Source organism: Candidatus Krumholzibacteriota bacterium, from assembly GCA_016931295.1.
GTDB lineage: Bacteria > Krumholzibacteriota > Krumholzibacteriia > Krumholzibacteriales > Krumholzibacteriaceae > JAFGEZ01.
Map to the genome: position 1 here is coordinate 1 of JAFGEZ010000021.1, position 49,473 is coordinate 49,473.

The 49,473-nt window shown below is 67.9% G+C and carries 36 protein-coding genes; 20 read left to right on the forward strand and 16 right to left on the reverse strand.

What is annotated here, in order from left to right; all coding sequences use genetic code 11:
• Nucleotides 1–56 precede the first annotated feature (56 nt).
• Nucleotides 57–2,183 (reverse strand): VCBS repeat-containing protein, encoded by a 2,127-nt coding sequence (locus JW876_05975; GenBank protein ID MBN1885052.1) that lies wholly within the window; start codon nucleotides 2,181–2,183, stop codon nucleotides 57–59.
• A gap of 276 nt (nucleotides 2,184–2,459) precedes the next feature.
• Between JW876_05975 and hydF the strand changes: the two genes are divergently transcribed.
• The 9 genes from hydF to hydG all read left to right on the forward strand — a co-directional run bounded on the left by hydF (nucleotide 2,460) and on the right by hydG (nucleotide 14,949).
• On the forward strand, nucleotides 2,460–3,686 hold the full coding sequence (gene hydF, locus JW876_05980) for a [FeFe] hydrogenase H-cluster maturation GTPase HydF (protein ID MBN1885053.1): 1,227 nt from the start codon (nucleotides 2,460–2,462) through the stop codon (nucleotides 3,684–3,686).
• On the forward strand, nucleotides 3,649–5,010 hold the full coding sequence (locus JW876_05985) for a sigma-54-dependent Fis family transcriptional regulator (GenBank protein ID MBN1885054.1): 1,362 nt from the start codon (nucleotides 3,649–3,651) through the stop codon (nucleotides 5,008–5,010). Before hydF ends, JW876_05985 begins: the two co-directional genes overlap by 38 nt.
• A 299-nt stretch (nucleotides 5,011–5,309) precedes the next feature.
• A complete protein-coding gene (locus JW876_05990; protein ID MBN1885055.1) occupies nucleotides 5,310–5,795 on the forward strand; it encodes an NAD(P)H-dependent oxidoreductase subunit E in 486 nt (161 codons plus the stop codon).
• Entirely contained in the window at nucleotides 5,792–7,738 is a 1,947-nt protein-coding gene (locus tag JW876_05995) for a 4Fe-4S binding protein (GenBank protein ID MBN1885056.1), read from the forward strand. The genes JW876_05990 and JW876_05995 overlap by 4 nt, the downstream gene beginning before the upstream one ends.
• 16 nt (nucleotides 7,739–7,754) lie before the next feature.
• Nucleotides 7,755–9,464 (forward strand): iron hydrogenase small subunit, encoded by a 1,710-nt coding sequence (locus JW876_06000; protein ID MBN1885057.1) that lies wholly within the window; start codon nucleotides 7,755–7,757, stop codon nucleotides 9,462–9,464.
• A 13-nt stretch (nucleotides 9,465–9,477) separates the two neighbouring features.
• Nucleotides 9,478–11,496, forward strand: a complete 2,019-nt coding sequence (locus JW876_06005) for a histidine kinase (protein MBN1885058.1) — start codon at nucleotides 9,478–9,480, stop codon at nucleotides 11,494–11,496.
• A gap of 118 nt (nucleotides 11,497–11,614) precedes the next feature.
• The gene (locus tag JW876_06010; protein MBN1885059.1) at nucleotides 11,615–12,016 is read left to right on the forward strand and encodes a response regulator transcription factor; all 402 of its coding nucleotides are present in this window, start codon (nucleotides 11,615–11,617) and stop codon (nucleotides 12,014–12,016) included.
• Nucleotides 12,000–13,520: a response regulator gene (locus JW876_06015; GenBank protein ID MBN1885060.1), complete on the forward strand. Its 1,521-nt coding sequence runs from the start codon at nucleotides 12,000–12,002 to the stop codon at nucleotides 13,518–13,520. Before JW876_06010 ends, JW876_06015 begins: the two co-directional genes overlap by 17 nt.
• Before the next feature lie 25 nt (nucleotides 13,521–13,545).
• Complete coding sequence (gene hydG, locus JW876_06020) at nucleotides 13,546–14,949, forward strand: [FeFe] hydrogenase H-cluster radical SAM maturase HydG (GenBank protein ID MBN1885061.1); 1,404 nt, start codon at nucleotides 13,546–13,548, stop codon at nucleotides 14,947–14,949.
• Here the strand turns inward: hydG and hydE are convergent.
• From hydE to JW876_06035, 3 genes are all read right to left on the reverse strand, one after another.
• On the reverse strand, nucleotides 14,946–15,932 hold the full coding sequence (gene hydE / locus JW876_06025) for a [FeFe] hydrogenase H-cluster radical SAM maturase HydE (protein MBN1885062.1): 987 nt from the start codon (nucleotides 15,930–15,932) through the stop codon (nucleotides 14,946–14,948). The two genes, hydG and hydE, sit on opposite strands and share 4 nt — an antisense overlap.
• A gap of 114 nt (nucleotides 15,933–16,046) precedes the next feature.
• On the reverse strand, nucleotides 16,047–16,700 hold the full coding sequence (locus tag JW876_06030) for a flavin reductase family protein (protein MBN1885063.1): 654 nt from the start codon (nucleotides 16,698–16,700) through the stop codon (nucleotides 16,047–16,049).
• Nucleotides 16,701–16,810: 110 nt separating this feature from the next.
• Nucleotides 16,811–18,760 carry an oligopeptide transporter, OPT family gene (locus JW876_06035; protein MBN1885064.1) on the reverse strand — a complete coding sequence of 650 codons (1,950 nt, stop codon included), beginning with the start codon at nucleotides 18,758–18,760 and terminating at the stop codon, nucleotides 16,811–16,813.
• 186 nt (nucleotides 18,761–18,946) lie between these two features.
• Here JW876_06035 and JW876_06040 point away from each other — a divergent pair, with 186 nt between their 5' ends.
• The 4 genes from JW876_06040 (at nucleotide 18,947) to JW876_06055 (ending at nucleotide 23,431) form a co-directional block, all read left to right on the forward strand.
• Entirely contained in the window at nucleotides 18,947–19,150 is a 204-nt protein-coding gene (locus JW876_06040; protein ID MBN1885065.1) for a DUF378 domain-containing protein, read from the forward strand.
• Nucleotides 19,151–19,315: 165 nt separating this feature from the next.
• Nucleotides 19,316–21,391: a S9 family peptidase gene (locus JW876_06045; GenBank protein ID MBN1885066.1), complete on the forward strand. Its 2,076-nt coding sequence runs from the start codon at nucleotides 19,316–19,318 to the stop codon at nucleotides 21,389–21,391.
• Nucleotides 21,392–21,416: 25 nt separating this feature from the next.
• Nucleotides 21,417–22,625: an aldo/keto reductase gene (locus JW876_06050; protein MBN1885067.1), complete on the forward strand. Its 1,209-nt coding sequence runs from the start codon at nucleotides 21,417–21,419 to the stop codon at nucleotides 22,623–22,625.
• A 17-nt stretch (nucleotides 22,626–22,642) separates the two neighbouring features.
• Complete coding sequence (locus JW876_06055; protein ID MBN1885068.1) at nucleotides 22,643–23,431, forward strand: hypothetical protein; 789 nt, start codon at nucleotides 22,643–22,645, stop codon at nucleotides 23,429–23,431.
• A gap of 124 nt (nucleotides 23,432–23,555) precedes the next feature.
• On the opposite strand, the gene JW876_06060 is transcribed toward JW876_06055, so the two are convergent.
• From JW876_06060 to JW876_06070, 3 genes are all read right to left on the reverse strand, one after another.
• Nucleotides 23,556–24,683: a site-2 protease family protein gene (locus JW876_06060; GenBank protein MBN1885069.1), complete on the reverse strand. Its 1,128-nt coding sequence runs from the start codon at nucleotides 24,681–24,683 to the stop codon at nucleotides 23,556–23,558.
• 31 nt (nucleotides 24,684–24,714) lie between these two features.
• Nucleotides 24,715–25,074 (reverse strand): aspartate 1-decarboxylase, encoded by a 360-nt coding sequence (locus JW876_06065; protein ID MBN1885070.1) that lies wholly within the window; start codon nucleotides 25,072–25,074, stop codon nucleotides 24,715–24,717.
• Nucleotides 25,075–25,159: 85 nt separating this feature from the next.
• Entirely contained in the window at nucleotides 25,160–26,881 is a 1,722-nt protein-coding gene (locus tag JW876_06070) for an aspartate 1-decarboxylase (protein ID MBN1885071.1), read from the reverse strand.
• 266 nt (nucleotides 26,882–27,147) lie between these two features.
• Here JW876_06070 and kynU point away from each other — a divergent pair, with 266 nt between their 5' ends.
• On the forward strand, nucleotides 27,148–28,440 hold the full coding sequence (kynU, locus tag JW876_06075; GenBank protein ID MBN1885072.1) for a kynureninase: 1,293 nt from the start codon (nucleotides 27,148–27,150) through the stop codon (nucleotides 28,438–28,440).
• A 60-nt stretch (nucleotides 28,441–28,500) separates the two neighbouring features.
• Here kynU and JW876_06080 read toward each other — a convergent pair whose 3' ends face one another.
• The 7 genes from JW876_06080 to JW876_06110 form a co-directional block, all read right to left on the reverse strand.
• Nucleotides 28,501–29,478, reverse strand: coding sequence for a methyltransferase domain-containing protein (locus tag JW876_06080; GenBank protein ID MBN1885073.1), 978 nt, complete (start codon nucleotides 29,476–29,478; stop codon nucleotides 28,501–28,503).
• 145 nt (nucleotides 29,479–29,623) lie between these two features.
• Nucleotides 29,624–30,253 carry a PorT family protein gene (locus tag JW876_06085; protein ID MBN1885074.1) on the reverse strand — a complete coding sequence of 210 codons (630 nt, stop codon included), beginning with the start codon at nucleotides 30,251–30,253 and terminating at the stop codon, nucleotides 29,624–29,626.
• A gap of 356 nt (nucleotides 30,254–30,609) precedes the next feature.
• Entirely contained in the window at nucleotides 30,610–32,751 is a 2,142-nt protein-coding gene (locus JW876_06090; GenBank protein MBN1885075.1) for a T9SS type A sorting domain-containing protein, read from the reverse strand.
• Nucleotides 32,752–32,904: 153 nt separating this feature from the next.
• Nucleotides 32,905–35,433 (reverse strand): aminopeptidase, encoded by a 2,529-nt coding sequence (locus JW876_06095; GenBank protein ID MBN1885076.1) that lies wholly within the window; start codon nucleotides 35,431–35,433, stop codon nucleotides 32,905–32,907.
• A 91-nt stretch (nucleotides 35,434–35,524) separates the two neighbouring features.
• On the reverse strand, nucleotides 35,525–35,911 hold the full coding sequence (locus tag JW876_06100; GenBank protein ID MBN1885077.1) for a hypothetical protein: 387 nt from the start codon (nucleotides 35,909–35,911) through the stop codon (nucleotides 35,525–35,527).
• Nucleotides 35,912–35,922: 11 nt separating this feature from the next.
• Nucleotides 35,923–36,603 (reverse strand): DUF4230 domain-containing protein, encoded by a 681-nt coding sequence (locus JW876_06105; GenBank protein MBN1885078.1) that lies wholly within the window; start codon nucleotides 36,601–36,603, stop codon nucleotides 35,923–35,925.
• A 207-nt stretch (nucleotides 36,604–36,810) separates the two neighbouring features.
• Complete coding sequence (locus JW876_06110) at nucleotides 36,811–37,467, reverse strand: DNRLRE domain-containing protein (protein ID MBN1885079.1); 657 nt, start codon at nucleotides 37,465–37,467, stop codon at nucleotides 36,811–36,813.
• Between the two features lie 211 nt (nucleotides 37,468–37,678).
• On the opposite strand from JW876_06110, the gene JW876_06115 reads away from it, so the two are divergent.
• A complete protein-coding gene (locus tag JW876_06115) occupies nucleotides 37,679–40,099 on the forward strand; it encodes a T9SS type A sorting domain-containing protein (protein ID MBN1885080.1) in 2,421 nt (806 codons plus the stop codon).
• 91 nt (nucleotides 40,100–40,190) lie between these two features.
• Here the strand turns inward: JW876_06115 and JW876_06120 are convergent, their stop codons facing one another.
• Together JW876_06120 and JW876_06125 are read right to left on the reverse strand one after the other, a co-directional pair.
• Nucleotides 40,191–42,977 carry an insulinase family protein gene (locus JW876_06120; protein MBN1885081.1) on the reverse strand — a complete coding sequence of 929 codons (2,787 nt, stop codon included), beginning with the start codon at nucleotides 42,975–42,977 and terminating at the stop codon, nucleotides 40,191–40,193.
• Nucleotides 42,978–43,185: 208 nt separating this feature from the next.
• Entirely contained in the window at nucleotides 43,186–44,391 is a 1,206-nt protein-coding gene (locus JW876_06125) for a hypothetical protein (GenBank protein ID MBN1885082.1), read from the reverse strand.
• Nucleotides 44,392–45,074: 683 nt separating this feature from the next.
• Between JW876_06125 and JW876_06130 the strand changes: the two genes are divergently transcribed.
• From JW876_06130 to JW876_06150, 5 genes are all read left to right on the forward strand, one after another.
• Entirely contained in the window at nucleotides 45,075–46,223 is a 1,149-nt protein-coding gene (locus JW876_06130; GenBank protein ID MBN1885083.1) for an SPFH domain-containing protein, read from the forward strand.
• A gap of 7 nt (nucleotides 46,224–46,230) precedes the next feature.
• Entirely contained in the window at nucleotides 46,231–46,941 is a 711-nt protein-coding gene (locus JW876_06135; protein ID MBN1885084.1) for a hypothetical protein, read from the forward strand.
• Entirely contained in the window at nucleotides 46,938–48,002 is a 1,065-nt protein-coding gene (locus tag JW876_06140) for a hypothetical protein (GenBank protein ID MBN1885085.1), read from the forward strand. The genes JW876_06135 and JW876_06140 overlap by 4 nt, the downstream gene beginning before the upstream one ends.
• Entirely contained in the window at nucleotides 47,999–48,718 is a 720-nt protein-coding gene (locus JW876_06145) for a hypothetical protein (GenBank protein ID MBN1885086.1), read from the forward strand. The genes JW876_06140 and JW876_06145 overlap by 4 nt, the downstream gene beginning before the upstream one ends.
• Before the next feature lie 240 nt (nucleotides 48,719–48,958).
• Nucleotides 48,959–49,473: outer membrane beta-barrel protein (locus JW876_06150; GenBank protein ID MBN1885087.1), on the forward strand; the 515-nt coding region annotated here is incomplete at its 3' end.

Sequence of the window (49,473 nt, forward strand, 5' to 3'; positions counted from 1 at the left end):
CGGCGAATATCGCTTGCTGCTCACGGACTCCCTCCTTTAGGCTCAATTGTAACCTATCAGGTGTCTAGCAAACCAGGGGAAGTCCAGTCCGAGTTACGATTCGCAATGGCAAGATCGCTATCACCGTCACCATCTAGATCATCGCTTGAGACCGAGTAAGGCACGTCGCACGCGCTATAGTGGGAAAAAAAAGTGAATGTACCATCTCCAACACCTAATAGAACCGAGATATTGTCAGAAGTCCAGTTAGCTGTCACTATATCCAGATTTCCGTCATTGTCCAGATAGCTACAATTAAGCGAGATAGGTTTTGTTCCAACATTATAATTTATTGCGGGGTTGAATGTACCATTTCCGTTTCCTCGCAGAACAGAGACATTGTCAGAATCCATGTTAGCCACTACAAGATCTACGTTTCCATCTTTGTCCAAATCGGCGCTAATCAGAGATCTCGGATTGGCGCCGGCTCCCAGGAAGTATGCCGCCAAGAAAGTACCATCACCGTTGCCAATGAATATCGACACATTGTTCGATCCCGAATTTGCGACTGCGAGGTCCATATCCCCATCATTATTGAAATCATCGCTGACTATCGAGTTGGGGATATCCCCCGAAATGAGCAACCTGGAAATAAAAAATGTTCCATCTCCATTTCCTGATAGGATTGTAACCCTGTCGTTCTGGCAAGCTACTGCCAGGTCTTCTTTCCCATCGCTGTTGAAGTCTCCGTTTGCGATAGAGATCGGAGCGGCCCACACGCTGAAATTAGTCGCGGCCGAGAATGTTCCGTCACCGTATCCCAAAAGAATAGAAACTTGATCGGCAACATCATTCGCAGTTACAAGATCCTTGTCCCCGTCATTATTGAGATCCACACTGATGAGTGCGACCGGCGAAGTGCCTATGCTAAAAGTCGTGATTTCGGAAAAGGTACCATCGCCATTTCCAAGCCTCACTCCAACACTATTAGAAAAATAGCTATTGGTCACAAGATCCTGGATTCCGTCATTATTGAGATCGTCGAGGACTATAGCCCATGGCATATTTCCCGCTTCTAGCAATCTGGCGGAAATGAATGTGCCATCGCCCTGATTCATGAGAAATGAAACTTCATCTTCATCGGCGACTATAATGTCCATATCTCCATCATTCTCCAGATCATAGCTGGTGACCGAACCGGGATTGTTTCCAACTACATAATCTTCCTTCTCACCAAATGTGCCATCACCGATACCCAAAAGAATCGAGATGTTGTAAGACAAGGCGTTACTTACCGCAAGATCCTGATTTCCGTCACCGTCAAAATCCTCACTAATAATCGAATTCGGGGTGTTGCCAACGATATATTCTACGGCTGATCCGAATGTTCCGTCTCCGTTTCCTAAAAGAACAGAGATGTTGTCGGAAGAACCATTTGATATCGAAAGATCCTGATCTCCGTCGCCATCGAAGTCGCTGCTCGCTATCGACCATGCTTGATATCCTGTAGCGTAGCTGCCCTCCGAGGCAAAAGTGCCATCTCCGTTGTTCAATAGTATAGAAGCGGATCCGCTATAACCGTTTGCCACGGAGAGATCGTTATCTCCATCTCCATCTAAGTCACTTATCGCCACTGAATAGCAAAGATCCCCGATTAAATAGTTTACCGCGCTTTCAAAAGTCCCGTCACCATTGCCCAACAGAACCGAAATGTTGTCTGAATAATCGTTTGCCACTACAAGGTCTTTATCGCCGTCTCCATCGAGATCATCACTATTTATTGCCCTGGGACTTTGACCCACGGCATAGTTTCCTGCAGAGGAAAAAGTCCCTCCTCCATCGTTTAATAGTATTGTGACGTTTTCCGACTCGTGATTGGCCACTGCGAGATCCTGATACCCATTACCGTTCAAATCCCTTGCGATTATCGATATTGGATTATCTCCTACGCTGTAATGGAATGGCATCGAATAGTATCCATCCTCTTCCCCGATAAGAATAGAAACGGTTCCCGCGTCTTCAGAAACAATACCGAAGTTTGCCACCGCAAGATCCGCAATCCCGTCCCCATTGAAATCCTCGATCGCGACTGATGCTGGCTTATTCCCAGTGATTATCGATGTCGCGCAATTGAAAAGTTGAGGTATTGCCGATGTTGTGACCGGCATAATTAATATCATTAAAACAATAAAGCATCTGCTCATACTGTTCCCCCTGCATGACTGTTTAGTGTAGCAAGCAATTTAAAACAGATAATCTTACAATCTTCAATAGAATTTTCATCCCGTAGTATGACAGAAATTACATCAAACACCTTTGCTTGCCGTTCCATCCCTGACCTGCCAGGTGACTAAATCCCTTTCGGGGCAATCGAGTAGGGTGTCAACGTTCCCTTCATTCCTTTCTTCTCTCCTTATGCCGCGGCAAATTGTCCCTTTTCCCTTGCCCGCGGGCGTAACCCGTCTATATTCTTGATTACGATGCTGAAGACACCGGCGAGCATAAAGCCTCATATCGTCCTGCTCGGGCGAACCAACGTCGGCAAATCGACGCTGATGAACGCCATCGCGCGGCAGCCGCTGGCGCTCACCTCGGATGTGCCCGGCACGACGACCGATCCGGTCCGCAAGTCCTACGAGCTTCTCCCTTTCGGCCCCGTCGTCTTCGTCGACACGGGCGGCCTCGACGACCCGAGCGTCCTCGGCGACCTGCGGGTGTCCCTCACCAAACGGGAGCTCCAGAAGGCCGACTTCGTGATCCTCGTCGTCCAGGCCGGCCTTTGGGGAGAGCCGGAGGAGCAGGCCCTCGCCACCCTCGAGGAAACGAACACCGGCCACCTCGTCGTCGTCAACAAGACCGACCTCGAGGCCGACTGGAAAGCCCCTCGGGAGGCGATCTACGTCTCGTCGACCGCCGACGAGGGGATCGAGGAGCTCCGCCTCGCCCTCATCGATCGTCTCGAGAAGACGGTGAAGCGCACGCCATCGGTCCTCGGCGACCTCATCGACATCGGCGATGCGGTCGTCCTCGTCTGCCCGATCGACACCGGCGCGCCGAAGGGGCGGTTGATCCTCCCCCAGGTGATGGCGATCCGCGACGTCCTGGACAACGACGCCGTCGCCGTCGTCATCAAGGAGGACCGCATCGCCGAAACGATCGCCGGCCTCGAGACCCCGCCGAGACTCCTCGTCTGCGACTCGCAGGTGATCGAGCTCGTCGCGCGGGAGACGCCCCCGCACGTGGCGGTGACAACCTTCTCGATCCTCTTCGCCCGCATGAAGGCCGATCTCGAGACCTTCGTGCGCGGGCTCTTCGCCATCGAGGAGATCCAGGACGGCGACAGGGTGCTCATCGCCGAGGCCTGCACGCACCACCCCCTCGAGGACGACATCGGCACGATCAAGATCCCGCGCTGGATGCGCGCCTACACCGGCAAAAAGATCGAATTCGTCAAGTCCTGCGGCAAGGACTACCCCGGGGACCTCGAGCAGTTCAGGATGATCGTCCACTGCGGGGGCTGCATGCTCACAGCCCGCCACGTCGAGGTCCGCGTCGAGGAAGCCACGAAGCGCGGCGTGCCGATCACGAACTACGGCCTCGCCATCTCGTACCTCACCGGCGTGCTCGAACGCGCCCTCGACCCCTTCCCCGAGCTCCGGAGGCTCGTCCATGAACACCGCGCCGCTGCGCGTCGCGATCGTCGATGACAACGCCGAGTTCCGCGGCGTCATGGTCAAGGCGATGCGGAAACAGGGCTTCGCCGTCGAGGAATACGACGCCGGCGAGCCCTTCGTCGAGGGCTTCGCGCCGGGGCGTCTCGATCTCATCCTCGTCGACCTCGTGATGCCGGGGATCGACGGGATCGAGGTCATCCGGCGCGTCAAGAAGAACGACCCCACCGTCGTCGCCATCGTCGTCTCCGCCCACGGCTCGGCCGAGACGATCGTCGAGGCGATCAAGGAGGGGGCCTTCGACTTCCTCACGAAGCCCTTCCGGCTCGACGAGCTGCGCGTCCTCCTCGAGAAGGCCCTGCGGCAGGTCGAGCGCAACCGGGAGCTCGCCTCGATCCGCGGCGACCTCTCCCGCGACCGCTTCTGCGGCATGATCGGCCGCTCCGCGGCGATGCGCCGCGTCTTCGAGCTGACCGACCGGATCGCCCGCCGCGACGTGACCGTCCTCGTCACCGGCGCCTCGGGCACGGGGAAGGAGCTCCTCGCCCGTGCGATCCACAACCTCTCCCCGCGGCGCACCGGCCCGTTCATGGCCGTCAACTGCGGCGCGATCCCCGACACCCTCATCGATGCCGAGCTCTTCGGCCACGAGAAGGGCTCCTTCACCGGGGCGAACGCCTCCCGCGAGGGGATCATCCGGGCGGCCGACGGCGGCACCCTCTTCCTCGACGAGATCGGCGACCTGCCCCTGCCCACCCAGCTCCGGCTGCTCCGCTTCCTCCAGGAGAAGGAGATCCGCCCGGTCGGCTCCGACACGACGCACACCGTCGACGTCCGCGTCGTCTCGGCCACCAACCGCGACCTCGAGGACATGGTCCGCCGCGAGCGCTTCCGCGACGACCTCTTCTACCGCCTCAGCGTCGTGCCGGTCCAGGTCCCCACGCTCGCCGCGCGCCGCGACGACATCCCGCTCCTCGTCACCTACTTCGTTGAGAAGGCGGGGAAGAAGTACCGGATCGCGCCGCCGCGGATCGAGGGGGCCGCGATGGATCAGCTCATCGTCTACGACTGGCCCGGCAACGTCCGCGAGCTGGAGAACGTGATGGAGCGGCTCGTCATCCTCGCCACGGGCGGCATCATCCGCGCCCGCGACCTCCCGCGCCAGATCGCCTCGCACGAGGCGACCCTCGCGGGGATCGACCTGCCCGCCGGCCTCACCCTCGACGAGCTCGAGCGGCGCTACATCGAACGGACGATCGAGGAGGCCGGCGGCAACCGCACGCGCGCCGCCGAGATCCTCGGCATCGACCGCCGGACGATCCAGCGCAAGCTCCGCGCCTGGGACGACGACGAGGCATGACGCCCCGCCGCCGTCCGCTGCCGCGCCCCCGCGACGACCGAACTCACAGCCTGACAACAGGATAACCCACTCCCGCGCGCCTGGCCTCATATCTCGTTATATTGCAAGGCGTTACGATTGGCACCATCGTTGCAGTCTCCCCATGCGGAGGCTGAACAGGATGACGCGAAACAACGACAACAGAATACAGGGATTCGAGTTACAGGGTACGGGGGCCGGCGGGGGACTGCGACGGAATGTCCCGGACCGGCCGACGGGGTGCGGCAATCCGCCGCGCCGTCACGGGAAGTGAGGTGACCATGCATCCGGAAGCCGCAAGCGCACGAGAAATCACCGGGATCATCGGCGAGGTCCCCCGCGGGCGCCACGATCTCGTCATCCCGACGCTCCAGCGCGTCCAGGCGACGCTCGGGTACATCCCCGAGCAGGTCGTCTTCGACCTCGCCGAGCAGGTCGGCACGACGCCGGCCGCCGTCTTCGGCGTCGCCACCTTCTACAACCAGTTCCGCCTGACCGCCCCCGGCGAGCACACGATCCGCGTCTGCCGCGGGACGGCCTGCCACGTGAAGGGCAGCGCCAGGATACTCGACACGATCTGCCGCGCGCTCGGCGTCGCATCGGGCGAGACGACACGCGACGGGCTCTTCACCGTCGAGGAGGTCGCCTGCCTCGGCTCCTGCTCGATCGCGCCGGCCGTGATGATCGACGACCGCTTCTACGGGCACGTGACGGCCGAGGGGCTCGTCGAGCTCGCCGAGGCGATCTCGCGCGGAGGTGACGCATGACCGGCGAACTGTACAGGCGCTGGGAGGAAGCGGGCCGGCCGGGGCATTTCCTCGCGTGGGCCTTCGGGAACAACGACGACGCGGCGGAGACGATCCGCCTGCTCAGGCGCGAGACGATCGAGCGCCCGCAGGTCTTCGTGGGCACGGGCACCTGCGGCCTCGCCTCCGGCGCCGCCGACGTCCTCGCCGCCTTCAGCGAGGCGGCCGCCGCCGGCACCATCGACGCCGACATCCACGAGGCCGGCTGCCTCGGCTTCTGCCGCATGGAGCCCCTCGTCGAGATCCAGCTTCCCGGCGGACCGGGCGTCCTCTACGGCGAGGTCACCCCGGCCGAGGTCCCGGCCATCGCCAACACGGTCCTCGCCGGCGGCCGGCACGACGCGGCCCGGGCCCTCCTCCGCTTCGACGACGGCCCGCCGATCGACGGCATCGATGCCGTCGCCGACCACCCCTTCTTCAGGCCCCAGCGCCGCATCGTGCTCTCGCGCGTCGGGCGCTTCGATCCGGACGACCTCTCCGCCGCCATCGCGCGGGAGGATTACCGCGGCCTGCTCGAGGCGCTGACCGCGAAGACGCCCGGGGAGACGGTCGCCACGATCGAGGCTTCCGGGCTCCGCGGCCGCGGCGGGGGCGGCTTCCCCACGGGCACGAAGTGGAAGCTCGCCGCCCGCGAGCAGTCCGACCGCAAGTACGTCGTCATGAACGCCGACGAGGGCGATCCCGGCGCGTTCATGGACCGCTCGGTCCTCGAGAGCGATCCGCACGCGGCGATCGAGGGGATGGCCCTCTGCGGCTACGCGATCGGCGCCGCCGAGGGGTACATCTACTGCCGCGCCGAGTACCCGCTCGCCATCCGGCGGCTCGAGACCGCCATCGCCGACGCGCGCGAGGCGGGGATCCTCGGCGAGAACATCCTCGGCACCGGCTTCTCCTTCGACATCCGGATCAAGATGGGCGCCGGCGCCTTCGTCTGCGGCGAGGAGACGGCGCTCCTCGCCTCGATCGAGGGCAAGCGCGGCATGCCCCGCCCCCGCCCCCCCTATCCGGCCCAATCGGGGCTGTTCGGCCGTCCGACCGTCATCAACAACGTCGAATCCATGGCCAACATCGGCTGGATCGTGTCGAACGGCCCCGAGGCCTTCCGCGCCGTCGGGACGCCGGGCTCGCCCGGCACGAAGGTCTTCGCCCTCTCGGGCAAGCTCGAGCGGAGCGGCCTCGCCGAGGTTCCGATGGGGATCTCGATCGGCGAGATCGTCGAGGGGATCGGCGGCGGGAGCGAGACGGGGCTTGCCCTCAAGGCCGTGCAGATCGGCGGCCCGTCGGGGGCCTGCGTCCCCGTCGACCTCTGGCACACCGCGGTCGACTACGACGAGCTCAAGCGGATCGGCGCCATGATGGGCTCGGGCGGACTCGTCGTGATGGACGAGGGGACCTGCATGGTCGACGTGGCGCGCTTCTTCCTCGACTTCACCACGAAGGAATCCTGCGGCAAGTGCACCCCCTGCCGCGAGGGGACGCGGCGGATGCGCCACATCCTCGAGCAGCTCACCACCCGGTGGGGCGATCCCGACGAGGGTGGCGCGCTCGCCCGCTTCTCCGGGCTCATCGAGCTCGAGCGCGTCGCCCGCGACGTGCAGAAGACGGCCCTCTGCGGGCTCGGGCAGACGGCGCCCAACCCGGTGCTCTCCACCCTGAAGTTCTTCCGCGGCGAGTACGAGGCGCACCTCTACGACCGCCGCTGCCCCGCGGGGGTCTGCACGGCCCTCAGGGAGTACGCGATCGACCCTGAGGCCTGCGTCGGCTGCGGCCGCTGCAAGAAGCTCTGCCCGGCGAACGCGATCGTCGGGTCGCCGAAGAAGACGCACTACATCGTCGAGGAGAAATGCATCGGCTGCGGCTCCTGCGCGGACACCTGCACGTTCGATGCGGTGACGGTCTCGTAGAAAGGCGGAGGACGCGATGTCAGTGAATCTCACCGTGAACGGAACGAAGACGAGGGCGGCTCGGGGCGAGACGATCCTCTCGGTCGCCAGGCGCCTCGGGATCGAGATCCCCACCCTCTGCCACATCGACGGCCTCGAGCCGAACGGCGCCTGCCGGATCTGCGTCGTCGACGTCGGCGGCCGGCTCGTCCCCTCCTGCTCCACACCGGTCGCCGAGGGGATGGAGGTGACGACGAACTCCACGGCCGTGCTCCGGGCCAGGAAGACGATCGTCGAGCTCCTCCTCGCCGCCCACCCGAGCGAGTGCACGACCTGCTTCAAGTCGGACAGCTGCGAGCTGGCGCGCCTCGCCCGCGAGTACTCGATCGAGCGGATCAAGGTGCCGAGGGGATACGCGCGGCGCCTCCCCGACTCCTCCAACGCGGCGATCGTCCGCGAGCCGGAGAAATGCATCCTCTGCGGCAAGTGCGTGCGCGTCTGCAACGAGATCCAGGGGGTCGGCGCGATCGACTTCGCCCGGCGCGGGGCCGACACGACGGTCCAGCCGGTCTTCGGGCGCGCCCTCGGGCTGACCCAGTGCACCTTCTGCGGCCAGTGCATCAACGCCTGCCCCACCGGGGCCCTCCACGAGGCCTCGCACATCGACCGGGTCCTCGCCGCCCTCGCCGACCCCGCCGTCACGACCGTCGTCCAGGTGGCGCCGGCGATCCGCGTGTCGATCGGCGAGCTCTTCGACATGGCCCCGGGCTCGGTCGTCACCGGCAAGCTCGCCGCCGCGCTCCGCCGCGTCGGGTTCGACCGGGTCGTCGACACCGATTTCGCCGCCGACCTCACGATCATGGAGGAGGGCTCGGAGTTCGTGAAGCGCCTCCGCGAGGGCGGCCCCCTGCCCCTCCTCACGAGCTGCTCGCCGGGATGGGTGAAGTTCATGGAGCACAACTGGCCCGAGCTCCTGCCGAACCTCTCCACGTGCAAGTCGCCGCACGAGATGCTGGGCGCCGTCGTGAAGGGCTGCTGGGCGCCCGAGGCGGGCATCGATCCCGCGACGGTCTTCGTCGTCTCCGTGATGCCCTGCACGGCGAAGAAGTACGAGGCGGGCCGGCCAGAGCTGGGCGACGGGGGGATCGGCGACGTCGACGCCGTCCTCACGACGCGCGAGGCGGGACGCCTCCTCCGGCTCTTCGGCATCGATCTCGCCGCGATGCCCGAGGAGGATTTCGACCACCCCCTCGGCGCCTCGACCGGCGCGGCGGCGATCTTCGGCCGCTCGGGTGGCGTCCTCGAGGCGGCGCTGCGCACCGTCCACCAGCTGTTGACCGGCGAGGAACTCGCCTCCCTCGATTTCGAGACCGGCGGCCCCGGGATCCGCGAGACGACGGTCGACGTCGCCGGCTCGCGCGTGAGGGTGGCGACGGCCTCGGGGCTGGCCGCCGCGCGCGCGCTCGTCGAACGGGTCCGCGCCGGGGAGACCTTCCACATGATCGAGATCATGGCCTGCCCGGGCGGGTGCATCAACGGCGGCGGGCAGCCCTACGCCGACGCCGAGACGGCCCGGCTGCGCAGGAGCGCCCTCAACGTGGTCGACCGGAGCATGCCGGTCAGGCGCAGCCACCTGAATCCCGAGATCGCGGCGCTCTACCGGAACGTCCTCGGCAGGCCGCTCTCGGAGAAGAGCCACGAGCTGCTGCACACGACCTACACGGAGCGAACGCTCTTCAACGCGTGAGGAGGCCGGGGCGATGAAAGGCGTCGTACACACGATCGGCGAGAGATGCAAGCGGTGCTTCACCTGCGTCAGGGAGTGCCCGGCGCACGCCGTGCGCATCTCCGGCGGCCAGGCGGTGGTCCTCGAGGACCGTTGCCTGTCCTGCGGCCACTGCGTGAGCGTCTGCAGCCAGGGAGCCAAATCGGTCGAGGACGGCACCGCCCCGACGGCGGCCATGCTCGCCGACCCCGAGACGAAAACGATCGCGATCCTCGCCCCCTCCTTCCCCTCCTACGTCGATTGCGATCCCCCCGACCGTCTCGTCGGCGCGCTCCGCGCGCTCGGATTCGACGAGGTGATGGAGGTCGCCTTCGGAGCCGACATGGTCGCGGCCGAGTACGGGCGGATCTACGAGTCGTCCACGGGATCGCAGATCACCACCCCCTGCCCCTCGATCTACTTCTACGTGTGCAAGTACATGCCCGATCTCATCCCGCGGCTCTCGCCGGTCGTCTCGCCGATGATCGCCATGGCGCGCCTCATCAAGTGGCGCCTCGATCCGGAGGCCAGGGTCGTCTTCATCGGCCCCTGCGTCGCCAAGAAGTCGGAGGCGGAGGATCCCTCGGTGGCGGGCGTCGTCGACGCGGTGCTCACCTTCCGCGAGCTGCGCGGCATGTTCGCCGACCGGGGCATCGACCCGGTGGCCTGCGAGCCGGCCGCGTTCGACGGCCCGGCGGCGTGGCGCGGGCGCCTCTTCCCCGTCTCGGGGGGGCTTCTCGTCTCCGCGGGGGTCGCCCGCGACCTCGAGGAGAACGAGGTGATCGTGGCCGAGGGGAAGAACCGGGCGATCCCGCTCCTCAAGAGCCTCGGCGAGGGCGTGATCGAACCGCGCTTCCTCGACATCCTCTTCTGCGAGGGCTGCGTGAACGGCCCCTTCTGCCGCGACCGCGAGGATATCTTCAGGAACCGCGACAGCGTGCTGCGGTACTACCGCGAACACCGCGAACGCTTCGACGAGGACGCGTGGCGGCGGAACATGGCCGCGACCGCCGGCATCGACCTCGGCCGCTCTTTCGTGGCCGACACGCGCCGGCTGCCGATGCCCTCCGAGGAGCAGATCAACGAGCAGCTGCGGCGCATGGGCAAGACGGGACCGAAGGACGAGCTGAACTGCGGGGCCTGCGGCTACCGTTCCTGCCGCGAGCACGCCATCGACGTCCTCCGCGGGCTCGCCGAATCGGAGATGTGCCTCCCCTACACGGTCGACCAGCTCGAGTCGACCCTCGGGCAGCTCGAGGAGAGCAACCGGCGGTTCCGCGACGCGCAGCAGCAGCTCATCCAGAACGAGAAGATGGCCGCGATGGGCCAGCTCGCCGCGGGCGTCGCGCACGAGGTGAACAACCCGCTCGGCACGGTCCTGCTCTACTCGCACATGATCCTCGAATCCCTCGAGGGGGAGGATCCCAACCGCGAGGACCTCTCGATCATCGTCCGCGAGACGGAGCGCTGCCGGCGGATCGTGGCCGACCTCCTCGATTTCGCCAGGCAGAACAAGCTCGTCCTCTCCAACGTCGACCTCGAGAGCTTCCTCCGGGATACGATCGAGCCGTCAGTGCGCGCGCCGGAGAACGCCGCCGTCCGGTTCGATTTCGAGACCGCCCCGATCCCGGAGATCGCCGTCGACGCCGACCAGGTCCGCCAGGTCGTCCTCAACGTCGTCCAGAACGCCCTCGAGGCGATGGAACGGCGCGGCCGGATCGTCGTGCGGCTCTACCGCTCCCCCGACGGCGACCGGGCGGTCATCGAGATCGTGGACGACGGGCCGGGGATCCCCGAGAACGCGCTTTCGAGGATCTTCACCCCGTTCTTCACGACGAAACCGATCGGCAAGGGCACCGGACTCGGCCTCGCGATCGCCTACGGGATCGTGAAGCTCCACCGCGGCGACATCGCCGCGCGGAACGGAAACGCCGGGGGCGCGACGCTCCGGGTGGAGATCCCCTACGGTCTCGGCGAGACGGCGGCCGGGGAGGACACCTTCAATGACGGCTAGAACGACGGAGAACGCAGCACGACGCACTGCTGAACCGATGGGGACCCGCGCGGCGACTCGGGCCGGATGCCGCGCCGGGTTCCCCCCCACAACGGACCCGGCCCGAAGGAGACCTGTCATGGCTAAGGTTCTGCTCGTCGACGACGATCCCGATTTCCGGGAAATGGGCACCGAAGTCCTCTCGGCGGCCGGCCACGAGGTCGTGACCGCGGCGTCCGGCAAGGAAGGATTCGAGGCGGCGCTCCGGGAGACGCCCGACGCGGCCGTCATCGACCTGATGATGGAGACGGTCGACGCCGGCGCCGTGCTCTGCCGCAAGCTGAAGAACGACGACCGGACGAAGTCGATCCCCCTGCTGATGCTCACCGCCGTCACCGAGGCCACCGGCTTCAAGTTCGGCATCGACACCGAGGGGGAACGGGACTGGATCCTCGCCGACGAGTACGTCGACAAGCCGATCCCCTTCCCGGAACTCGTCAAGCGCGTCGGCAACCTCCTGGGCAATGCAGCGCGCAGCTGAGCATACGAGGGCCGTCCGCATCCTCGTCGTCGACGACGAATGGGGGATGCGGACCGGCGCGAAGCGGATCCTCGAGCGGGAAGGCTACGAGGTGGAGACGGCCGGGGACGGCGCCGGCGCCATCGCGCTGGCCACGCCGGCGCCGTTCGACGTCTGTCTCGTCGATCTCAAGCTCCCCGACGTCGACGGCCTCACCCTGCTCAAGGAGTTCCACGGGATCGACGCGAGCACGGTCTGCATCGTGATCACGGCCTACGCGAGCCTCGAGACGGCGATCGAGGCGACGAGGCGGGGCGCGTGGGACTTCCTGCCGAAGCCCTTCACCCCGCAGGCGCTGCGGGCCGTCGTGGCCCGCGCCGCCGAGCGGCGTCTCCTCCTCGAGGAGGCCGACCGCCTGCGCCGCGAGCGCGAGGAGCGGCTGCTCGAGCTGGCCGGCGAGCGCAGCCGGACGAGCACGATCCTCTCCAACCTCACGACGGGCGTCGTCGTCGTCAACGAGGCGGGCGAGCTCGCCCTCTTCAACACGGCCGCCCTGAGCCTGCTCGCCGAGCCCGCGCTCGAGACGGGCGCGGGCTTCCTCGCCCAGCTGCCGGCCGGGGAGCTGCGCGAGGCGATCGCGCGGCTCCTCGACGGAACGATCGAGGAGGCGATCCACACGACGATCGAGGCCCCCGGCGTCGCCGAGGGGCAGACGCTCTCGGTGACCGCCGCCCCGGTCCCGGGGCCGAGGGGGGGCATCTCGGGGCGGACGATCAGCATCAGGGACGTCACCGACCGGGCCGAGCTCGACCGGGCGAAGTCGAACTTCGTCCGGATCGTCTCCCACGAGGTCAAGGCGCCCGTCGGCGCGGTCATCGGGTTCATCGACATGATCCTCGAGGGCTACGCCGCCGACCCGGAAAAGCAGCGCGAGTACCTCGCGCGGGCACGCGGCCGCCTCGAGGGGCTCGTGACGATGGTCAAGGACCTTCTGGCGATGACCCGCCAGGAGACCCGGGGGGCCGGGCGGAGCTTCGAGCCGGTCGACCTGGTCGGACTCGTCCGGGAGACGGTCGCCTCGCTCGAGCCGGACTGGCGGGCGCGATCGATCGCCGTCGAGGTGGCCGGCGACGGGGCGCCCCCCGTCGTCGGGGACGAGCCGGGGCTCGGGCAGGTGTTCACCAATCTCCTCTCGAACGCCATCAAGTACAACCGCCCCGGCGGCCGCGTCACGGTCTCGATGCGCGAATCGGGGGCCGGGGTGGAGACGACCGTGACCGACACGGGCGTCGGCATGGATCGGGAATCGCTTGCGCGCATCTGGGAACCCTTTTATCGTATCAAGTCGGCCGAGACGAAGGACGTCCCCGGAACGGGGCTCGGACTCTCCATCGTGCGTGCGATCGTCGAGACGCACAAGGGCCGCATCGAAGTCACATCGTCACCCGGCGAAGGCACCACGTTCACCCTGTGGTTGCCGCGCGCGCCCGGCGGGGCGGACGGGGGACCGGAGAACGCCGCGTAAAGCGGCGTGGGGAGGTGGATCGCCGATGACCGGGTTCATCGACGTCGAACGGATCGAGTCGCTGCTCGCCGAGGGACGGCGTGCCGACCGGCAGACGGTCGAGGACGTGATCGAGCGCGCGGCCGAGAAGGAGGGGCTGACTCCCACGGAGACGGCAGTCCTGCTCGGCTGCGAGGACACCGAGCTCTGGGAAGAGATCTACGCCCTCGCCCGGAAGATCAAGGAAGACATCTACGGGCGGCGGATCGTGCTCTTCGCCCCCCTCTACGTCTCGAACCTCTGCCAGAACGACTGCCTGTACTGCGCCTTCCGGCGGAGCAACGAGGAGTGCGCGCGCATCGCCCTCGGCCCCGAGGAGGTCGCCCGCGAGGTGCGCGCCCTCGAGAGCGTCGGGCACAAGCGGCTGCTCATGGTCTACGGCGAGCATCCCGCCTACGGCGTCGACTACATGGTCCAGACGATCCGCGCGGCCTACGAGACCCGCACCCCGGACCGCCACGGGGAGATCCGCCGGATCAACGTGAACGCCGCCCCCCTGAGCGTCGAGGACTACCGGCGGCTCAAGGAGGCCGAGATCGGCACCTTCCAGGTCTTCCAGGAGACCTACCACCCGGGCCGATACCGCGAGGTGCACCCGCCCAACACCCGCAAGGGGGATTTCGAGTGGCGGCTCTACGCGCTCCACCGCGCGCAGGAGGCCGGACTCGACGACGTCGCCGTCGGCGCCCTCTTCGGTCTCTACGACTGGCGCTTCGAGGTGATGGGCCTTCTCATGCACGCGCTCGACATGGAGCGCGTCTTCGGCGTCGGGCCGCACACGATCTCCTTCCCGCGGCTCGAGCCGGCGATCAACACGCCCTTCACCGGCTACTCGCGCTGGAAGACCTCCGACGAGGAGTTCAAGCGGCTCGTGGCCGTCTTGCGGCTCATGGTCCCCTACACCGGCCTGATCCTCACCGCGCGCGAGCGCCCCGAGCTCCGGCGCGAGTACATCCGCCTCGGCGTCTCGCAGATCGACGGCGGCACGCGGATCGACATCGGCGGCTACGGCAAGGGCCCCGCGACGGTCGAGACGGAGAAGGAGAAGCAGCAGTTCGAGATCTTCGACAACCGCTCGCTCGACGAGGTCGTGCTGGAGCTGGCGAAGACGGGCTACGTCCCCTCCTTCTGCACGGCATGCTACCGTTCGGCCCGCACCGGCGAGACCTTCATGGAATTCGCCAAGCACGGCGACATCAAGAACATGTGCCTGCCGAACGCGATTTTGACCTTCAAGGAGTATCTCGAGGACTTCGCGTCGCCCGCAACGCGCCTCGTGGGCACGAAGCTCATCGAGGAACTGCTCAGGGGCACGGAGAACGGTCCGCGCTCGGCGCTGGAGAAGAAGATCGGCCGCATCGAGCGCGGCGAGCGCGACGTGTACTGCTAGCGGCGCCTGATCCCCCCGCCGCGCCCGCGGCCGACCGAGAGCCCCAGCTCGTCGAGGGTCGCCGCGGTGCATTCGCGGCACGACTCGGTCGAGCCGCAGGCGGCCCGCTCGTAGATCTCGTACGCGGCCGCCGCCTCGCGCGGCGTGTAGTCGATCATGATGACGTTCGCCCCCGATCGCATCGCCCGCGCGCGGGCCTGCCGCCCGTAGACGCACATCGCCGTCGTCGAGGGCATGTGCGCCCCGGGTGCGACGAGCCGCCCGAGGGCGAGGACGCGCAGGACACGGTCGATGGGGGGCGGATCGAGATCGCCGAGGGGGGTTCCCGCCGCGGGGATCAGCGGCGAGACCGAGATCATGTCGTAGGGCGTTCGCGCCCAGTCGAGGATGTCGGCGGCGAGATGCTCCGCCGTCTGCCCGGGAAGCCCCACGATGTTCCCGCTCCCCGTCTCGTACCCGAGGGCGAGGAGGTCGTCGATGCAGCGGCGGCGGTTCTCCCAGCTCATCCCGGGGTGGAGCGTGCCGTAGAGCTCGCGGTCGGCCGCCTCGAGCTTGAGGAGATACCGGTCGGCGCCGGCCTCGCGCCACGCCCGGTAGACCTCCCGCGGCCATTCGCCCACCGAGAGGGTCACGGCGACGTCGAACCGCTCCTTGATCGCCGCGACCGTCTGTCCGAGGCCCTCGACGTCGAGACCGGGATGCTCCCCCGACTGCAGGACGATCGTGCGGAAGCCGTCCGCCGCGGCGCAACCGGCCCGTTCGATCACCGTCTCCCAGGAAAGGTCGTAGCGGCTGACGAGATCGTTGTCGCAGCGCAGCCCGCAGTAGGCGCAGCGGCCGACGCAGCGGTTGGAGAACTCGACGATCGCGCGGAGGTGGACGACGTCGCCGTGGACGCGGCGGCGCTCGCGGTCGGCGCGGGCGCAGAGTCCGGCGGTCGCCTCAGCGTCGTCCAGGAGCCTGATGATCTCGCGCTCGTCCATGGGGGGAATATAGCAGAATCGGCCCGCGCGGGCATGCCCCGTCTCGCGTTCCCCCCGCGCGGAATCAGCTCACGCGCCCCTCGCGGACGCCTTTCGCGGCCATCGCACGTCTTGTCAGCGCTCGATCGTCGCCTGCAGGTCGCCTATCGCGCCGAGCGAGCGACCCGTCGCCCAGAAATGCGGGTTTCCGGCGCAGAACGTGAAGGTGCCGAGCGCCGCCGGATCGACCCGTCCGTCCTTGCCCAGGATCTCCCGGTCCGCCCGGACGTCGAGTATCTCGCCGATGAACATCACGTGCGAGCCGGCCTCGACGGTCCTGACGACCCTGCATTCGATGACGAGCGGAAACTCGGCGATGACGGGCGCGTCGACCGAGTCCCCGCGGACGGCGGTGAGCCCGGTCGCCGCGAGCTTGTTTACGTCGCGCCCCGAGACCGTTCCGAAGAAGGCCGCGGCGGCGGCGTGGCGTTCGGCGGGCACGTTCACCGTGAAGGCGCCCCGCCGCACGATGTTGCCGTAGCTGTATCGCGACTCGCGGATCGAGACGGTCACGCAGGGGGGATCGGAAGCGCAGACGCCGGCCCACGAGGCCGTCATCATGTTGGCCCTGCCCGCGTCATCGTACGAGCCGATGATCCAGACGGGGGCGGGCGGCGCCAGGGGCCCGGCGCCGAGGGAGACCTTCTCCGCCCGGATAGCACCCGGCAGAAGAGTCGACGCCGCGAAGGCGGCTGCGAAAAGGGCTGTCAGGCATGGGCGCATGCGCATCGTGCGCTCCTTTCTGCGAACGATCGGGAATGTCTGCAATTCTCCGCTCGCCCCGGCTGTACCACCGCGGCGCCTCGCCGCTCCGGCGGATTCCGCCGCCGTCCGGCTTCCTACGCAGCGCCTCCCGTGCGCTTCGAGTACTGGTACATGAAGACGCTCAGTGCGGCCAGCATGACGATCGCGACGATCTCGCCGGCGTTCGCGCCGTAGGAGACGGCGAGGAAACGGTCCCACTTGAGGGCGGCGATCACCGCGGCGACGACCCCGGCGATCGAGCCGCCGGCGATGAACCCGCTCGCCACGAGGATGCCCCGCTCCTTCCGTTCCTTGGCCGTCTTCTCCACGCGCGAGGACCGCCCGACGAACCAGGAGACGATCCCGCCGAGGAGCACCGCCGTGTTGAGCTGGATCGGCAGGTACATCCCGAGCGCGAAGGCGAGGGCCGGCACGCCGCTCATCGCGAGGATCACCGATATGATGACGCCGAAGGAGAAGAGGATCCACTGCACGCCCGCCTCGGGCCCCATCAGCCCGTAGATGATCTCCTTCATCGCCGAGGCCTGGGGCGCCGGCATCTCGAGCGAGCCGAGCTCGTAGGTGTTCGCGAGGAGCATCATCGCCAGGGCGCAGAAGACGGCCGAGACGAGGATGCCGACGAACTTGTACGTCTGCTGCCTGCGCGGCGTCGCCCCGATCCAGTAGCCGATCTTGAGATCGGTGGCGAAGGCGCCCGCGACGGCGAGCGAGGTGCAGACGACCCCGCCGATGATCATCGCCACGAACATCCCCGGCTTCCCGGAGAGACCGATGCGGGTGAGGATCACGCTCGTGATGATCAGCGTGGCCAGGGTCATCCCCGAGACGGGGTTGGTCCCGATGAGCCCGATGGCGCGCGCGGCGACCATCGTGAAGAGGAAGGAGATCCCCAGGGCGATGAGGACGCCGATCGTGGCGACGAGGGAATTCGCCACCCCGCCCCGGAAGAAGAGCCACAGGCAGACGGCGATCGCGACGATGCCGATGAGGACGTCGCGCATGTGCATGTTGCGCTCGGTCCTGATCTCCTCGTGCTCCTCCCTGCGGCCCGCGGCGATCCCCCTGATGCCGAGCGCGAAGCTCTGTCCGATCGAGGGAAGGGAACGGACGATCCCCATGAGGCCCGCCCCGGCGATGCCCCCGATCCCGATCAGGCGGACGTACTCCACGAAGATGTCGTCGACGCTCATCCCGGCGACGGCCGTCCCGCCCGCGACGAACCCGCCGATGTAGTGGACGAGGGGAACGAGGACGAGGAAGGAGAGGAAGGAGCCCGCGGCGATGATCGACGCGTACTTGATCCCGACGATGTACCCCAGGCCGACGATCGCGGAGAGCCCGTCGATGCGGAAGGCCATCGAGAAGCGCTCCTCGATCCACCGACCGACGCCGACGGCGTGGAAGGTGATGATCTCCCGCCAGAAGCCGAAGGTGAGGATGCAGAGATCGTAGACGAATCCGACGACGGCCGCCCAGACGAGGGTGACGGCCTGCTGCCCGGCACTCTGCCCGGCCACGAGGATCTCGGTGGTGGCCATCGCCTCGGGGAAGGGGAGCTTGCCGTGCTCGTTCACCATCAGGTAGTTGCGCAGCGGCACGATGAAGAGCACGCCGAGGCAGCCGCCGAAGAAGGCCGTGAGGAAGATGTGCCAGAATGAGACATCGACGTCGAGCATGTAGAGCGCGGGGATCGTGAAGACCGCGCCCGCCACCACGGCGCTCGACGCGGCGCCGACCGACTGGATGATGACGTTCTCGAGGATCGTGTTCTTGCGCGCGAAGAGGTTCGCGAGGCCGATCGCCAGGATGGCGATCGGGATCGCGGCCTCCATCCCCTGCCCCGTCTTGAGGGCGAGGTAGGCCGAGGCGAGCGAGAAGACGATCGCCATGACGACGCCGATCGCGAGCGAACGGACGGTCACCTCGAAGGGGCTCGCCGACGCCGGGACGATCGGAAGGTAGGTCTCGCCGGCTGCGAGCTCCCGGTAGGCTTCCGGGCGCAACTTCGTCGGGGTCTCTGACATGCCGTGTCCTTTCGGTTACGCGGTGCGCTGATCCGGTGTCACCGGGTAAGGATAGCCGCCGGAACCGCGGCGGTCAAATGTTTCGGCGGCCGGCGGGCGATCCGGAAATCGTGCGGCAAAACGAAAAAAACGCTTTACTCGCGTGGGTGTTTCTCCCTATACCGGAATCAGAAAGGAGGTACGTCCATGAAATGGAACCCGGTCGACTGGATCGCCTATATCCTGGTGATCATCGGGGGACTCAACTGGGGGCTGTGGGGCGTCGGGCACTGGAACCTCGTCAAGATCATCCTTGGACGAGTGCCGGTCCTCGAAACGATCGTCTACATCCTCGTGGGACTCTCCGCGCTGTACCTCATCGTCGTCAGACCGCACCGAAAGACCGCCTGATCGTCTGCGGCCGGCCGTGCCGGCCACGGAACGGGGGATGCATCACCCCCGTTCCCGTTTCTCTCCTCCGGGCCCGGGAAAATTGATTTACTTCCCTCCCGCCATCGGGCATCATCGCACCGTTCCGCGACGATCCGCACACCCCGCCCGAAGGGAGCAGAATCGATGAGAACCGCACCAGGAACAACCCGTCTTCTCCTGCTCGCCCTCTGCGGAACGGCCCTCCTCGCCGCGTCGGCGGCGGGCGGCGTCTTCACCGCCGGGGACGCCCTCTCCGTGCGCCGCGCGGGCGCGGCGGCGATCGCCCCGGACGGCCGCAGGATCGCCTTCACCGTCTCCGTGCCCCGCGAGGCGGGCGAGGAGCCGGGGGGCGCCTGGAGCGAGCTGTGGCTCGCCTCGACGGCCGACGGCGAGCTCCGCCCCTTCGTCACCGGGAAGGTCAACGCCCGGTCACCCCGCTTCAGCCCCGACGGGACGCGCATCGCCTTTCTCCTCGCCCGCGGCAAGGAGGCGAAGACCCAGGTCTGGACGATCCCCGTCGACGGCGGCGAGGCGAAGCAGGCGACCGATTCGCCGACGGGCGTCATCGACTTCCGCTGGCACCCCGGCGGCGACCTGATCGCCTGGATCGCGACCGAGCCGAAGCCGGCGCGCGAGAAGACGCTCGAGGAGAAGGGGTACGGGTTCATCTTCTTCGAGGAGAACCTCCAGCACCGCAACCTCTACATCGGCGCGGCCGGCGGCGGCGGCGAGGCGCGGCGACTCACCGACGGCGCGACGGTCTGGAGCTTCGAGTTCGCCCCCTCCGGCGAAACGATCGCGGCGGCGATCTCGCCGAAGAACCTCGTCGACCACTCGTACATGTTCCGCACGATCCATGTCGTCGACGTCGAGACGGGCGCGATGCGCCGCCTCACCGACAATCCCGGCAAGCTGGGCAACTTCGCGTTCAGCCCCGACGGCCGCATGCTCGCCTACGCCGCGGCGATCGAGCGGAAGGACCACGCGGTCAGCCAGGCGTTCGTGATCGACGTCGCGGGGGGCGAGGCGCGCAATCTCACCGAACCGGGCTTCCGCGGCCACGTGACCCGCGTGGGCTGGCGCGACCGGTCGACGGTCTGCTTTCTCGCCGCCGAGGGCGCCTGGAACACGCTGAACACCGTTCCGGCCGCCGGCGGCAGGCGATCGACGATCCTCGACGGGAAGGAGATCGGCCTCGTCTTCGCTGCGCCCGACGTCACCGCCGACTTCCGGCATTTCGCGTTCACCGCCTCCTCGCCGGGGATCCCGGGAGACCTCTGGCACTGGAAACGCGGGGCGAGGAAGCCGACGCGGCTCACCACGCTCAACCCCTGGATCGACGAACGCGACCTGGGCCGCCAGGAGGTCGTGCGGTACGCCGCCCGCGACGGCCTCGAGATCGAGGGGATCCTCGTCTACCCCGTCGGATACGAGGAGGGCCGGCGCTACCCGCTCGTCGTGTCCGTCCACGGCGGCCCCGAATCGCACTACACGAACGGCTGGCTGACGGGCTACTTCAATCCCGCGCAGGTGCTCGCCGGCAGGGGCTACGTCGTCTTCTATCCCAACTACCGGGCGAGCACGGGGTACGGGCTCGAGTTCGCGCTCGCCGGCTACATGGACGCGGCGGGACGCGAGTTCGACGACATCGCCGACGGGATCGACTGGCTGGTCGGCGAGGGGATCGCCGACCGCGACCGCGTGGGGCTCGGCGGCGGATCGTACGGCGGGTACGCCGCGGCGTGGTTCGCCACCTACTACACGGACCGCGTCCGCGCCGTCTGCATGTTCGTCGGGATCAGCGATCTCGTCTCCAAGCGGAGCACGACGGACATCCCCTGGGAGGAGCTCTACGTCCACTCGGGAAAGAAGCTCGAGGAGATGTGGACGTTCAGCCTCGAGCGCAGCCCGGTCTTCCACGCGCACAAGAGCCGGTCGGCCGTCCTCATCCTCGGGGGCGCGGCCGATCCGCGCGTGCATCCCTCGCAGAGCCTCGAGTTCTACCGGCGCCTCAAGATGAACGACCACCCCGCCGTCCGCCTCGTGCAGTACCCCGGCGAGGGCCACGGCAACCGGAAACAACCGGGGCGCATCGACGTATTGTACAGGCACCTGGACTGGTACGACTGGTACGTGAAGAACCTGCAGCCCCTCGACGGCCCGCTGCCGCCGCTCGACATCAGCGAGCGCTACGGGCTCGACCTCGAAGAAGCGGAATAACCGAGCAGAAAGCGAGGTGCGCGACATGGACAAGGAAAAGCGGAAGCTCTCGCGGCGCTCGTTCATCGGCGGTGGAATGGCAGCCGTCGTGGGCGCCGGTCTCAGTCTCCCCGTGACCGCCGGACGGCTCGCCGCGGAGGAGGGCGGCGACGACGCGCCGCGGATCAGGGACTTCCGGCCCCTCGGGAAGACGGGCTGGAAGGTCTCCGATATCGCCTTCGGCAACGCGATGATGCAGGAACCCTCCCTCCTCGAATACGCGATGGACCGCGGGATCAACTACGTCGACACGGCCCGCCAGTACTACGACATGGAGAAGGTCATCGGCCAGATCTTTCCCGCGAAGCGCGACAGGCTCTTCGTGACGACGAAGCTCGATCCGCCGCTGGTCACGGCGACCGTGTCGGTCGCCGATCTCATGACGGGGATCGAGGAGAGCCTCGAACGGCTCAACACCGACTACATCGACTGCTGCCTGATCCACTCGATCGGCGATCCGAACCTCGGCGACGCTGCCCGCATCCGGAACGAGAACATCTACACCGCCTTCGAGAAGGCCCGCTCGCAGGGCAAGATCCGGTTCTGGGGGGCGAGCTCGCACGGCCCGAAGATGATCGAGGAGTTCACCTGGATGCTGGAGAACACCAACATCGACATGATCATGCCGGGGATGAACTTCATGACGAAGGGGCTCGAGCCGGTCCTCGCGAAGGCGAGGGAGAAGGGCGTGGCCGTCGTCGCGATGAAGTCCCTCTCGGCCGCCCGGATCATCGACTACTCGAAGTACCGGACCGAGGGCCGGACGGCGCGGCAGGCGCTGCTCAAGTGGCTGCTCGCGCAGCCGGGGATCGACACGATCTCCATCACGATGCGCTCGATCGAGCAGGTGAACGAATACGTCTCCGCCTCGGGCAACCCCGAGCTCTCGATGCGCGAACGGGAGGTGCTGCAGGGCTACTGCGGGCTTCTCTCGCGCGACTACTGCCGGCCGGGCTGCGACGGATGCCTCGGCGCCTGCCCGCACGACGTGCCGATCCATGACATCCTCCGCTATCGCATGTACTTCCATTCCTACAGCCGGGAGAAGTACGCGATGGGGCTCTACGCGAAGCTCCCCGCGGAACGGACCGCCGTGCGCTGCGCCGGATGCGCGGCGCCCTGCGAGAGCGCCTGCACGCACCAAATCGCCGTCCGAGCGAAACTCATCGAGGCCCACCGGGAGCTGTCGGCCTGAAACGAGGGAGGACGATCGTGAGAACAAGACGCAGATACGCGATACCCGCGCTCCTCGCCCTCGCCGCCGTGCTTGTCTTCGCGGCCGCGTGCGAGCGCGAGGAGACCGACCCGGCGAAACGGGTCGTGATGCGCGCGGTGAAGAAGATGGGCGGGCTCGACCGGCTCCGCGGCTGGACGACGAGGATCGAGCGCGGACACCTGACCCAGGAACGCCCCGGGTGGGGAACGCTGAACGCGCAGGTGACCTCGCACGTCGCCAAGCCGGACCGGGTCAGGCTCGACCAGGATTTCAGCGCGTTCGACCACCCCTTCTACTACGTCTACTACCTGAACGGCGACGACGCGTGGATGGTCGTCAACATGCAGGAACGCCGGCACCCCCGCGTCGCGGAGAACCTCGAGGGGTACCTGGAGAGGGTCGACGGCCTCGCCTGGTACGCCGGCGAGGCGGATACCTTCTTCCTCGTCGCCGACGTCGCCGACGACTCGCTGCTGGCGGCCGCGTCGATCGAACGCATCGGCTGCGTCCACGAGGGCGACACCGTCTTCTTCGATTTCGACCGGGAGAGCGGGATGCTCCGGCGCCTCGTCGAGGACGGCGGGGCCAGCGTCTCCCTCTACGACGACTATCGCCCGGTCGGCAGGATGAAGCTCGCCTTCCACGTCCTCCATTACGCCGGCGGCGTGCTCGAGTCGGAGTACCGGTGGGATTCGATGGAGTACGACACGCCGATCGAGGACGCCGTCTTCGAGGAGAACCGCCCGGCGCCGGAACCGGAGCCCGAGGCGGAGTCGGGGACATAGGCTCGAGCAGAACGACGATCCGTCAATCGGCGGGGCGCGAATCGAGCGCCTCGCCGATTCTCTTTCAGAGCCCCCCCGGGCGATCGCCGGGAGAACGTGACGGGTTCCGGGGCGGGATGCGGGGCTATTCCCCGATCGTGGAGAGGACGTCGATCGTCTGGAGGACGTCGCGGCGGGTAACGATCCCGATGACGGCGCCGCGGTCGTCGACGACGGGAAGCCGGTCGCTCCCCCGGCGCATGACGAGCCCGACGAGGCGCTCGGCCGGATCGAGCCGGTGGACGGCGCTCGGGGCGACGCTCCGGTTCATGATCTCCGCCGCCGTCGTTCCCGGCCACGATTCGCGCGGCACGCCCTTGAGATCGCCGAGGGTGACGATGCCGACGAGCAGGCCGTCCCGGACGACGGGGAAGGAGGAGGCGTGGTGCCGGAGAAAGAAGTCGTCGACCAGCGTCGCGAGATCCGTCGAGACGTCGACGGTGACATGGTCGTCCCGCATGAAGTCCGCCACCCGGAGACCCTGCAGCGACTCCTTGAACGCGACCATCACGTAGCCGCTCCGCGCGGCCTGGCGGAGAAAGAAGCCGATGAAGATGAGCCACATCCCGCCGATCAGCGAGCCGTACCAGGCGAAGGTGAACAAACCGAGCCCCATCAGCAGCAGGGCGAAGAACCCGCCGATCCGGGAGGCGATCCGCGTCGCGCGTTTCAGGTCGCCCGTCCTCCACCAGATGACCGAGCGGAGTATCCGGCCGCCGTCGAGCGGAAACCCCGGCACGAGGTTGAAGACGAGCACGCCGAGGTTGACGTCCGCGAGCGACCGCGCGAGCACGGAGACGGCCGGCACGGCGTCCGCGACGAGCGAGATCCCGTAGAAGACGATCGCGAGCAGCAGGGTCATGAGCGGGCCGGCGGCGGCCATGCGCATCTCGAGGACCGGGTCGTCGACCTCGCGCTCCATCTGCGCCACCCCGCCGAACATGAAGAGGGTGATGCGCCTGATCGGCAGCCCGGCGCGCACCGCGACGATGGAGTGGCTGAACTCGTGCAGGAGGATCGAGGTGAAGAGGAGGATCGCCGTGAAGAAACCCATCAGCCACCGGCCGGAAGGCGAGAAGAGGCCGGGGTAGTTCTCCGGGTAGTAGCCGTTGGCGAAGGTCCAGGTGATGAGACCGAGGATGAGGACCCAGCTGATGTTCAGTTCGACCGGGATCCCCCGTAGCGAGAAGAGCGTGACGTTTCTTCGCAGCACCGGTCTTCCTCCCCCGCCCGGAAGGGACGGATCACACCGCTCCGGATCCGGCGTACCGCACGAACCGGTTGCCTTCGTCGACGTCGATGAACAGGGGATCGACCTCTCCCGACGACCAGGTGAAGGCCATGATATCGACGCGGTCGCCCTCGGTGACGAGATGCGCCGCTGCGCCGTTGATACAGACGACACCGCTCCCGCGCTCGCCCCGTATGACGTAGGTCTGCAGGCGGTTGCCGTTCGTGCGGTCGACGACGAGGACGTTCTCGTGCTCGCTGAGATCCGCCTTCTCGATGAGATCCTCGTCGATCGTGATCGAGCCGACGTACCGCAGGTCGGCCTGCGTCACGGTGGCCCGGAGGATCATCGATTTCAGCATCATCCGTTTCATCGACTTCGCTCCCCGCGGCGGAGCCCCTCCGCCGCACACGGCAAATATAGTACAATTGGCCGTCCGTGGAAAGGGATCGGGCGCCCTAGAGCTTCATGCCGGGTTTCTCGGTGAGATGCCTGACGAAGCGGTTCTTTTCGTCGACGAGGATGTTGCTGAATGAATGGTCGCTCCCGTCGGACCACGCGAAGGCCATGATCCCGATCTCGTCCCCCGCGCGCACGTGCCTCGACACGGCTCCCCCCGCGGCGATCACGCCGCTCCCGGGCTTTCCGCGGACGGCGAAGGTCTCGATCCGCGAGCCGTTCGTCGCGTCGACGATCAGCACCTTTTCCATCGGGGCGATGTCGCCGTAATCCATGAGCTCGCCGTCGATGACGAGGCAGTCGATCTCCTCCGGCCGCTCCTCGGTCACCCACGCCTTGTGGATTTTCGATTTGACCACGAGGCGCTCCTCGATCCTCGAGACGATGAACTTCGACTTGCCCGCCGGCGTGCGGGGGATGTCGTCGACGATCGAGAAGTTGACGCGGAAATCCGCGCCGATCTCCTTCCGGATCCTGTCCCGCAGCATCTCCTTGTGTTCGTCGCGCCAGCCGGGCCCGGGGACGATCCGGAAGGTGATCCCCGCGCGGTCGCGCTGGTCGATCTGGAAGCGGTCGATCCCCGGCACGTATCGCGACAGCCAGGACCAGAAGAAGCCGCCGATCGACCTGCCGTCGGCGGTGACGACGGTGTCGTAGGTGCGCCCCTCGATCCGCTCCAGGAGAGGCAGCCCGCGTCCGCAGGGGCAGCTCCGCTCGGTGGGGACGGCGAGATCCCCCGTCCGGTAGCGGATGAAGGGCATGTAGTAGTCCAGCAGGTCGGTGACGACGATCTCTCCCACCTCCCCGCTCTGCGCCGGCCGTCCGCTCTCGTGGATGATCTCGACGTGGAAGAGATCGCTGAAGACGTGCAGCCCCTTGTGCTCCTCGCACTCCTGGGCGACGTTCGAGAATTCCCTGATCCCGTAGCGGTCGAAGACGGGAGCGCGGCACACGTCCTCGATGGCCGCCTTCTGCTCGGGGTAGAGGCGCTCGCCGCTCGTCACGACGGCGCGGGGGGCCGGAACGTGCAGGAGGCCCCGCTTGCAGAAGTCGGCGAAGAGGGCGAGGGCCGACGGATACCCGACGACGAGATGCGGCCGGAACCGGCGCAGGAGCCGGGCGTAGCGGCGCATCGAGTCGGGCGACATGTCGAGGCTCGAGAGGAAGAGGACGTTGTTGAACCAGTTCCTCATGCCCTCGGCGAACCGCTCGCGGGAGGAGACGTCGAGGCGCCGTCCCCAGAGGACCGCGTGGCGGTCGCCGATGTCGACGCCCGCCCACCGGTAGCCGCGCAGGGTGTTCGCACGGCGCACGGGGCCGGCGGCGCGGTCTCGCCAGAAGAACATCGGCTCGCCCGTCGAACCGCCCGTGCTCGAGGGATAGCCCCGCCGGTACGGATCCTCGGTGACGAGGCGGCGTTTCTCGCGGCGGACGATCTCCCTGTCGAGGAAGGGCAGTCGGGCGAAGTCGCCGAGGGACTGGATGCCTCCCGGCGCGATCCCGTTCTCGCGGAAAAGGTCGCGGTAGTAGGGAACGTGGATCGATGCCTTCTCGAGGAGCGCGGCGAGCTTCCGCCAGCGGATCTCGTCGAGCTCCTCGCGCGGCAGCCACTGCGAACGCTCCAGCTCGCGCAGCCGGTCGAGGACGCGGTCGCCGCGGATGCCGCGGTAGAGCGGATAGACGACGTTCCTCACGAATGACGGATGAAGATGCGGCAGCATGCCGTTTCGCTCCCCCCTGCGCCGGTGCGGCCGGCGATCGCAACGGTCGGCGAGCGCCCGCCGGAGCGCTCCGGAAGCAGTATTCTACTGCATGGGCGCGCGTCTTCCAATTCGAATCTTTCCGTTTCCTGGACCGGCCGCCCGGCGGAAGACGCGGCGCGCCGTCTTCATCGGGGTTTGCATGCCGGGGGCGGACGGGGTATCATCGCCGCGACGGCCGGCTGCGGCGCCGTCCCGCCGGGCGGCGTCCAGGACGAAAGGAACGGATGAGCGGCACGATCGACACGAGCGAGGCGCATGCCCGCGAACTCGACGCGGCGGACCCCCTGGCCCGGTTCCGCGAACGCTTCGAGATCCCGCCGGGGACGATCTACATGGACGGCAACTCTCTCGGCCTCCTCTGCCGCGAGGCGGCTGCGGGGATCGAGGGGGCCCTCGACGACTGGCGGCAACTCGCGATCCGCGGCTGGCTCGACGGCGATCCGCCGTGGTTCACGTGGGGCGAGCGACTCGGAGCGGCGGCGGCCCCCCTCGTCGGCGCGGCCCCCGACGAAGTCGTCGCGACCGGAACGACGACACTCGACATCCACGCCCTCGTCTCATCCTTCTACCGGCCCGAGACGGGACGGACGCGCATCGTCGCCCTCGAACCGGACTTTCCCACCGACATCTACGCCCTGCGCGGCCAGATCGCCCTCCGCGGACTCGATCCCGACGAACACCTCGTCCTCGTCTCCGCGGCGGCGGACGGCATCGTCGACGAGGACCTCATCGCGGCGGCCATCGACGAACAAACCTCGCTCCTCTGGGTTTCCGCCGTCCTCTACCGGAGCGGCCAGCTCCTCGACCTCCCGCGGCTCGCGCGGGAGGCGAGGGCGCGGGGCGCCCTCGCCGGCTTCGACTGCAGCCACGCCGTCGGCGCCGTCCCGCATCGCTTCGACGAGTGGGAGGTGGACATGGCCGTCTGGTGCAGCTACAAGTACCTGAACGGCGGACCGGGATCGCCGGCCTTCCTCTACCTCAACCGCCGCCACGCCGATCGCGGCCCCGGTCTGCCGGGGTGGTTCGGCTGCGTGAAGGAGCGGCAGTTCGACCTCTCGCCCCGCTTCGAACACGAACGGGCCGCCGGCGGGTGGCAGATCTCGTCCCCCTCCGCCCTCGGCATGGGCGCGGTCGAGGGATCGCTCGGCGTGATCCGCGAGGCGGGGATCGAGGCGATCCGCAGGAAATCGCTGCGTCTCACCGGCTATCTCGTCGAGCTCGCCGACACCCTCCTCGCCCCGGAGCCATGCCGGTTCAGGGTGGTCACGCCCCGCGAGGCCTCGCGCCGCGGCGGGCATATCGCCCTCGCGCGCGACGAGGAGGCGCTCCGGATCAAGGAGGCGCTCGTCGGACGCGGGATCGTCACCGATTTCCGGCCGCCGGACATCATCCGGATCGCGCCGATCGCCCTCTACAACACATTCGAAGAGGTCCGGCGCGTCGTCCTCGCGCTGCGCGAGATCGTCGAGACGCGCGAATACGAACGCGTTCCCGCCGGCCGCCAGGCGATCACCTGAGCGGGGCGGCGAGACCGGCGGACCGTGCAGCTGCCGCTCGTCCGGCGTTCCTTCAGCCGCCTATTCCGCTTTCCGGCAGAGTCCCGTGACGAAATCGTGGCCGAGGGCGCCCGCGGCGATGAGCCGGTCCTCGAAATCGAAACAGACCCCGAGGAGCCGGCGCGTCTCGGCGTCGTCGCCGCGGAAGTTGTGGGCGATGTCCTTGAAGAGGAGCTGGAGGACCGTTCCCCCGTAGCCGCGCGTCTCGACCTCGGCGAACGCCTCGCGGAGCAGGGAAAGGATCCGGTCGGACTCGACCGCCTCGCTCCGGTCCCAGAGGATCATCGCGAGGCGCCCCGGCCGATGGACCCGCCGCTTCACCCGCCCGCTCCGCCATTGCCGCCGGTAGCTCTCGGGAAGCGCGGCGAGCAGCGTGTCGACGGCGGCGATCTGCGAGTCGGTCCACGCGAAACGCGCCGGGCCGACATACTCATTGAAAACGAGCCATCCGCCCGGACGGATGGCCTGCTCGAGCCGCCGGACGGCGTGATCGAGGGGATGGAAGTGATGCAGCGACTGTTCGGCGATGACGAGGTCGTAGGTTTCTTCCCCGAGGGGATGCCGACAGACGTCGCCGATGAGATAGCGGACGGTCTCTTCCGCGCCGGTCCCGGCGAGCTTCTTCCGCGCGTGGGCGATGCGGGCGGCATTCCGGTCGATCGCGTCGATCCGGCCGAAGCGCCCCGTCGCGGCGAGCTCGAGCTCGCGGTAGCCCGTCCCGCACCCCACGGTCAGCGCCCGGATCCCGTCGAGGTGGGCGAGGCGCGTGTCGAGGAGGTGCGCGAGGTACTCGACGCCGGGGTCGCCGGTGACCATCCGGTTCCACCGGGCCATCACGGCCGGGATATCCCACCAGTTCCTCGTCTCGTAAGAGAGATGGTTCCAGCTCTTGATCGACCGGCCGCGGAGGAGGTTGGGCAGAAGATGCCCGAGCCGGCGCTGGCGGAGCTTGTCGATGAAGAGGGGGATGTCGTGGATGGAGAGGAGATCGCCGAACATCGCCTTCGCTCCGCGCCGGCGGATGCCGCCGCGCCGGGGAGACGAACAGAGGGGCGCCGGCCCCGTTCCCCGTGTCCCCGAAGGCCGGGGGAACGAACAGGCGGCCGGCGCCCCGCAGAAATCGATCAGTCGTCGGCGAGCGCCGTTACCACGCCCAGCCGAAATGGACCTGGATCGCCTGGTTCTTGAAATCCGCCTCGTCGTCGCTGTCGTCGAGAGAGGCGAGGCCCATGAGGTACCGGATGTCCATCGTGAGCATCCCGGAATCGCCCATGCCGTACTCCCAGCCGCCGCCGAGAACCACGCCGTAGTCGAGCGCCTTGTAGTCCTCGATGTCCTCGGAGTCGCCGCCGTCAACCTCTGCCTTGGCCGAGACGTTGAAGCCGAGATACGGACCGGCGAACAGGTTGGGGTGGAACTCGCCCTCCATCGGGATGAGGAACTTGGCGAGCACGGGGATCTGGACGTCCATGAACTTCCAGTCGATGTCGCCCATCACGTCGGGCAGCGCGACCAGAACGTCCTCGGACTTCATCGTCCGGTAGACAAGAAGCAGCTCGGGCTGAACGGCGAACATCTCGTGCAGCTCGTACCACATGAAGACGCCGCCACCGAAACCGATGCCCCAGGCGAGCTCGTCACCGACGTCGTCGCCCCAGAACTTGTTGTACGATCCGCCGACCTTGACACCGTAGTGCATGCCCTCCGCGGCGAAGGCGGCGGTCGTGATGGCCAGCATCGCGAAAACGGTCGCGACGAATACGAATCTCTTCATCTTGATCCTCCCTTGCATATTCCGTCCGTACGCGAGTCGAAGGTCACGAATGGACACCACCGAGCAAACCGTTCTCACCTCCTTCGACAACCGCGGCGGTCCCGTCACCTTCAGAACCCTTACGTGCCATGCACGTTCGAGGTTGCGGTCACCGTCGGTCGGCCCACATCGCGTCCACGCGTTACCGATTGGCTATCGGTGCCATTATCTTCGCACAGCGTGAAACAAATCGTCCGGACTGGCAAGAGAAATTTTCGGCCGCCGCGCGGCCGGGCTGCGGCGCCCAAACGCGCGGCGGCCCGCCCGGAGAGGGCGGGCCGCAGGATGCGACGACCGTTTGGAAAACGGGCCCGGACCTATTTCAGCTTGAGCATCTTGCGGTTGACGGCGACGCCCGTCGCCTCCATCCGCAGGAAGTAGACGCCGGAGGCGGCGTTGCGACCGGCGTCGTCGCGGCCGTCCCAGGTGAAGTCGTTGGTGCCGCGGTTCCCGCGGCCGTCGAAGAGGACGCGGACGCGCCGCCCCGCCGCGTCGTAGACGACGAGGGCGAGCCGCCCCGCCTCGGGAAGCTTCACGGTGATCTCCGTCGAGGAGACGAATGGATTCGGCGCGTGCGCGAGGGCGATCGCCGGTGGCGCCGGCTCCCAGCCGGTCACATCGAGCCCGAGCACGTCGATCAGCTCGACCGGGTCGGCGCGTCCGTAGAGATCGTCCCGGTCGGTCGAGAACCCCCCGCGGCGCAAGAAGTGCAGGTTGTAGTAGGAGAGGTTCGTCGAGCGCCCGGCGATCGGATCGACGATCTCCATGGCGCCCATGTTCACCGCCTCGCCGCACTGCAGGCACTGGTAGGCGCCGAATGTCGGATGGTGCACGACGTAACGGCGGTCGGCGAGCGGCCCGTCCGGGAGCGCGTCGACCGCATCGCAGATCAGCGCGGCCAGCTCGGGACCGTCGGGCGTCCCGTCGTAGTCGCTGTCGGCGACGTCGGGATTGAGGCCGAGGGCCGTCTCCTCGCCGTCGAGGAGGAGATCGCCGTCGCGGTCGCCCGCGACCGCCACGCGGTGCGACGTCCCGTTTCCCTCGAGGGCGGCGCGGAGGACCGTCGGCGGCACGCGCCCGAACTCGTGCTCGGAGCCGGCGTAGACGTACCGGCCGTGCGAGAGGTAGTGCAGGGCGATGAAGGGAAGCTCGACGGTGATCTCCTCGAGCGGGTTCACGATCTCGACGAATCCCATGTTCACCGACTCGCCGCAGCGCTCGCAGGTCTCGTGGCCACGGGCGAAGTGCTCGAGGATGTAGGGGCCGTTGTCGCGCGGCGCCCGCGGGAGCGCGGCGATCAGCTCGACGAGGTCGCCGGCCCACTGGGCGCCGTCCCCGACGCCGTCGTCGTCGCTGTCGTCGCGGAGCCGGTCGGTGCCGAGGACGGGTTCCTCGACGTCCTCGAGGCCGTCCTCGTCGGTGTCGAGGATGATCGCCTCGACCTCGTGCGCCGGATCGTCGGCGAAGAGGATGCGCCGGAGCGCCCTGACGTCGACGCGTCCCTCGTGCATGCTCCCCTCGTAGCCGATCGCCCCGTGCTCGAGGTAGTGCAGGGCGATCTTGTGGACGTCGCACTCGAGTTCGCGCCGGGGATCGACGATCCGCCAGAAGCCCATGCCGACCCACTCGCCGCAGACGGCGCACTGCTCGACGCCGTCCATCGCGTAGTCGACGAGATAGGGCCCGTCGGGGCGCGGCGTTGTCGGCAGCGCAGTGACGAGCGCATGGAGCCGGTGCGCCTCGTCGACACCGTCGGCGAACATGCTGCCGTCGCCGTCGTAGATGTCCGTGCCGCGGCCGAGAATCGTCTCCTCGTACCAGCTCAGCCCGTCGCCGTCGAGATCGTCGGGGGCGGGCAGGGCGGCGTGCGGATCGGGAAACGAGGCGAGGGCCGGGGCGACGATGGCGGCCGCGGCGATCCCCGCCGCCCAGGGAGCGGCGGCGCGCAGGCCGCGCCTCGAAACCGCCGGCGAGGCGGCCTGTCCGACGAGTTGCCCGGTCTCGCGGTGGATGCGCCGGTAGTCGTCGAGAAGCGATGCGGTCGAGGGGCACCCGGGGCAGGCCCAGTGGAAGAGGATCCGGCGATCGGCCTCGGGAAAGCCGTTTTCGACGTAGGGCCGGGCGACGAAGCGCTCGACGCAGCAGGAGGGATAGCCGAAAAACCAGCCCTCGAGCCGCGTAACACGCGGGGAATGCTCGATGCGGCGCCCCGCGAACCGGCGGAGATACGCGTCGATCCGCCCGCGCCGGGCGGCGAGGAGAACCCGCGGCAGTCGCCGCCCGAGGAGCGTGCGCCGCTCGATCGCGGCCGTTTCGAGGCCGAGTTCGTCGAGCGCGTCGAGTTGGGCCGGAGACAGCGCCGCCTCCCACCTGGAGAGGGGTTTCAGGCCGTACCTGGTGAGCAGCGCGAGATAGGCGAGTTCGAAGGGCAGTCGTTCGAGCGATCGATCGCCGGTCATCGTTGACCTCCCGTGGGGCCGGCCGCACGCCGGCCGCGCGTCCGCCGCGCCGGCCGCCTCGTGCCGGACGGGCGAGCGGCGCGGGGGTCGAATGAGGGGCTGGTCGGGGTCACATCGGTATTGTAGCAGGATTCTCCCGGCCGTCAACCCGAGTTACCTGCTCAGTTCGATGCGTCGCAGCGAGGCCGCGCGCGCCTGGCGGTCGGCGGCGGCGAGAACCATGAGGCGCTGGCGCGGATGCAGCCCGGGGTGCGCATCGAGCCAGGTTGCCGCCGCCTCGGCCGCTCCCGGGTAGTACCGCGTGCCGAGCGCCGCCCCGAGCCACGACCGCGGGAAGAAGATGTCCCCGGTGCGGCGCACCTCCTCGAGAAGGGCGAGGGCCGTGTCGACCTCCGCCGGCGCGCCCGGTCCGAGGGGATGGTGCAGGAGACCGAGCCCCTCGATGACCCACGGCTCGCGGCGGCGTCCCTCGGCGGTGCGGATCGCGGCGGCGAAAAGGGCGCGGTCCGCCGCCTCGGGCGATGCGGCCTGCCGGACGAACCGGAAACGCCGGCGGAGCTCGTCGTTCTCGATCGCGGCCTCGCGCCGGTCGAGGATGCCGCGCCACCCCTCGACGCCCCGGACGGCGAGCTCGAGGGCCGTCGCCGCCAACTCGCGCTCCGAGAGCACGAACCCCCCTATCGGCTCTTCCCCCGCCTCGACACGCCAAAGGAGATCGACCCCCCCGGCGGTCGTCGCGACCGCGCGGAGGGCGCGGAAGAGGGCCAGCTTCACCGCAGGCGGCGCCTCGTCGTCGAGACGTGCCATGATCGTTCCGTCGAGAAGGATGGCGAGCCGTGTCCGGTCGTCGATCGACAGGAAGAGCCGGCTCGTCTCGGCGGCGGCGTCGAGCGCGGCCTGGAGGACGATCTCATCGCGCTCCTCCCCGATTTGCGCCGCGCAATAGCCGAGGAATTCCCCCGGGGCCGGATTCCCGCCCTCGAGCATCCCCTCGCGCAGATGGACGAGCAGGGCGAGCCGGTGGAGGGGCGCCTCGGGCACGGCGCCGCCGAGCGCGGCGGCGATGCTTCCTTCGTCCATCGGAAAGAAGCCGAGCCCCTCGAGGTTCGCGTCGGGCAGCACGAGCTCCGTCGCCTCGATGAGCCGCGTCTCCGCCCGCCCCCCCGCGCGCAGGCGATTCGTGAATTCCAGGCCGAAGGCCCGGTCGGTCGGGAACCACGGGATGGTGCGGACCTCGAAGGCCTGCGGCCAATCGATCCCCCGCCCCCGCGGATCGAGGGAGACGGCCTCGATGGCGGTGAAGCCGCCCCCCTCCCGTCCGGCGAGACGCACCTCGACGACGGGACGCCCGGGCTCCTCCACCCACGCCCGGCTCCAGGCGGCGAGATCGGCCCCGGCGAGGGAATCGAGGACGGCGACGAGATCGGGCCACGAGGCCGTGCCCCAACTGAACCGGCGGAGATAGCGGCGAAGCCCCTCGCGCAGGACCTCCTCCCCGACGAGTTCCTCGAGCTGGCGCAGCATCACCGGGGGCTTGTGGTAGATGACGTCCCCGTAGATCTCCCCCGCCCGCGCCATGTTCTCGAGGGGCTGGCGGATCGGGTTGGTCCCCGCCGTGCGCTCGATGTCGTCGAGGGCGCGGCGGTGCGCCGCCGCGAAGAGGAGCTGGTGATCGACGTCCGGAAACGCCGGCGCGACGATCCGGTCGGCCATGAACTGCGCGAAGGCCTCCTTGAGCCAGACGTCGTCGAACCACGGCATCGTCACGAGGTCGCCGAACCACTGGTGCGCCGTCTCGTGGGCGACGAGGGAGGCGCGCCCGAGCTCCTCTCGCGCCGTGGCCCCCTCGTCGAGGAGGATCCGCGAGGCCCGGTAGAGGATCGCCCCGGGGTGCTCCATCCCGCTGTAGGGGAAGACGGGCAGGAGGACGAGATCGAGCTTGTCGAAGGGATAGGCGATTTCCGTGTACTCCTCGACGCCAACGAGGGCCGCCGCGGTCAGGTCGAGGAGGGCGGGCAGGTTGCGGGCGATCCGCGCCGAGTCGGGCTCGAGGTGGAAGACCCCGATCTGCCGGCCGCCGCGCTCCCCCGCCTCGCGCCGGAACATCCCCGCGGCGAAGGAGAAGAGGTAGGTCGAGATGGGCGGCGTCTCCCCGAAGCGCACGAGACGCTTATCGCCCGCCGCGTCGTTTGAGCCGGCCGGCGCGTTGGCGACGGCCGTCCAGCCGGCAGGGATCTCGAGCGAGAGCGTGAACCGGCCCTTGAGATCGGGCTGGTCGAGGCAGGGCAGGGCGAAGCGCGCCCGGTCGGGAACGAAGAGGGTGTAGAGGTGGTCGCGCTCGCGGTGGAGCGGCCGTTCGTCCGGGGTGAACGAGATCTCGACGCGATGCTCCCCGTCGCCCGGCGGCAGCGGCACGAGGATGTGCTCGCGGAGATGGAGAACGGGAACGGAGTCGCCGTCGACGGAGACGGCATGGACGGCCGGGCCGGCGAAATCGAGGACGAGGGTGTCGAGTCCCTGCGCGCGGAAGCGGATCCCGACCCGCCCGGCGATCTCCCCCTCGGCCGGTATCCGGTAGAAGACGGCGTAGCGGAGACCGGAGACCGCCGCGCTCCTGGCGGCCGCGAGTTCGGCCGACACGCCCGACTCGATCCGCGCGGCCGCGGCGCAGGCCGCCGGCACGTGCACGCCGCCGGCATACGCCGCCAGAAGAAGAATGATGCAGGCGATGCCCGCCCGCGATCCCGGCCCGGCCCCTCCGCTGCATCGATTTTCACGGGATGGAGAAATCCAGGTTGCCGACATCCGTGTTCCTCACGGTGAACGCCTTCGCCCTCGTATCGTCGTCCGCGGAGTGATAGAAACCGAACGGTTCGCCCTGGTCATACCCGCCGTCGCCATCCACATCGACATACGCGTACAGTGAATCGACGTAGAAGAAGTCGCGCACGCTGATCGCCCATCTTCCATCCTCATCCGCGATATCCCTGATGTTGTAGTCGATCTCGACGATCACGGTCCCGGACATGCCCGAATTGTCGGTCACCGTCCCCGACAGCACGTTGCCGGGCTCCAGGATGTCGTTCTCATCCCCGCATGCCGAAAGGATCATCGTCGAGACGATCAGCAGGAAAAGCGGGAGAACAAACCCGTATCTCATACCCATCCCCGTCAGGCGACCGACTCCACCGTCGTCTGGACCAGCGCCGAGTCGCCGAAATCCACGGTGATGCCGCGCGCGCCGAACGCCTTTCCCAGCGCCTCGAGCGTCTTCCTCGCGGATCCCTGCACCTCGGAGCGCATCTTCTCGACGAAATCCTTCGCCATGAGTCCCGCCTGCTGCTTGGCCTCCTCCTTGAGACGGTTCTTGTCGGACTCGTTGAAGCCCGGCCCGAACGCCCGGTTCAGCAGGTCGGGAATCAGCCACGGCAGCAGCTTCGAGCTCTGCTCGTCGTAGAAGTACACGTCCCGTATGTGCGTCCGGTAGAAGCAGTCCGGCATCTTCAGGCGGAAGGAGCCGAGTCCCTCGTCCCCGATGACGAATTCGGGGCTCCGCAGGTCGTACCTGAAATCGATCTCGAACTCGAAGATCATCGCCATCTTCTTGTTGCTGAGGAGCCACGTGAGGTACCGCTTGCCGAATTCGCCGAACCAGTGGTCCGCCGCCGTGACGATCTCCTTGGTGATCATCTTGAACACCACGAGCTCGCCGACGCTGCGGATCTCCTCGATCGAGGCATGTATGTGCACGTCCCGCTCGCGCGATTTCTTCCCGCCACGCCGTCTCCATGCGATCGCCAGCACGAGGGCGACGACGAACCCGACGAGTCCGCCGATCAGGAACACTTCCATGTCACATCTCCAATGTCAGTGGTTCGAGCCATCCCCTCCGGAAATACTATAGGAACCACGGGGTCCTGTCAATTCCGCCCGTTTCGCGCGCGATGCGCCGGGCATCCGCGCGCGCGGCGACGTGATGCGTGGTTCCCGGGCGGGATCGCCCGCGGGAAGAAGCGCGGAGCCGTTTCCACGACGGGCGGGGAGACGCGCGAACCCGCCCTACCGGCAGAGCGACTTGATCGCGCCCCAGGTCGATCCCTCGACGGCCAGCGGCTCCGTGTAGTCGACGGTGAGCATCGGGTGCGGGTGGGTCAGGTTGTCCGAGGAAGCCATCATGAAGCTGGTGTAGCCGGTGTCGGCGGTGATGAGCAGCCCGTTGTTGAACTCGTCGACCCATTGCTGGACGATCCCGGTGATGTCGAAGGAGAGGGCGCAGCCCCAGTAGCAGGGCCCGTCCGGCGCGCCGCGGGATATCGGGTACGAGAGCGTCGGTGTCCAGTTGCCCGGACGGTTGTTCCAGGTGATCGTCATCTCGTCCCAGGGGGAGACCACCGGCGAGAACTGGATCGTTCCGTCGAGATATGCGGCCCACAGGGTGACGGTCGCGGCATTGACCGTCGCGCCGGCCGGTATCGCCGAGATGTCGAACTCGACGTACGCGGCGCAATGCGCGACGATCCCCATGATCTGGAAATATTCGTTGTCCCCGAAATTGGTCGCATCCCACCCGGAGAAGGCGTTGGTGACGTACGAATCCTTGCCATCCGACCCCGGCTGGCGGACGATCTCGATCGCGTCGCCGTCGCCCGCGACGGCCAGCATGGATACGACGAGCAGGATCAGGCACGTGAGCGGAGTCGTCGGCATTCGCATCATATCGGCATACCTCTCGTGATCGATGGGGAATTCCGTTCTCGCGGCGCCGGAACGCCGGCCCGCCGGACGATCAATCCATAGCATAAAATCAGCCAATATCGCCGGGAACGGCCGCGATGCCCCGTGCGTCGCGCGGATGGCGGCGGGAACGACGAGGGTTGCCACGATCGCCCGCATCGGCTATCCTCCGTATATAGCGGATGGAAAATACATGTCACGTATCCACGGATCGCACCATGCGCGCGCCGTGATCGCAACGATCGCCGCGGCGGGCGCGCTTCTCGCCGCGCCGTCCGGCGCCGCGGAGATCACGGTCGTCTACCGGTTCGGCGAGCCCGCCCGCGTCGACGCGGGCGGGGGATTCACGCGGATCGAGTTTTCCTCGACGGTGCAGAGCGGCCGGCCGGGCGAGCCGGGGTACCCCTTCCGCGGCGCGGCGATTTTGCTGCCCCCCGGCGAGGGGGTCTCCGGCGTCCGGGTCGAGCGGCGCGGATGGCGCGAGCTCGAGGGGTCGCATCTCCTCCGCCCGATCCAGATCCCCGTGCCGATCCGATCGAGCGCCTCTCGCGAGCGGCCGTTCCTGTTCGACGCGGCCGCCTACGGCGTCGACCGGTGGGTCCATCCCCCCGAACCCCGTTTCACGACGCAGTTCTTCCGGGGCCACGCGATCGCGGTCGGCTGCATCAGCCCGCTCGCCTACCGCCCGAAAAACCGCGCGGTCGGCTGGTACGGCGAGATCGAGATCACGATCGAGACGGCGCCCGCCGCGGCGGCGGCCGCCGCCCTCGCGCTGATGCGCACCGATCCCGAAACGATCCGGCAGCTCGCGGCGATCGTCGACAATCCGGAGGCCGCGCCCGGGGGCGGCGACACGTTCCTCGCGGCGAGCGGCCCCGACGACTACGAGTACCTCATCGTCACGCGCGACAGCCTGCGCGACGCGCTCGTCCCCTTCCGCGATCACCACACCCGGCGGGGCATGCGAACGCGCATCCGCTCCGTCGAGCAGATCGAGGCCCTCTTCCCGGGCGTCGACACGGCCGAGCGGATCCGCAACGCGATCATCCACGAATACGTGAACAGCGGGATCACGCACGTGCTCCTGGCGGGGGATTCGGACGGGCCGCCGGGCAACGTCAAGCCCGTCCCCCACCGAAGCTTCTACTGCCACGTGCCGGACGAGCACGATGAGGAGTTCAACCTCCCGGCCGACGTCTACTACGCCGCCCTCGACGGCGACTGGAACGCCGACGGCGACGGCCGGTGGGGCGAGGAGGGCGAAGAGGACTTCTTCCCCGAGATCGCCGTCGGGCGGGCGTGCGTCAGGTACCCGTCCGACGCGGCGCGGTTCGCCGACAAGGCGATGCTCTACGGATCGGCGCCGGTCGCCGGGCAGGTCCGCCGCGCCCTGCTCCTCGGCGAGTTGCTGAAGGATCACCCGGAGACATGGGGCGCCGACGAGCTGGAGGAGCTCGTCGGCGCGTGCACGCACAACGATCTCGCGACGGCCGGCATACCGCCCGACTGGGAGATCGCGACCCTCTTCGATCGCGACGAGTACTGGAACAAGGAGGACGCGTGGCCGATCATCAACGGCGGCACCCACTGGGTGGCCCACTCGGGCCACTGCATGACCGACGCCGCCCTGAAATTCACCTCGTCCGACGTCCGGGACACGAAATTCACCAACGACGGCGTGAGCGCGAACCTCGTCATCATCGCCACGGTGGGCTGCTACGCGGCCGCGTTCGACAACCGCAACCCGCTGGGCGACTACGGCTTCGACTGCATCGCCGAGAAGATGGTGGACATCCGTCACTGCGCCGTCGCGTTCTTCGGCAACTCGCGCGCCGGCTTCCTCGATCCGGGCACCACGAGCAGCACCTCCCATCTCTACCTGCGGGAGTTTTTCGACGCCGTCTTCGGCGAGGGCTATCACACCCTCGGGGACGCGGTACGGCGCTGCAAGGAGGAGATCGTTCCCTGGATCGCCCTCTCCGACACCTCGCGGGCCGACGAATTCCGGTACGACTACTACCAGCTCACCCTGCTCGGCGACCCCGCCCTCGACGCGTGGACCGACACGCCGCGGGCGATGAGCGTCACGCATCCCGCCTCGATCGATCGCTGGGAGGAATCGATGGTGGTTCTGGCCCCGAACGTCCCCGGCGCGCTGGCCGTCCTCTATCATGACGGCGTCGCCTACGCCCGGGGCGTCGGCACTCCCCTCGGCTATATCCTCCTGCGCCGGACGAGGCCCTTCCCCGACTCGCTCGTCGAGCTCGAGCTCGACGTGAGCGCGCACAACCGCTACACCTATCGCGACACGATCGCGATCACGGGCACGACCGGGATCGAAGACGCGCCGCCCGCGGCCAGCCTCGCCACGAACGCGCCGAATCCCTTCAATCCCTCGACCGTGATCCGCTTCACGCTCGACACCGAACGGTTCGTCGACCTGCGGGTCTATGACGTGGCCGGGCGCGAGGTCGACCGGCTCGTCGCCTGCCGTCTCCCGGCCGGCCCGCACGACGTGACCTGGCGGCCGAGTCACCTCTCGAGCGGCATCTACCTCTACGTGCTCCGCGCCGGCGATCGCCTGCTGAGCGGGAAGGCCGTCCTGGTCCGATGACCGGACGGCGACGCGCGTCGCCGCGGCGCCCCACCGTCCGCGGCGGCTGCATGTCATTCGCGGGTCGCGGGCGCGCGGCGCGCCGGCCCCGCTATTCCTTGAACTCGTCGAGGGCGTTCTCGTCGAGATCCCCCGAGACGGCGATGATGTAGTTCTTCGTATCGAGGTAGCGGTTGGCGGCGGCCCGGACGTCCTCGAGGGTGACCGCCATGATCCGCTCCCTCCTCGTGTCGAAGTAATCCAGGGGCCTGCCGTTCTTTATCTGGTCGTAGACGACGGCCCCGACGTCGTCCGGCGTCCGCACGTACAGGCTCAGGAGCGCGATCTTCCGCGCCTTGGCCTTCTCCAGCTCCCCGGCGGTCACGCCGTCTTCCTGGACCTTGCGGATCTCCTCGAACATCCCCCTGATCATCCTCGCCACCTTCGTCTTGTCGGTGTTCGTGCGGATGTTCCAGTAGCCCCCCTCGTCGCGGATCCAGAGGTTGCTCTTGATCCCGTAGCTGAGGCCCTGCCTGTCGCGAAGCTCGATGCCCATCCGGGAGGTCAGCGAGCTGCCGCAGAGGATGTGCTCGAGGATCCCGATCGCCTCGAGATCGGGATTCGATTCCATGATCCCGCCGGAAACCGGGTTGAAGGCGATATCCACCCGGCACTGCTCGTACTCGGGGTTGCCGAAGACGATCACGTGCTTGCCCTCGATCCGGTCGATCCTGCCGAATGGAAGCATGGGGTCGCGCGATTCCTTCCTCCAGCCGCCCAGCGTCCCGTTCAGCTTCCCCTCGATCCAGTCGCGGTCGAAATCGCCCACGACCACGAGCTTCATCCGGTCGGGGCTGTAGTACCTGTCGTGGAAGGCCACGAGGTCGTCGCGCGTGAGCTCCCGGTAGACGTCCGGGTCGCCGGCGTGCGACACCGCGTACTGGTGGCCCTCGAAGACCGCCTCGAACATCCCGTAGAAGGCCTTCATCCGGTCGGTCGTCTTGAAATCCTCCGCGGCCGCGACCAGGCGGGGTCGGATCTTCTCCATCTGCTCCTCGGGGAACGACGGCTCGACGAGGCCGCACATCAGGCCGCCGAGCATCCTGTCGATGTCCTCTCTCAGGGAGTATCCCGTGAACCCGATGGTGTTCCAGCTCTGGCTGATGTCGATCGAGTAGGGCGTGAAGGAGATCTCCTCGAGGATCTCGTCGAAGCTGCGATCTTCCGTCCCGCGCAGGAGCATCGCCTCGGTGAACCCGCGGATTCCCGGGCGCTCCATGTTCTCCTGGATGCGGCCGGTCTTGATGAATCCCATCACGAGGACGGTGGGGAAATCGTGGTTCTCAAGGAGATAGACGGGCACGCCGTTGTCGAGGACGAGCGAGTCGATCATCGGGGCGATCGGGTTGGGAGCGATGATGTCGTCGAGTCGCGGCCCGTAGAGCTCGAGGACCTCGGGCAACGTTTCGTCCGCTCCCTGTCCCGGCTCCCCGTGTTCGCCGCCCGTTTCCATCCCGTCGGGATCGTCTTCCGCTTCCTCGTCCGCCGCACGGCTCCGTTTCGTTTTCGTCGCCGTCGTGTCGGGCGAGGAATAGCAGACGACCAGGTTGTCGGATTGGAGGTACGTGCCGGTCACCCGCAGGATGTCCTCGCCGGTGACCGACTGGACCATCCGGGTCCACTCGTTGATGTACTCCCACCCCACGTAGTTCTCGTAGAGTCCCAGGCGGTTGCCGACATCGCTCGTGTACTGGTCGCCGGTGATCTCGTCGAAGCGGATCCTGTTCTTGATCTTCTGCAGATCGTACTCGTCCACCGGCACGGTGGCGAGCGAATCGATCTCCTCCCGGATCGCCGCCTCCACGTCGGCCACCGGGACGCCGGGCAGGAGCCGGACCCCGATGCTGAACGTCCGGGGATCCTTGCTGAAGGAGAGCCCCCCGCCCACCGAGGAGCAGAGCTCGTCCCGCCTGACCAGGCGCTTGTAGAGGCGGGAGGTGGCGCTGCGCCCGCAGAGGATGGTGCCCGCCACGTACAGGGCGGGACCGTCCTCGTCGAAGCGGCCGGGCGCCTGGAAATACATGTTCACCGCCTCGTCGAGGATATCCGAATGTTTGAACTCGAGGATCTTCTTCCCCTCGGCCGGGACGCGGTAGAACCGGGGCTTCTCCAGCTCCGGGCCCCGGGTGATGTCGCCGAAGTACCGCCTGACCTGCCCGAGGATCTCCTCCGTCTCGAAATCCCCGCAGAGGACCAGCGTGGCGTTGTTGGGAGTGTAGTATTTCCGGTACCAGGCGTAGGCCTGGTCGCGGGTGATCGACCGGATATCCTCCATCCACCCGATGACGGGATTCCGGTAGGGATGGTTCTTGAAGATGAGGGTGTTGACTTCCTCTCGCCGCATGCCCTTGGCGCTGTTGTCGACCCGCTGCCGCCGTTCCTGCGCGATCACCCCGATCTCGCTCGCGAACTCGCCGGGGTCGAACTCGCACCGGTGCATGCGCTCCGATTCGATGTCGAAGGCGAGCTCGATCCTGTTCCGGGGGAGCAACTCGTAGTAGACCGTGATGTCGCTGGATGTGAAGGCGTTGAAGATGCCCCCGTTGGAGGAGACGAGATCGGCGATGGTGCCCCTGGGAAACCGTTCGGTGCCCTTGAACATCATGTGCTCGACGATATGGGAGATGCCGGTCTGCCCGTACGGCTCGTACTTCGCGCCGACGTCGTACGTCAGCCGCGAGTAGATGACGGGGGCGGTGTGCATCTCGTAGGTGATGACGTGCAGGCCGTTCTCGAGGGTGAATTCCCTGACCTTCGATTCGTCGATCGCCATGAGCGGGCCGGCGGAGGCCAGCGCCAGGACGATCGCGATCGCCGACACGGACAGTGTCCTTTTCATCGATCCTCCCGATACGTTGCGAGGAAAAGAGGTTGCACAAGACGTCTTCGTGGATTCAGGCAATACATGTCCCGGGTAGTATACCCCCCTCCCGGGCGGAATGCCAGTCCATGCAGCTGCTCGATTCCCTCTTCGGCCTCCGGCCGGCGCCTGGACCGGGCCGGCATCCGGTGAATCGTCGGATTGGCGCCGCTGCCCACCGTCGCCGTTACGGAATCATGCCGGCGAATCCGGCCCCGTGCAGGGCGAGTTCGGCGGGAAGAGACGGAACCGCACCGATCCGTCGATCGTCGGCCGCGTTCGTCACGCCGCCTTCGCCGCCGGCCGCGCCGGAAACCCCGGCGACCATGCCCGCCGTCTCGAGCAGCGCGATGGAGGGCTCGAGACGCTGGAGCAGATCGCGGCGCGTCCGCGCGGCGTAATCGTGTTTCCCGCACCGCTCTCCCATCTCGATAACCCGGCAGGCGTAGGCCGGGCGCGAGGGATCGAGGACGGCCGCAGCCCGGGCGAGCTGGAAGGGAATCTCCCGCATCCCCTTCCCTGCCGCGGCCGCCGCCCCCGCGTCCAGCGCTCCGGCGACGACGGAGGCATCGAAGGTGAAAGCCATGAGCGCGAGAGCCGCGACCAGGGCCAGCGAGACGGCGTTTCCGCGCGGAACATCGTTCCTCCGCGGACCGGCGAGACGTATCCCGTCGAGCGCCTGGACGACCCAGGCGACAACTCCCGCCGCGGCGACGGCAGCGGCGGCGATGAGGAACCGCTCGAGGAATCCTGCATCGACGCCGTACGGGCCGGCGAAGGCGTTCAGATCCCAGAGCAGGCCGGCCTTCGTAAGCGTCACGGCCGCGATGCCAGCCAGGCAGACGACCCAGAGCGCGGCGGCGGCCCTCGCGTGATGTCCGGAGACGAAGAGTCCCATCCCCGGAAACACCGACCCGATCAATCCCGCGGCGGCGCGCGATCTCAGCCATCCCGGCGACCGGCGCATCCTCCGCGCCTCCTCCCTCCCGGCGAGCACGATCCCCCTCGTCCACGCGAGGCAGCAGGAAACGGCGGCCGCGGCGGCGGCCGCGATCATCGCGACCGCGGCGGGGAACCCGATCTCCGGCCACGGGATGCGCGTCCACAGCACCGCCGTCGCGGTCGCCGAACCCGCTCCCAGCAGGGCGATCGCCATCCAGGCGCGGCTGCGGCGCCCGGCGGATGTCGCCAGGATCGAGAAGGGTCCCGCCATGCAGGACAGGATCGCCGGCACGCCGGACGCGCGTTCCGCGCGGGCGCCGGGCGCGCCGCTCCTGTTTTCTCGCGCCGTGGCGGACCGCAGGTATGCGGGCAGATCCTTCGCGACGTTCCGCGACGAGCCGGCGTCGCCGCGCACGGGATCGATGACATACACCTTCTGCCGACCGCTCATCTCTTCTCCTTCCGTCGAGGCGGCCGCTCACCCTGCCGGGCGGTCGTCATGTCGGGATACGCTGCGGGCCGAGCGCTGACGCACGGTGATTTCGGCAATAATCGTACCGGGGACATCCGGGCGCCGGGCGGCGTCCGGACGACGGGCCATCATGGAGACGCCGGGGACGGCGCAGGGAATCGGGAGACGCGACGGAAACCGGACTTTTCCGGTTTCCGCCCCATGCGGCCTCGCGGCGCCGCCAGGACGGGGACGGTTCGTGATGCAACGCCGCATTGCACCGCGTCACGCGGGATTGTCAGCGAGCGTCCAACCCGCTCGGCGGGATCTTCCACCTCTCCTGCAGTTCCGGGCGTCGCGCGAAACGATCGTACCCGGCGTCGCCCGCCGACCCGAAGTGGCTTAAATCCGCCGGGCAGGGCCCGGAACGGATCGGCCGCGGAGACAAAAACGATCGCCCCGCGCGGCGAAGCGCACCCGCCAGATCCCCTAACTGCCTCCCATGAAACAGATTGCCCATCCAATCCTCTTCGGCGCACCCGAACGCTCCGCTGGCACTTCCCTTGCACATCACCTGGATCGGACCGGTTTGCGCGCGCGGTGCGCGCGCGGCGCCGGCGCATCGACGGCCGATACAACGAACGCACATATCGACACTGGGCCCCAGACGACGGGAGACCGCAATGAGCCAGTTCATGGAAGTCCTCGAGTGGTTCGACCAGACCGGCGAGGAGATCGTCCACCGCCTCCCCCCCGAGGGATCGGCCGAGATCAAGATGGGCGCGCAGCTCATCGTGCGCGACAACCAGACGGCCGTCTTCTTCAAGGACGGCAAGGGGCTCGACGTCTTCGGCGCGGGGCGGCACACGCTCTCGACGAAGAACCTGCCGATCCTCACGAAGATCCTCGCCCTCCCCTGGGGCTTCACGAGCCCCTTCCGGGCCGAGGTCTACTTCGCCAACATGAAGACCTTCCTCGACCAGAAGTGGGGCACGAAGGACCCGGTGGCATTCAAGGACAGCCGCCTCGGCCTCGTCCGGCTGCGCGCCTTCGGCCGCTACACCTTCCGGATCGCCGAGCCGGTGCTCTTCGTCAACTCGGTCGTCGGCACGCAGGGCTTCTACACGAGCGAGATGATCGGCGAGTACCTGCGCGACGTCGTCGTCGCCCGGATGAACGACCTCTTCGGCGAGCAGCTCGACACGATCTTCGACCTGCCGCAACGCTACGACGAGCTGGCCGTGCAGCTGCGCGGGCGTCTCGTCGACGACTTCTCCCGCTACGGTCTCGAGCTGCGCGACTTCTACATCAGCGCGATCACGCCGCCCCCCGAGGTGCAGACGATGATCGACGAGCGGAGCGGCCTCGAGGCGGTCGGCAACCTCGACGACTTCTTCAAGTTCAAGGCGGCCAAGGCGATGGGAGACGCCGCCTCCTCCGGCGGCGGCGGCGCGGCGGGCGCCGCGGCGGCATCCGGCATGGGGGTCGGCGTGGGGGCCGGTCTCGGGATGATGATCCCCGGGATGCTCGCCCGCCAGGCGGCGGAAGCCCCGGCGGGGGGCGCGGCGACGGCCGTGGCGACCTTCGCCTGCCCGAAGTGCCACAACGAGGTCGGGGCCGAGTCGCGCTTCTGCCCGAGTTGCGGGGCGCAACTGGTCAGGATGAATACCTGTCCCGACTGCGACGCCGAGCTTCCCGCCGATGCGCGCTTCTGCTCGCGGTGCGGACGCGAACTCGCCGCGACGCTCGCCTGCCCGCACTGCGGCCGCGATCTGCCGCCGGGCACGAAGTTCTGCACGGGCTGCGGCGAGAAGGTGGAGCGAAAGGAATAGGGACGCGATGAACGTCCGGTGCCGCCTCTGCGGCGGCGACAACACGGTCCGGCCGGGGCAGCGGATGGTGACGTGCGCCTTCTGCGGCTCGGCCCTCGCCCTCGGGGAGAAGGAAGGTCCCGAACAGCTCATCCTCCCCCACGAGCGCACGGACCGGGGCGCAACCGAGGCCCTCGTCTCCCACCTCGCCGAGCGCGGCCTCGCCCTGCCGCGGGGGATTCCCGAGGTCTCCTTCGCCTACGTCCCCTACGCGATGGCGACGGGCGAGAGGGGCACGATGGAAACGACGGCGATCGCCGCCGCCCCGCGCGCGGCGCGCTCTATCCCCTGGCCCCCCGCCGGCGCCTGGCGCTTCTTCGACGAAGCCCTCGCCGGCGGCGAGGAGATCGTCCCGGCCGGCGAAATCCCCGGCGATGCCATCCGCCTGCTCTGGCTTCCCCTCTACACCGTGCGCTACCGTGCGGCCGGGAAGACGCGCACGGCGGCGATTTTCGGCGACAGCTGGCTCGTCCTCGCGACCGACTGGCCCCCCGGGCGGCCGCAAACGCTCGACACGCGGAACGTCCTTCTCGCCGCCGGGCTCTTCGTCGCCTACCTCTTCATCGGCAGACTCGGCGCCGGGCTCCCGGCGCGGCTTGTCGTCATCGCGTCCGCCGCGACGACGGGCTGGCTCGCCCTCGCCGCGCGGCGGCGTCTCGCGGGACGGTCGAACGGATGAGCGTGGAAACGATCGAACGAACGGACAACCCGGCGAACGAGCCCGGGAAGGGCGCGCCGGAGCGGGGCGCCGCCGACCAGGCAAAGCCGGTGGAGACGTACGGCGTCGCCTGCCCCGCCTGCGGCGGGTCGCTCGGCGTGCAGGAGGGGGAACGGAGCGTTTGCTGCGAGTACTGCGGCTCCGCCCTCGTCGTCGTGGATCCGGCCGGCGTGCGCTCCTTCGCGATGGACCCGCGGATCACGGCCGGCAAGGCACGGCTCACCGCGCTGCATCACCTCGCCGAAGAGACCGGCGGGCGGATCCGGGCGCGGCACGCCTCGATCGTCGACCTCCGCCTCGTCCACGTCCCCTTCTGGCGGATGCACGGGCGTCTCGTCGGCTGGCTCGCCGGCAACGAGATCCATCGACGCCAGGTGGAGGTCCTTCGCCCCGACGGGCACGGGGGCGAGCGCCTCGTCATGACGACGAACGAGGAACGCCGGCCCTTCGCGAAGCTCGTCTTCAAGCACATCGACTGGAGCGCCCCCGCCTGCTCGCTCAGGAGGCTCGGCCTGCGGGGGATCGCGTTCCGCTCGCGCTTCATCCGGTGGCGTCCTTTCGACCACCGGCTCGGCGACGAGGGATCCTTCGCCTTCCCGATGATCTCCCCCGGACAGGCCGAGCGGGACGCCTTCGCCTACCTGACGAACCTCTGCGCGCCCACCGGGGCCGAGGTGCGGGCGAGCCGGTTCGACCTGCTCGGCAGCGAGTTCTCGCTCTACTACTACCCGGTCTACCTGCTCCGCTACCGCCACGGGCGGCGCATCTACACGATCACCGTCGACGGCAACGACGGCTCGGTCCTTCGCGGCGAGACGCCGCCGCGAAGGCAAGCCGACCTCAGGACCTTCTTTTTCGTGCCCGCCCTCTTCGCCTTGCTCGCCGGCCTGTGGCTTCCGGCGGTGGCGATCGCGGCGGGGATCGTCTATGTACGCGACCTCGTGCAGGCCCGCGGGATGATGCCGCCGCACCGCTGGCTCGCGGCGCGTCTCGACCGCTGGTTCGGAGGTGAGTTGAGATGACCGGCGGCTACCGCGTCCTGCCCCTCCGCTGCGCCCACTGCGGGGCCGAGCTTCCCGTCATGGGGCCGATCGTCGCGTTCCGGTGCGCGAGCTGCAACCGGTACTGGCTCCTCGGCCGGAACGGCCTCGAGGCCGCCACCGTCTACCGCGCCCGCGCCGCCGGCGACGATGCGGAGGAGACGCTCTTGCTGCCCTTCTGGGCCGTCGAGATCGACGCGCCCCGCCTTCGGGCCCTGGCCGGCGGGGCCGTAGCCGACGCCGGCGTGACCGCGCCGGCCGCCGCCGTCGAGCGCCTCCTCGCGCGGATCGAGGAAGCGGGCCGCTGGTTTGTCTACGTGCCCGCCTTCCACGCTCCCAATCCGAACGCCTGCCTGGCGCTCGGGCGTCTCTTCACACGCGGCCAGCCCGCCGCGCGCATGGAGAAGGCCGGCGGCGGCGGTCGACCCGTCCTCTGCGCCCTGCGGGCCGACGAGGCCCTCGCCCTCGTCGACTACGTCTTCCTCGCGCACCTGCCCTCGGCGATCCTCGAGATCGCCCACCTCGCAGGCCGACTCCACGCGGAGCCGGCGGCGGCGCCGTGGCTCGTCGAGTACCCCTTCGTTTGCCGGGGCCACGACCTCGTGAGCCTCGCCGGCGGATACGTCGTGCCGGTCGCCCTCGTCGCCCCGCCCGGCACGGCCGCTACGGCGCCGATTGCCGCTCCCGCGGGGAGATGACTGCCGCGGCGCGCCCCCCCGCACGCCGTCTGCGCCTCGACGGCGCCGCGGCACGACCGGGCGGCGCCGGGGCGCGCGGTTGTGCAGACTTTCGACGACCTTCCCGGCTTCCCGAACCTTCTTGCCCGCCGGGCGCAAACCTGTCATAGTCCCGTCAAGGCCACCGTCGGGAGCATCGACGGACACGGAAGATCGACCCGTCCGGCGCCGCCGGACACGAGACACGGGAGGACCATCGTGATGAAGAGAATCGTTGTCACCGCCGCGCTCTGCCTGCTGCTCGCCGCGCCCGCGGCTGCCCAGTCCGTCCTCGACGACATCGACTGGTCGGTCGACGCGGGCATCGCCATGCCGACCGGCGATTTCGGCAAGGCGGCGAACACCGGCTTCTGCTTCGGGGTGAACGGCTTCTGGTCGTACACCGAGCGGCTGCTCTTCGGCGGCCGGATCGCGTACGACCGGTGGGGCGTCGACGAGGACATGGGCGGCAGGGGCTGGGACGTCGAGGGGCACTTCTCGGCGATCGAGATCGTCCCCCAGGTGCGCTACCTCTTCACCGACGACGCCACGCAGCGCGCCAACTTCTTCGGCCAGGCGGGGATCGGCTTCTACCGCTTCGCGTTCGACCTCGAGTACGACTCCGACCTCACCGACGACACCTGGGACAGCGACGACGCCGAGATCGACCTCGGGATCGCCCTCGGCGGCGGCGTGACGATCGACACGGCGGGCGGGCGCTCCTTCGAGATCCGCCC

Bases quoted from the DNA above. Each gene is read 5' to 3' on its own strand.
- JW876_06090 (MBN1885075.1), bottom strand. From the start codon at position 32,751: ATGACCGGCGATCGATCGCTCGAACGACTGCCCTTCGAACTCGCCTAT.
- JW876_05985 (MBN1885054.1), top strand. From the start codon at position 3,649: ATGAACACCGCGCCGCTGCGCGTCGCGATCGTCGATGACAACGCCGAG.
- JW876_06105 (MBN1885078.1), bottom strand. From the start codon at position 36,603: ATGGAAGTGTTCCTGATCGGCGGACTCGTCGGGTTCGTCGTCGCCCTC.
- JW876_06035 (MBN1885064.1), bottom strand. From the start codon at position 18,760: ATGTCAGAGACCCCGACGAAGTTGCGCCCGGAAGCCTACCGGGAGCTC.
- JW876_06005 (MBN1885058.1), top strand. From the start codon at position 9,478: ATGAAAGGCGTCGTACACACGATCGGCGAGAGATGCAAGCGGTGCTTC.
- JW876_05995 (MBN1885056.1), top strand. From the start codon at position 5,792: ATGACCGGCGAACTGTACAGGCGCTGGGAGGAAGCGGGCCGGCCGGGG.
- JW876_06145 (MBN1885086.1), top strand. From the start codon at position 47,999: ATGACCGGCGGCTACCGCGTCCTGCCCCTCCGCTGCGCCCACTGCGGG.
- JW876_06030 (MBN1885063.1), bottom strand. From the start codon at position 16,700: ATGCGCATGCGCCCATGCCTGACAGCCCTTTTCGCAGCCGCCTTCGCG.
- JW876_06015 (MBN1885060.1), top strand. From the start codon at position 12,000: ATGCAGCGCGCAGCTGAGCATACGAGGGCCGTCCGCATCCTCGTCGTC.
- JW876_06135 (MBN1885084.1), top strand. From the start codon at position 46,231: ATGAACGTCCGGTGCCGCCTCTGCGGCGGCGACAACACGGTCCGGCCG.
- JW876_06050 (MBN1885067.1), top strand. From the start codon at position 21,417: ATGGACAAGGAAAAGCGGAAGCTCTCGCGGCGCTCGTTCATCGGCGGT.
- hydG (MBN1885061.1), top strand. From the start codon at position 13,546: ATGACCGGGTTCATCGACGTCGAACGGATCGAGTCGCTGCTCGCCGAG.
- JW876_06130 (MBN1885083.1), top strand. From the start codon at position 45,075: ATGAGCCAGTTCATGGAAGTCCTCGAGTGGTTCGACCAGACCGGCGAG.
- JW876_06080 (MBN1885073.1), bottom strand. From the start codon at position 29,478: ATGTTCGGCGATCTCCTCTCCATCCACGACATCCCCCTCTTCATCGAC.
- JW876_06070 (MBN1885071.1), bottom strand. From the start codon at position 26,881: ATGCTGCCGCATCTTCATCCGTCATTCGTGAGGAACGTCGTCTATCCG.
- kynU (MBN1885072.1), top strand. From the start codon at position 27,148: ATGAGCGGCACGATCGACACGAGCGAGGCGCATGCCCGCGAACTCGAC.
- JW876_06120 (MBN1885081.1), bottom strand. From the start codon at position 42,977: ATGAAAAGGACACTGTCCGTGTCGGCGATCGCGATCGTCCTGGCGCTG.
- JW876_06125 (MBN1885082.1), bottom strand. From the start codon at position 44,391: ATGAGCGGTCGGCAGAAGGTGTATGTCATCGATCCCGTGCGCGGCGAC.
- JW876_06085 (MBN1885074.1), bottom strand. From the start codon at position 30,253: ATGAAGAGATTCGTATTCGTCGCGACCGTTTTCGCGATGCTGGCCATC.
- JW876_06100 (MBN1885077.1), bottom strand. From the start codon at position 35,911: ATGAGATACGGGTTTGTTCTCCCGCTTTTCCTGCTGATCGTCTCGACG.
- JW876_06065 (MBN1885070.1), bottom strand. From the start codon at position 25,074: ATGAAACGGATGATGCTGAAATCGATGATCCTCCGGGCCACCGTGACG.
- JW876_06115 (MBN1885080.1), top strand. From the start codon at position 37,679: ATGTCACGTATCCACGGATCGCACCATGCGCGCGCCGTGATCGCAACG.
- JW876_06045 (MBN1885066.1), top strand. From the start codon at position 19,316: ATGAGAACCGCACCAGGAACAACCCGTCTTCTCCTGCTCGCCCTCTGC.
- JW876_05975 (MBN1885052.1), bottom strand. From the start codon at position 2,183: ATGAGCAGATGCTTTATTGTTTTAATGATATTAATTATGCCGGTCACA.
- JW876_06010 (MBN1885059.1), top strand. From the start codon at position 11,615: ATGGCTAAGGTTCTGCTCGTCGACGACGATCCCGATTTCCGGGAAATG.
- JW876_06040 (MBN1885065.1), top strand. From the start codon at position 18,947: ATGAAATGGAACCCGGTCGACTGGATCGCCTATATCCTGGTGATCATC.
- hydE (MBN1885062.1), bottom strand. From the start codon at position 15,932: ATGGACGAGCGCGAGATCATCAGGCTCCTGGACGACGCTGAGGCGACC.
- JW876_05990 (MBN1885055.1), top strand. From the start codon at position 5,310: ATGCATCCGGAAGCCGCAAGCGCACGAGAAATCACCGGGATCATCGGC.
- hydF (MBN1885053.1), top strand. From the start codon at position 2,460: ATGCTGAAGACACCGGCGAGCATAAAGCCTCATATCGTCCTGCTCGGG.
- JW876_06110 (MBN1885079.1), bottom strand. From the start codon at position 37,467: ATGATGCGAATGCCGACGACTCCGCTCACGTGCCTGATCCTGCTCGTC.
- JW876_06000 (MBN1885057.1), top strand. From the start codon at position 7,755: ATGTCAGTGAATCTCACCGTGAACGGAACGAAGACGAGGGCGGCTCGG.
- JW876_06140 (MBN1885085.1), top strand. From the start codon at position 46,938: ATGAGCGTGGAAACGATCGAACGAACGGACAACCCGGCGAACGAGCCC.